Source organism: Streptomyces dysideae, assembly GCF_001514305.1.
Classification (GTDB): Bacteria; Actinomycetota; Actinomycetes; order Streptomycetales; family Streptomycetaceae; genus Streptomyces; species Streptomyces dysideae.
The window spans coordinates 1-57,671 of record NZ_KQ949110.1 but is presented as its reverse complement, the minus strand read 5'-3'; the positions used below and the strand labels follow the sequence as shown (position 1 = coordinate 57,671).

Below are 57,671 nucleotides of genomic sequence, written 5' to 3'. Positions count from 1 at the left end.
CCAACACCGCCGGCGGCATGGTCGTCATCGGCGTTGACGATGGCAAGCAGGACCATGCCCACGACTTGGCCCCCTTCGACCCGGTCCAAGGCCACGGTGAGGAATGGATCCGCTCGGTGCTCGCAAACTGGGTCCAGCCCGTCGTACCCAACGTGGGCGTGCGACCGGTGAAGTCCGCGACCAAGGCGGGCAAGATCTATTGGGTGCTCACCGTGCCCCCGAGCACCCAGGCCCCGCACGCGGTCGCGGCTCCGGGCAATGACTACAACTTCCGCGTCCACGTCCGGCACGGCACCACGACCCGAACCCTCGCCGAATCCGAGATCGCGCAGCGCTACCGTGACCGCTTCCAGGCCGCCTCCGACGACGTCGACCGCCTGCACCAGGTCGCCGAGGCGGGCTTCGGCTACCTGTCGGCCTATCTCACCAGCACCGAGCATGGCGGCAGCCCCAGGGCGACCTACTCCCCGGGCTGGGTCAGCCTGGCCGCAGTTCCGGCCGTCCGAGGCACCTACCCTCTGACCACTCACGCGGACCGGAACGCGGCGTTCGGCCGTTTCTACAAGATCGCCTGTGGAGGAGTGACCACCAATGCGTTGCCGGAACGCCCTGTTCTGGTCGGACGCCGCCAAGTTCGCTTCGAGGGCGCTGTAACCGGTCAACTCCACCAGGATGGAAGCTTCTACGGCGCCCGGTACATCAGCCTCCAGAGTGATCAGTACAACTCCGACGGCCCCAAGCGGCTGTATCACCGCGGACTCGAACTTGATCTCGTGGCACAGGTACAAGCTGCGGCAGCCTGGGCGGCGGAGACCGGGGCAGCCGGTGACCTGGTGCTTTCCGCTGCGCTCCACCGCTTTGACGGCAGTGACGGGCCTGTGCGCCTGGTCGCGTCAGAGGAAGCCTTCCCAGACGGCCCCGCCGCGCCTCTCCCCGAAACCCCCGCGCAGACCACGGCGGACCTTTCCGCCATCGTCACCGACAGGCGAGAGGCCGTGGTCACGGCCTACACCCTCGTCGCTGACCTACTGGCCGACATGGGAGCGCACCAGCCACACGTCCTGACTTCCGAAGGGGACATCCTGATCAACCGACTCAACGCCGACCACCGCCGGGAGCTCACTGGTTGGGACGCGTAGAAGCGATAGCCACCACCGGCGGCACGAGATCCCGGAGCGGGGTCTGTGCGGTCACTGGACAGACCCCGCTCCGTGAAAGCGCGAGGGTAGGCGCATGGGCTCTACCGAAGCGGTGTGACGAGGAACGTAGCGCGCCCGGGCCGACGCCTGAGGCAGAGTTCAGGGTGGGCAAGTCATGATGCGACAGACCGTTGACTTCGATGGCTACCCGTCCGAGGGTGTGCGAGGCCTGGGTCGGGCGCCGGTCGGCGACTGAGGCGTAGAACTGCGCGGCGTACGTGACTTGCTGCTCCGCCCTTCAATCCCGCACCGTTACGCGCCCAGGTAGGGCCCCAGCGTTGCTGCAGTGGCTGCGCAAGACAGGTAGTTCTTGGCGTGATGGAACCCGTATGTCGCGTGGATGGAGTCGGTGAGGTCCAGGGCGATGCCGGTGAAGGCGCGGGCGAGGAGTGGGGGAATGGCTACCGGGTCCCCGGGGTCTGCGATGTTGACCCAGCGGGCCACACTGTCCGGACGGGCGCCGAGTGGTGTTGAGGGGCCGGTGGGGCGGGGGGTGAGGCGGTCAAAAACGCCGTGAGGCAGGGCGAGTGGGGAACCCAGTGTGAGCAACAGTTCAACGTGTAGCTCTGGGTGTGCATGGAGGGCTTCGTAGGTGACAATTGTGCCCAAGGAGTGGGCAATGACGACTCGGGGACGATGCTGGGCTATCCGTGCAGCTACTTCTTCGCGGGCGGCCAAGCGCGCCTGATCGTCGTCAGCACGGAGGTACAGAGCCACTTCACGGAAGAACAGCCGAATGAACAGCTGTGTCAGCCGGCCGTCGAGGCTGAACTTCTCCGCCACCCACGAGGCGGCATACCGCACGGGCAGCGTCAGTGCGCCTTGGGTAACGGGCGTGGGGGCGCCGAGTTCTTTCAGCCACGCCGCCATCAACTCCTTGGCCAGTGGGTCGCTCAGTTCCTCTGCGTCGGCTGCTCCCTGGACAGTGGGACCGGTGTTGAGTAGCGCGGCATAGTATGCGAAGTCGAGGTCGAAGCTGTTCGTAGGCAATTGCAGCCCGCTGGCGAGGTGTTGAGCCCACAGGGTGTTTTGAGTCGCGCGTACTTGATCAGCTGTGGAACGGCCATCGTGATAGCCCACACCGTGGACGGCGACGACGCGGAGGGGGCGGGACGTGGAGCAGTTCAGGGCTCTCTCCTAAAGATTGGTGCCAAAGTGAGTGCGATGACTTCGTAACCCATTCCCAGCACGGCGGTACTGTCCGGCCCGATCGTTGCGCAGCTTGGGCTATTGGGAAGGTGCACTGCCGTTAGGCAGGAAGCAGCGGCCAGGTCCCATACGCGGACGGTGTGGTCGTCGCTGCCGGTGATGGCGATGGGTCGGTCGTCGACCTGTGCCGTCGCGACTGTGAGTACCGCGCCGGTGTGGCCGGTGAGGGTGGCGGTGGTGCGGCCGGTGGTGAGGTCCCATACGCGGACGGTGTGGTCGTCGCTGCCGGTGATGGCGATGGGTCGGTCGTCGACCTGTGCCGTCGCGACTGTGAGTACCGCGCCGGTGTGGCCGATGAGAGGCTCGCTGATGGGCTGGCCGGTGGTGAGGTCCCATACGCGGACGGTGTGGTCGTCGCTGCCGGTGATGGCGATGGGCCGGTCGTCGACCTGCGCCGTCGCCACCGCGCGCACCCCGCGGGTGTGGCCGATGAGAGGCTCGCTGATGGGCTGGCCGGTGGTGAGGTCCCATACGCGGACGGTGTGGTCGTCGCTGCCGGTGATGGCGATGGGCCGGTCGTCGACCTGCGCCGTCGCCACCGCGCGCACCCAATCGGTCAGGCCGGTATGAAGTTCACCGATCAGATCACAGGTGCCAAGATCCCACATCCGCACCGAACGATCGTGGCCAGCGGTGATGGCGATGGGCCGGTCGTCCATCTGCGCGGTCGCTACCGTGAACACCCCTCCGGCGTGACCGGTGAGGACGCCGGCGGTGCGGCCGGTCGCTAGGTCCCACACCAGCACCGACTCATCGTCGCTGCCGGTGATGGCGATGGGCTGGTCGTCCATCTGCGCAGTTGCCACCGCGCGCACCCAGTCGGTGTGGCCAGTGAGGACAGCGGTGGTGCGGCCGGAGGTCAGATCCCACGTACGTACTGTGTGATCGTCGCTGGCGGTGATGGCGACCGGGTGGCCGTTCACCTGTGCGGTGGCTACCGCGTTCACCGTGTCGGTGTGGCCGGTGAGGGGCTCGCCGATCGGTTGGCCGGTGGTGAGGCCCCACAGCACCACTGTGTGGTCGTTGCTGGTGGTAACGGCGATCGGTTCGTCGTCCATCCGTGTGGTCGCTACCGCGTTCACCCAGTCGGTGTGGCCGGTGAGGGTGGCGGTGGTGCGGCCGGTGGTGAGGTCCCATACGCGGACGGTGTGGTCGTTGCTGGTGGTGACGGCGACTGGGTGGCCGTTCTCCTGTGCGGTGGCTACCGCGTTCACCCAGCCGACATGGCCGGTGAGGGGCTCGCCGATCGGTTGGCCGGTGGTGAGGTCCCATACGCGGACGGTGTGGTCGTCGCTGCCGGTGATGGCGATGGGGCTGCCGTCCATCTCTGTGATGGCTACGGCGTTCACCCAGCCGGTGTGGCCGGTGAGGGTGGCGGTGGTGCGGCCGGTGGTGAGGTCCCATACGCGGACGGTGTGGTCGTCGCTGCTGGTGATGGCGATGGGGCTGCCGTCTATCTCTGCGGCCGCCACTGCGCGTACCCAGTCGGTGTGGCCGGTGAGGGGCTCGCCGATCGGTTGGCCGGTGGTGAGGTCCCATACGCGGACGGTGTGGTCGTCGCTGCCGGTGATGGCGATGGGGCTGCCGTCCATCTCTGTGATGGCTACGGCGTTCACCGCGTCCGTGTGGCCGGTGAGGGTGGCGGTGGTGCGGCCGGTGGTGAGGTCCCATACGCGGACGGTGTGGTCGTCGCTGCCGGTGATGGCGATGGGGCTGCCGTCCATCTGTGCGGTGGCTACGGCGTTCACCGCGTCCGTGTGGCCGGTGAGGATGGCAGTGTTTGCTGCCGATACCTGCGAGCCAGTTGCCCACAACGGGCTCCAGCCGGCGTTGCGGGCAAGTTCCGCGGCGAGCTCGCGGGCGTGGTAGCGAGCGGCATTTAGGGCGAGGATCTGCTGGCGTTCATGGGGGGCGAGCTTGCGGAGGAGCGCGTAGGACGTGCGGTAGACGGCGGTGGTGAGTCGTTCGTTCTGGGTGGTTGCCTTGCGGAGGATGGCGTTGACTGTGTCGGGCTCGGCGTGAATGAGGAACGCGGGATCCTGGAGGAGTTCGCCAGCCCTGCCGGCATGCACGGCGTGCTGTGCGGCATGGCGCAGCAAGTATGGGTCGGCTACCTGCCAGGCGCGTCTGCCGTCATCGGCCGTCGGGATGGACTGAAGGAGCCGCTCATAGACGGTTGCGGCGAACGGCTCGGGCGCGGCGGTGCTCATCGGGTCTGCTCCTGTCGGCCATATGGTTCGGCCCGAAGCCGTTCGGCGAGTCCTTCGTGGAAGAGCCGGTAGAGGGTGGTGCCGTCGATGTCGATGTCGCGACGCAGGTAGAAGCGGGCCTGCGCCAAGGCTGCCTGTAGCTGGCCGATCGGCAAAGAGCTGTCGCTGGACTCTGGGAGCATGAAAGCGGGGGCGATGTGGGCGAGGGCCCGCTCTGGCATGCCTCGGCCTTCGGCGTGGGCCAGAGCCGCCAGGACAGGGCGGAGGTGCGGTTGGTCAGCGCGGTCGACAAGGTCGAGTTCAAGGAGTTCTGGCAGCTCTACAGGCGCGTCGAGTCCGAGTTCACGGGCGAGTGCGGGGTCGTGCTGGGTGGGCAAGGTGAGGACATGGCGGAGGTACAGTCCTGCAGCCAGGAACTCTCCCCACTCCAGGGGCTCGGCCTCGTCAGCGTGCTGGGAAGGAGCGTTGATGCCTGTGAGGCGTGCTGCGATTCCTTCGGCGAGAGCGGCTGCGGCGCCCGCAGCTTCCGATTCAGCGTAGAGGGTGTCGACCGCGAGCAGGTCGACGACGTACTGCTGCAGCGAATCGTAGATTTCGCGTGGCTGGGCATGATTGAGGTCGAGCAACCCCCCGGAGGCGTTGGCGAATTGCGCCAACGTGGCAAAGCGTCGATCTGAGCGGGTGCCGACCAGCAGTCGGACCCCCGGGTTGTCCGCGAGGGCGGCACGGGCCAGCGGCAGCAACAGGGCTTGAGTGACGTCCTCCGGCCGTTCAGCCTCGTCAAGGGCATCGATCACCAGCGTGTAGGGAGGGCCGGGATTTGCTTGACCCAGCTTGAGCAGACCTTGCGCGTCCCATCCGTCGACAGGGCGGTCCTTCTCGGCGGCCCCCATCTGGCGGGCGATGGAGTCGGTGATTTGCGCAAGGTCACGACGGCGAGCGTGGACCACGGCAAGCCGCTCGTTTCGGCCCGGTTTAACCGACAGCGAAAACCACAGGCCTTGCGTGGCTCCGCGCAAAATCGGGTGCGCCGCGCACACCAGGACACCCAGCAGCGCGGATTTACCGACCCCGGGCTTGCCGGTCAGGAGTCGAAAGCCGGGACCCTGGCCGTTGAACCAGGTGGCCAACGTGCGGACTTCAGCGTCTCGGCCGCGGAAGTATCCCTGGCCCGACACCCCGCGTTGCAGAGGCTCCGCGCTGGCACCGCGCAGCATGAAGTGTCGAGGATCGAAGACTTCGTCGAGCATGGAGGCAATGCCGACGTCGACTTCCGACAGCATGCTCTCTTGACTGCGATGTCTGGGGTTTGGAAAGAACGGAAGGTCATGAACGGGTGCCGTGAGCGGCACGCTACTGCCCGCTACCTCTTGAGCGTAGCCCTCGGCCTTACTGAGCTGCGCGACTTCGCGAGCGATCTCTTGGGCGATGGTTGGCAGCGGAATGTACTGGTACGACGGGTCCACTGCCAGGGTGCCTTCAAGGTACTGACCGAGCACCATGGCCGTGGCGCGGCTCAGCCGGTATCCGAAGGCCTTGTCTTCGCGCCCAGAGGCAGCGATCACCCAGGCGCGGCGGTCACCGACCCGCATCTGCTGGTGCCAGGACAGCGTCGCTGCGGCACCGGAGTGACACAGGTCGAGGATGAACAGCGTGAAGGGCCGCGGCTTGGTGGGGTGCGATTCGATCAGGCTGATCCATGTGGAGACCGGGTCGTCGAGGTCTGTTCCATCGCTGGCTACTACGTGCAGATCTCGCTCGCCGGTCTCGGCCAGCCTGCCGTGCGCGACAATGTGCACGACGAGCACCCGCGTGTCACCGCATCGGACAGCGCTGCGGACCTTCTCACCGAGGTCTGCAGCCTCGCCCGGATGCCACGTCTCGGTGTAGCCGAACCTGCCTAGCGCCTCGGATACCGACGCAGCGTGCACGGGCGCGTCGTCCAGCGGGTCTAGCTCACCGAGCGCCAGTACGCCGTCCTCGTACTGTGCAGCCACGGACAAACCCACAGACAGCGCTACCCGTTTCGCGCCGCCGCGACCAGCACCCTCGTCCATGCACCGTCCTTCGGCTGTCCGACTACGAGGGTATTCATTGACCATCTCGTCGGCGGGCCTTACCAAAAATGTCCTCAGCACCGCATGATCACAGATCGAGCAGCGTCCCGGGGCAGTTCTGCCCAGCGGGTGTGGTCCTTCACGGCCTGCTAACCACCGACCGCGCCACGGTGATCACCGCCCCAGTCGGCTGTTCGCGTAGTTGGCTTCGTCTCTCCCCCAGATGAGGCCTGGTGTCATGCTGATTGTGTGAGGATGCCGGTCTCGCGGAGAGAGCCGAGATGGCGGGCGATGGCGTTGGCTTGTTCCGGGTCGCGTAGGAGGATGCCGCACTCGAGGTTCTTCTCGAACGCGTGGCCCGTGAGGTTGGCGCTGCCGATCAGGGCCACCTGCCGGTCCACCACGATGATCTTGGCGTGCAATGCGGCGCCGGGCTTTCGGTTCCCGATCGGCCAGTTCCACCGGGCAGCCGCGAGCGTGGGGAACGCGGGGGTCCCGTGGAAGTTGGGGTTGTCGGCCGGCTGCTCAAGCAGAAGTGTCACCTCCACGCCGCGGGCGGCTGCCGAGGCCAGGGCGGCGGTGAGTGACGCTGGCGGGAAGGTCGCGTAGCTGACGAGCAGCAGCTCGGTGCGTGCGGAGTCGATGAGTTCGCTGACTACGGCGGAGGTCAGCCGGGAGGTCTGCACGCCGGAGGCCGGGCCGGTCCAGACGACATCCGCGTCATGGTCGGAGCGGTACTTCAGCCGGGCCTGCGCGGCACCGAGCAGCAGGCCTGCCGCGTACCCGCCGTCGGCGTCACCGGGCAGGTGGGTGCGCAGGCGGCGGCAGGCGGCGCGGACCGCTATGCCGGCGACTTGGGCCTCGAGCGAACGCAGGCCTGATCGTCCCTTCCGGCAGGCGTGTGCGAGCTGCTTGATGTCGCCGTACGGCAGTTGCCCGGCGAGCTCAGCGGTGAGGGTCTCCAGGGAGCCTGGTGATGTCATGGCAGGAAGGCCAGGCCATCGCCGGTGATGTCGACGAGGAACGCCCGGTCCAGCCACCGGTTGTTGGTCTCGCAGCTGGTTTCCGAGGCGAACAGGCAGGCGTGGCAGGCTGCGGCGTGCAGTGTGTCCGAGGGGTCCTCGGGAATGTGTTCGGCGCACAGCGGGTCGCTGGAGCAGCGGGCCGCGTCCTCAAGCGACTGGTCCAGCAGCCGCTTGAGGTAGCGGGCGCTGCCGAGGGCGACCAGACCCCCGAGGGTGCCCTCGCTGTCGCTGGCTGCGGTCGACAGCAACAGACCTGCGGCGGGCTGCGCCGGACGGCCGATGTAAAGACGCTCTCGGATGCTGGAGGAGGAGTAGCCGCATTCCAGGGCCACCTGCCGCATCAGCAGGTGGCTGAAGGTGTGCAGGAGGACGAAGCGGGCCACGGGGAATCCGGGCTGATACGGCTGGGCCCGGTTGTGGCACCACCGCTGGTGCGCCTGCTTCAGGGCGACGAGCCGCGGATGGTCGGCGACCTTGCCGGCCCAGCGCGCGACGGCCTCCTCTCGCAACTGAAGGAAGATCCCCTCGCCGCGCTGCTCCGCCGCCGGCACCCACTGGATCGTGCCGCGGGACAAGGACACGCGGTTGCGCGGCGCGAGGTCGCGGCGGTCGGGCGCCGAGATACGGGTAAAGGCGACCAGGGCCTGGACCTCGCGCAGCCGGGTGACCTGGACCACCTGCTCGAGCAACTGGTCGTACCCGGCGGGCGTCGCGGTCGGCACGGCGCGGAAGTCCGCGTCCTGACGCTGCGTGGTCGGCTTGGCGAGCAGCCGCCACTCGTCCTCCAAGAGGTCACCGGACCTCTCGGAGGTCCGGGGGCCGCCGGCCGCGCGGATCTTCTCGACCACCGCCCACAGCTCCTCCGACGGCACGGAACGCAAGCCCCGCAACTCGTTCATCCCGTCGACCATCACCTGCAGGAACTTCTGCGAGGGAACCTCCCCGAAGATCTCCCAGTGGCTGCGGACCTGGTCCTCCACGGACTCGGACTGCGGCAGGTGCAGGGCACTCGCGGTGACGCTGAACCACAGATTCGACGCGCCGAGCACCATCAGCCGCAAGTTGGCCCCGCACGGCTCGAACCGCTGCTGGTGCGGGTGCCGCCCGCGGCAGACGGGGAGCTTCTGCCAGCCGTCCTGTCCGGCAGCCTCCTGGATACTGCGGGCCGCCCCGCACTCCGCGCACTTGACGGTAACCTGCGGCCCGAGGGTGCTGGCACTGTCGATCATGGTGAGCTTGGCGCCGCCACAGGGCTGCGTGGCGTTGGCATGCACGAATTCCACGTAGGGGAAGTCGTCCAAGTGCCCGGAGCGTTCACAGGTGACGATGAAGCGGGCCGGGACGCAGGCCCGCTTGTTGACGTCCCGTGTCGTGGCCTGCTTCTGACACTGAGCGTGGACCCACTTGGCGAGGTCCGGCCGACGCCCGTAACGGTGCACCAGTTCGAACTGGCCCGGCGGGTCGAGCGGGCCGAGCCGGTGGCAGCGAGGACAGCGCACCCAGCCCGGGAAAGGCGTGACGGGCACCCCGACCCGGGTGTACGGATCGTCGGTCTCAGACGGGTCCCACGGAGCCTTGCGCAAGGCCCTGACCTGCTGACCCAGGACCCGCTGGACCTCGGTGAGCAGCCGCGGCTCCTGGATGGTCTCCTGCCGTTCCGGGCTCCAGGCATCCAGGCTGCGGACGATGACGCTCATCGTGGGCAGGTCCACGACCGACCCGACACCGGCGGTGGTCATCAGATGGCTGGGGCGCACCTGGCCGATCCGGCTCGGGTCGCGCCACCCGGTCGCGGAGGAACCAGCGGTCAGCTTCACGAGGTCCCTCCAGCGGGCGGGCGGTCGTAACTCCAGGCGGGCGGCGACTCCAGGCTGCGGTCACGCCGGTCGAGCTGCAGGACGATCTCGGGCTCGACCTCGCGCAGACTCATCGGCGCAGACCACAGATCCCAGCCCTCCTCGTCCGGGCCACGCAGCAGACCCGAGACGTCCGCGGCCTCCTCGTAGCCGAGCCGGCCGGACGGGAGGACCTTGCGCTTGTGGGCCCAGGAATCCAGACGGTACTGGGCGGCCTGGCGGACAGCCGAAGCCTGCGGCACGTCATGCAGGACCCGCGAAGCCCGCTGCTCCAGGGCATCCAGCAGGGCGGTCACCGCAGGCCCGGACAAGGGCACGTCGTGGGCCGCCGTGTTCGGCAGGGAACCGAAGGCGGAGTGCCGGACGGCCGCCGCCAGTATGCCGCTGAGCCCGCGGTCCAGGGCCCGGTCGCTGAACGGAGTGGTCGTCAGCCCCTCGACCCGCATGCCGAAGGTGGCATGGTCGTAGCCGAAGGACTCGTAGTGGGCGAGATCGCGAGGACGGCTCCACTGATACAGGGTGACGACCAGGCCCGGCCGCTGCGGATCACGGCCCACCCGAGAGGTCGCCTGGATGTACTCGGCACTGTTCTTCGGCTGTCCCGTGACGACCATCAGCCCCAGCCGGGGAACGTCGACACCAACCTGCAACATGCTCGTGGCCAGCAGAACATCCAACGGCTGGACACGCCCGACCACCCGGCTACGGGACTCCGGGTTACGGCGGAACTCCTCGAGCGCCTCCGAGGAGTCCGAGCGCGGGTCGAAGGACCGCTCGAGTTCCGCGAGAGTCCCGGCGATGCGGCTGCTGGGCATGCGACTGGTCAGCTCGCTGACATTGGGGCGTCGACGACGCGTGCGGACCTGCCTGCTCGCCAGCCGGTCGGCGACGTCGTCGTCCACCAGCCGCTTCATGCCGGCGAGTTCACGGGTGGAGGTGAAGTAATCCACCACCGTCAGGTAAGGGTCCGCAGCAGCGCCGTACCGGTCGAAGAGCGCCTGACCGTGCTCCAACAAGGCCGTGACCAAGCGGATCTCGATCGACTTCAACCGCTCACCTGTCGCGCACACACCCCGGTACCGCCGGCTCGGCGTGTCAGGGCCGGGAGGCACCGAGCGGGAGAAGAACGTGTCACCCGCATCCAGCAGCTGCGGTGGGAAGATCGTCAGCCCCCGAGCGAAGACCTGCTCGACCTGATCCCGCGCCCGCCGCACGGTCGCAGTCGAGGCGACCAGCACCGGTCGCACGGCCTCCCCGCCCACCGGCCGACTGCACAACCGGTCCACCACCGTCTCGTACAGACCGACCAGGCTGCCCAGCGCGTCACTGATCAGATGAAGCTCGTCCTGGATCACCAGATCCGGCGGCCGCAACCGCATCGCGGGCTCGGGCGAAGCCGCAGGCAACCCACTCGCCGCCGGGTGCCGACTCTTGCAAAAGCCCTCGAAGGACGGCGTACGCCACCCGTGCCGCGCGCACCTGGTGTCGACCAGACCGAACAGCGGCGCCACCGCGTCCTTCCACGGCAACTGCGCAAGCTTGTCCACCGTGCTGATCACCAGCGACGGAGTGAGCCGGTAGATCTCCTCGTCCACCGTCAGCACCGGCAGACCCTCCCCGCCCGAGCGCCGCTCGGTATAGAGACAGTCCCCCTCCGGATCGCTGCAGAACACCCGCACCCGCCGCCGCAGGTTATCGGTCTTCAAACAGGCCCCGGTCAGCCTCGATCCACACCAAGGGCAGGCGATCAGCTGCAGCGGACCACCCAGCGCGTTCTCCCGGTCATGCGCATCCTCGACCTGCCGCTTGGCCTCCTCGAAGTTATTGGGCGTGACCTTGCTGCCCACCCACAGACCCACCCGAAACGGCGTCGTACCCCAGCGCCCGTCACCCGCAGCCAACCGCTCCTGCCGCAGCCACTCGCACGCACACACCAGCGCCGCCGCCCGCTGGAACTGCTGCGCCGTCAGCAACCGCAGCGTGTACCGCATCAGCACGGCGACACCGTCCGTGCCGTCCCGTGCCTCCTCCCCAGTGCCGACCACGCCCTGCAAACGACGGATCGCGAAGGTGTACGCGGTCAGCCCCAGGTACGCCTCCGTCTTGCCACCACCGGTCGGGAAGAACAGCAGCTGCACATCCCCGTCGTCCACCGACCGGTACGCGTCCCTGTGGCCCGGATCGGTCAGCCCCGGCAGACACAGCAGCACGAAGGCCAACTGGAAGGGACGCCAACTGCGGTTCTTCGGTACATCCTTCTCCCGCAGCAGCCGGCCCAGCGGTGTCTCGGGCGCGTTCAACCGGGCCCGCACCACATCACCCCGCACGCGCTGCAGCGCCATCGCCTGGTTGGCGAAGCGAAACGCCTCCCGCGCGACACCATCGTCCCGCAGCAGATCGATAGCCCTATCCAGCCGGTCCGCTATCTCTCCTGCCCGTACGAAGGCAGGCCGCGCCGCATCGGCGTACGCCCCGATCTCCGAGTCCTCGTCGATCCGGCGCGCCTGCTCCGCCAGCCAGGAGCGGTAGCCGGTGGCCAACGGCCGCAGCGCCCTAACCAGTTCGTCACGGGCCAGTTCTGCACTGCCGAGCCTGGCCATGTCCAGGACCAGGCCGGGCATGCCGGACGTGTCGCCCGGAACGGTGAGGCGGACATCCGCGGCCGGGAAGCAGGTCGTGCGCAGCTGCCAGGCACGCACCTCGCCGGGATGCACCTCGGCGTCCACCGCACATTGCCGCCCATGGGCGTAGTCGCGCTGCTCACGGTGCAGCAACGCGAGGTGCAGCCGCTCCGGGTCGCTGCTGGACGGGCGGTCGCCCAGTTCCGGGTCGTTGTGTCCCAGGAATACGGAAGAGTCGCCGTCCAGGGCCGTGACCGTCAGGTGGACCTGGTAGAGCCGTGCGGTGTCCGGCATGGAGGCGGGTGCCGCCTGGGAGTTGATCAGTGAGACGTCCACGATCCGTCGGTTGCCGCGGTGGCGGACCACCGTGCGGAGCGTCACCTCGGGCTGCTCGGCATCCGGCGGTACGGGATCGAGCACGGTGTCGGTGTCCAGGCGGACCTCGACCGGTCCGCCCGCAGGGCGCCGCCGCCAGACCTTGCGGGGTCTGCCCTGCTCGGTCACGTGCACCTCGGAGGTGACCCGCTCGTAGCGGCCCCACTCAGCCTTCACCACGACGGCCGCGACGTCGGCAGGGACCATGAAGGACAGCCCGAGGGCCGAGGCAGCCATCGAGCCGGACCGGACGGCGGCGGGCGCCTCAGGCGCCTCGTCGTCGTCCACTGCCTCCACGACCTCAAGGTCCACCAGACCCGGATCATCGGGGTCCCAGGCGTCCTCAGGCTGCTCGGAGGGCACATCCCGGGTGACAAGCCGACCCAGCACATACCGCTCTGCAGGGCTGGCGCCTGGCGGCAACTCCTCCTCCGGGCCGTCCCACGGCCCGTGCAGATCACGCTGCAGCAGGCTCTCCAGCTCCTCGCGGATCTGGTAAGACGTCCTGTCCGCAGCCGTGTCGGCCGTGCCTGAGGTCACCGCGCCACTCCTCTGTGATCGATCGGAGTGGCCTTAACTCCCCCTACTGACAGTCGCGGCCAGCTCATAGCTCGCCCTCCAGATCCGCACGCCGGTGGTTCTCCTCCAGCAACCGGTCCAGCAACTCGAACCGGGCCTCTTTGCTGACCGTCCAGCGTGTCCCGATCTTCGTTCGATGGTGCCCGATCTCCAGGTCCAGATCCGACCAGCCGTAGGCTGCGAGTACCGCTGCATCGATCTCAGCATGCAGCTCCCGCAGAGCCTGCACCTTCGGGTCTCGGTCGGCGGGGTCGTGGACGTGGTTGTACGTCGTCGTCAGACCCCAACCACGGCCGAGCATCAGCTCACGCCGCTCGACGTCGAGCCGTTCGCCGAGGTGCTCCATCTCAGGGATGGAGTCGGGACGGGGGAGGGTCAGGAAGACGTCGGAGGGCGTGTAGCGGATGTCGTGTCGAATCGTAGAGCCGTAGCGGACGGCCCATACGGTGTTAAAGCTTGACGACAGGTACGCAAAACTGGCGAAGTCATCCAAGGCGAAGACAACCGTCGCATGCGAGAAAACGGCGTCAGTCTCGACTCGCGCCGGCATTACCGCATTGCTGTGGATCGTCAGTGCCAGCACGCGGTCGAGGGCTGAGATCGCCGGATCTTCTGATCCTCGTCGGGCATGTCGCCACCAGAACTTACGATATCCAGCGTCCTGTTTCTTCTCTCGCTCCGGCTTGACCAGCCGCCTTACGATTTCGATCAGGTCCGGATACTCCTCGGCCTTTTCTAGGGTCCATCCGTGAAAATTGATGATCCATCGGCTGGCTGAGCAGTCAGGTCGCTGGTTGAGGTCCCTGCCGATGACGTAGGGGGCGAGCGCTTCCGCGTTACGCGGATCCCGACGGATCAGCTCGGCGGCCTGATCGGCGTCGAGCGTGAAACCCAAGCCGAGAACATTGCTGCCCTGGAACGCGAGGCCATTGTTCTCGGCGAGCCGTCGTGGTGGCCCGCTCACGCGGCCGACAGGTTCCAGGTCGCTCCCGATCGCCGGGACCTCCTCACCGTCCAGCCATCGAAGGCTCGTGTCGAATAGCGAGGCTTGGCTGCCCCAGACATTGACGATCTCCAGGTTGGCGCTGCTGCTCGGCCAGGGGTGGCTGCTCTGCCCCCGCCGGAGCGTCATCCCCCTGCTTGCCGCTTGGGCCAGCCCGACCTCCAGGGTGTCGCCCTGGACCAGCGTGTTGGTGGTGATGTACCCGAGCTGGCCACGTGCGGAGAGTAGGCGCTGTGCGCGCAGGACGAATCGGGCCGCAAGGTCCGCACTGCCCTTAATGCCGCCGCCGTCCCAGCGCTGGAGCCAAGCCAGGTACTCTTTGCCCATATTCCCGGTGATCTTCTTCCCGCCCAGGAACGGCGGATTTCCGATCACGGCGTCGAATCCTGGGGTCGGTGTGTCGGCGAAGACCTCAGGGAATGCAAGTGGCCAGTGCAGCGGCTCGCGCGGGCTGGTCACCTCGGGCCGCCCGGCCTGCAGGTCTACGGCCACGGACTTGGCCAAAGCCTCCTGATTGCTGTCCTGGCTCAGCGCCCAGGACAGTTGGAGGAAGCGCTTCTCGACGTCTTTGGGTCGTGCCGCTGCTGCCAGCAGGCCGGTGGCCGTGACTGCGTTGGCCATCAGTCGCAGTTGGCTGCTGTTTTCCTCCGCCTCCGCGAGCAGCCGGGCCTTGTGTTCGACGTCCCGGATGGTGACGACCGGCGCGGCGGTGATCCGCCGTCGTAGGTCGGCGGCGCGCTGGAGCAATGGCCGTACACCTGTGGTCAGGTCCAGGACCGCCCCTTGGTGCAGCTTTCGTCCCGCGACGGGGTCGATGTGCAGAGCCTCCAGTTGGTCGGTGCGCGCTACTCCGAGGAGGCTGTCGCCCGTCTTGAGGCGGTCGTCGAGGAAGCCGAAGGGCCGTTCCCGGTCCATGGTGATGAGCCACAGCGACAGTTTCGCCATTTCGACGGCGAGCGGGTTGATGTCGACGCCGTACAGGCAGTGCTCGGCGATCAGGCGTCGTGCCTCGACCTGTACCTGTTCGATCTCGGCGTCCGAGGACAGTTTGTGTCCTGCTCGTCGGCGTACGGCCTCCAGAGCGTCGCGGCGGCCTTCCGCCTCCCACGCCTCCACGAGGCGGTCCGCTAGGTAGCGGCAGGCGGCGGTGAGGAACGCACCGGAGCCCATGGCGATGTCGGCGACCTTGAGTTCCAGAATTGCGGTAGAGGGGCGGAGCTGCCAGGCGCTGCGGTCGGCGGTCTCCAGCGGGCCGGGCCGGTAGACGAGGGGCTCGAGGGTGTTACCGGCAACGTCCTCAGCCAGGGAGCGGGGGGTGTAGTGGGTGCCGCTGGCCGCGCGCCTGGTACTTGGTGCGACGAAGCGTCCGCCGGGCAGGATGACGGCTGGCAGGCTGCGCTCGTCGTAGCGTAGGACAGCAGCGAACGGACCGATGGCGTCGGCGAGTTCGAGGTCGCCGCCGACCGCGCGCAGTACCGCCTGTCGGCGCTCTTGCTCCAGCGGGGTGGAGAACACTGCGTCGAGCCGGGCCTTGGACCAGCCGGTACGCACAGCCACCCACTCGGCCAGCGTCGGGCCACGATCCATATCAACAAGGATGTTCAACGCGTCGGGCAGGGCCACCTCGCACTCGCCCTTGGTTACTCGCGGCCACTTCGGCGGCCGGACCATGCCCAGGACGACGTCGTCGGCGGTGCGCACCTCGAGTTCGAGCAGGCCCTCGTAGACGTAGCCGATCTGTTCGACGTCCAGTGCGCGGAAGCTCAGCCGGCGGCGCTCTCCGCCAGCCTCGACGTACTGGACGGCGCGGAGCATCCGCAGCACGGTGCGGTCGTCGACGGCGGGTACCTGGCTGCCGGGGTCAGCTGCGGTGCCGCGGCGGCCTTCCAGCCAGGGGAAGCGGTCGGGGTCGAACATGCTGCCGCCGTAGGCGGGCATGCGCAGGTCCTCGTGGGCGACGCCTTGGTGAACGGCGCGGGTGACGGCGAGCAGGCGGTGCCAGGCGCCGGTGCGGTGTTCCAGGGCCTGCTCGCCCAGCAGGCTGGCCTGGGATTCGAGCTGGTCGACGAGTCGGCTGACGCTGTAGGCGGCGACGTAGAGGGAGTCGTCGCTGGGTAGCAGGCGGCGTTCCTCGGCGAAGAGCAGGAAGACCACCCGCATCATTACGGTGACGATGCCGGCGTAGAACTCGTCGTCGTCCACGTCGGCAAGCAGAGTCCGCCCGCTGTCGGCGTCGAGACGGTCGATGGTGCCCACGAGCATCTCGACAGCGTCGCGGACCTGTCGGCCGAGGCTCTCGGTGACCTCCTCCTGCCGCATCAGGCTCTCCTGAAGCAGCGCGGGCAGAGTGTCGGCCTGTGTGACGGAGAGGAAGCGGGAGCGCTGGAGCAGAGCGACGAAGGCCCGCAGAGTGTCGGGTTCGGTGCCCCACCGGCTGGCGTCCCACACGGCGCAGCCGGTGGTGCCGCCGCGCGGGGCCCAGACCAGGGCCCACCAGCGGCCGTCGGTGACCAGGCCGACGGGTACGTCCCGGGCCCGCAGAAGCACCGCGAGGCGTTCCACCGGGCTAGCGGTCCAGCCGCCCTGGGTGATACGGGCGAGTGGGTGCAAGCCCCACGGGGACAGCATGCCCAGCAGCCGCCAGGGCCCCTGGGCTGCCGTCTCCTCTTCGCTGCCGTCCTCTTCGCTGCCGTCCTCTTCGTCCTCGTCGTCCGCCGAGTTGGGGTCGCCGTCCGGGCCGGAGGCGGCGGCACCGCCAGCCTCGTTGTCCTCAATGAAGAAGGCGAAGTCCGCGCGCACGGTGAGGCCGTGCTCCTGGATCGGCTCGGCCAGAGAGTCGGGGATGGCGTCGCCCTCGACGAGGCGGTGCCGCCAGTCCAGGACGTCGTGCATGACGGTCGTCACCAGCCGGCGCCGGTCGGCGCCAGCGTTTTCCAGGACCTCCTCGATGGCCAGCCGCAGCAGTGCCCGGTCACTTGCGGGGACGACCGGAAGCCCGTTGGGGAAGACCCGGTGCACCACGGGAAGGGTCAGGAACGGGCCCGAGGTCTGCAGGAGTTCGAGCCAGGCGTGGCGGCGGCGAATCTGTTCATTGACGCCGCCCGGGCGGCGGACGGCGCCCCGGGTGCCAGGACGTCGTGCGGTGCTCATCGGGCTTCCTCCGCTTCGGGGACGATCAGGGCGACGGCGAATGGGAAGACCAGCTCGCGCACATCGCCGTACCGGGCCTCGGTGGCAGTGAGCTCCCGCTCGCGTTCCTCGTCGAGTGAGGCCAGGCGGTCCTCCCATGCCCTGCGGTCACGGTCGAGCTGCTTGCGTTCCTCGCCTTCCAGGTCCTCCAGGCTCAGCTGGGTCGGGCCGGGCCCTTCCAGGGCGTTGGAGAGCGTTACCTGGAGCTGGTCGAAGACCGCGTGGATCCTGCGGGTCTCGTCCGTCGCCCGGTTCTGCAGGGTCCGGCTCATCGTGGCCAGGCGTTCCGCGGCGCGTACGCGGACGTCCTCGGCCAGGCGTGGCATCAGCTCCTCCCACTGCCCGGCCAGAGCCGATCTGGCCTCCGGGGGCGCCGGATGGCAGGCATCGGGCTCCAGCGCCCGCTCCACCGCATCCCTGAGGTCGGCGTAGCGGGGCTGCTCCAGCTCCAGGCGCCGGGACCGGCCCGAAGCGGGAATCTCGCGGCCGGTCAGGACGACTTCCTCGTGCAGGCGGGCGCCGTCCCTGCCGACGACTACCAGCCGGGAGAACACCGTCACCAGCAGACCTTCGATTCCGGTCTTCGCGGGCAGTGCGGCGCGTACAGCGGACACCCGGTTCAGCGAGGTCCGCCCGCCCCAGATGGCGCTGCGCAGCAGTCGCACACCTTGGGCGACGAGCGGGTGTTCCAGGTGCGCGAGGACGATGTCGTCGCGGTCGCCCACGACGGCCTGGTCGAAGGACAGCGGGCGCATCACGCCGCTGAGCGGATCGGCCAGGCCGAGCACGGTGCGCTCCCACCCGGCGTGCAGCACCGGCGGGTCGATCTCGCCGTTGCCTCGGTCGGCCAGCGGAGGCTGGGCCGCCAGCTCCAGCGCGGTGTCCACGACCCGCCGCACGTTGGCCGGCCCGACGTGCAGCCGCTCCTTGCTGTGCTCGAGCTGCAGGCGCAGCTTGCGGGCCTGCTCGCGCAGGTCCTGCTCGCCCTTGAGAGCCACCACGGAACTGCTCGGGGTGACTGCCAGCGGGTCGACCAGCACGGGCCGGCCGAGCATCCGGGACTCGACCGCGTGCGCGAGCACTGGGTTCACGCTGCCCAGGTCTTCGCGTTCCGTCGCGACCTTTACCGCGACCCGGCTGAGGAACTCCAGGTCGGCCTCGTAGGAGTTCGCCTCCGCCCGCTGCCAGCCGGTGCCGACGAAGTGCACCACTTCGACCTCGTGGCACTGGCCACGCCGGTCCACCCGGCCGATGCGCTGTTCGAGACGGTTGGGGTTGAAGGGGATGTCGTAATGAATCACCCGGTGGCAGTGCCGCTGCAGGTCGATGCCCTCGCTCGCGGTGTCCGTGGCCAGCAGGATGCGGACCCTGTCGCGTTGCGGGTCGGCCTGGAAGGCGGCCTTGAGGTGCTCACGTCGGGCCGTGTCCATCCCACCGTAGAGCAGGCCCATGTGCTCGCCGCCCAGCCCGCGGGAGGCCAGCAGTTCGGCCAGCCAACGCTGGGTGTCGCGGTACTCGGTGAAGACAATGACCCGCTCGTTGTTCCACTCGCCGCCGGGGCGGCAGATCGTCTCGAGCTCGGCGACCAGGGCGTTCGCCTTGCTGTCGGAGTGCTCGCCGTGGCGGTCTGCCCAGGCGAGCATCTCCTCCAGCAGGTCCGCGTCCTGAGGGTCCGCGCCGGCGCCGACGTCGGCAGCGCGGCCGACGAGGTCGTGCACGTGCTCGTCCAGCGAGCCCTGCACACCAGCGGCTTCGGCCGCATCCGGGGACGCAGGCGCGTGCTCCTCGGGCGTGTCCTCGATCTCGTCGTCCCAGCCGAGGGCCTCGTCCAGCCAGGCGGGCAGCCCGGCGGTCGCCACGCTGCCGCCCGGTTTGTTCACGCTCGCCGCGTGGGCGGCAAGCGTGCGCGCGAACGCGGCGGGGGAGGAGAACAACCGCTTCTTCAGCAGCAGCGTGACCAGGTCATTGGCGCGGACGGCGACCTGTCCGGGCGCCCGGCGGCGGCGGCCCGCGTACGCCTCCAGCAGATCGTGGATCTGCCGCTCCTGCTCGGTGTACTCCACCTCGACGGCGCGGTGCGTCCGGGCGGGGAACACCGGCTGCCCGTCGGCGTCCAGCACTTTGCTCTTCAACCGCCGGACCATCACCTGCGCCAGCATGTCCTCATCCGGCGGCACGCCCCTGGTGAAGCGCTGCGGGTCCAGCATCGCCAGCAGCGCCTGCCATGACTCGCTGTAGCCGTTGTGCGGGGTCGCGCTCAGGAACAACCGGTGTTGGCTGTGCTCGCCCAGGCGGCGCACGGCCCGGGTCTGCAGGCTGTCCACGGCATACCCGCGGCCACGCGCAGGGGCGGGCGGGGCGCAGTGGTGGGCCTCGTCAACGATCAGCAGGTCGAAGAACCCCGGGTGGCGGGTCTCGTGGGTGAGGACCTCGTCGAGCAGCCGCTGTACCCGAGGTGTGCGCAGCCAGGGCAGGCTGATGATCACACGTGGGTGGACGGAGAACGGGTTGGCCTCCTGCCCGTGCGTGCGGTGCAGTTCGCGCAGCGCCGACGCGTCGAGGACGACGAAGTCCAGGCCGAACTTCTCCGCCATCTCCTCGCGCCACTTCAAGGTCAACGGTGCCGGGCACACCACCAGCACCCGGCGGGCCCGGTGGCGCAGCAGCAGCTCCTGGACGACCAGACCGGCCTCGATCGTCTTGCCCAGACCGACGTCGTCGGCGATCAGCAGATTCACTCGGGGCATCGCCAGCGCGCGGGCGACGGGTTCGAGCTGGTACTCCTCGATGGTGATGCCGGAGCGGAACGGGGACTGCAGGGTCCGGGTGTCGGCGCTGGCGACGGTGCCCCAGCGGACCGCGTCCAGGAACGCGCCGAGGCGTTGCGGGTCGTCCCAGCCTGTCTCGGTCACCGCGGGCAGCTGGGTGGCGGGAACGACCTCGCGGCCCGGCTCGACCTCCCATACCAGGGTGAGCTCCTCGCCCAGGTCGTCATCACTGACGCTGTTCAGCGTCACGAGTGTGCGCCCAGGCGGCGTCGCGGCCGCCAACTGGTCCTCGGGCTGGCGACTGCGGTGCAGCTGCGACACCACCCACTGCTGCCCGCGCACCCGGACCAACTGACCGACCTCGAGCGCGTCCGGCGCTGACATCACCACAGATATGTCCCCTTCTTGGCAGAGCCCGATCCTATGGGCTGGGCCCGCTCAGCTGCTGCTCGCCCGACGGACCAGTGCGGCTGCACGGCACGGTCCTGCCACCCTCGGGCCGCGACCGCAGGGTGTCGCCGTCCATGTCGCCGTGCGGGCGCGGCGGGTTTGCCGGTCATGAGGCAGCACGTTCAGAACGGCCACAGGCGGCGAAAATACCGACGATTGGCAGCCCCGGACGGCGCCTGCTCCTTTGCCACCGCGGGCAGTTTCGCGGCCTGAGCGCCTGCTGCAGCTGGTATTTCAGGTAGCGGCGGGTACCGGGCCACTGACCTGCTGCGCTCCTTCCTCCAACAGCTGCGGCGTTTTTTCGGAACTCGAGTTCTCGGTCGTGCCCTGCTCGCGACCGGACCTCTACGGTGAACCTCTGCAGTCGGCGCATGGGAGACGCGAACAGGTGACAGTGCAGTTTGAGGGGCTGAGGGCAGACGGGACGAAGGTGCCTGCACCCGCCTGGATCGAGGCCTCGCTGAAACTCAAAGAAGGCCGGGACCCGCTCGGACTCCAGACGACCACGCAGGACCGGCTGATGCCGGTCCTGCTTCCCGGCATCCTGGAGTTGTCGCGGCGGGCCCGCTACTTCTCGTTCCACGCCTTCCTGCTCGCCGAGTACCGCGACCGGCACCTCGCGGCTGACGGCAATACGCTGTCGGCATTCATCAAACGTCGGGAGTGGGAGTACGGCCTGGCTGTACTGCGCTGCCCCCGGGACTGCGGATCGAGTCCGGTGGGGGCCCGCAAACTGAGCGGCCTGGCGATGGGGCCGGGGCCCTATGGGCGGGGTGAATCGGTGGAGAGCGCCTTTGGCGGCTACGGGCTGTACTACCGTTCGCCGATGGCCGAGTTCGGCATCGTGGCCAGAACAGGGACGCTGCTCGGCGGTCGGCCGATCCCCATCGACGTGCTCTACGACACCGACCGGGCTCGGCGGCTCGCGAACACATTCAAGTCGGCCGTGGAGCACACCGCGTACTACCAGCGTGTCATGTGGACGGCCGACGACCTGCCGGCTGATGTGATCGATGAGTACGCCCATGTCGCCTGTTTGTGTCGACTGCGGGAGCTGCCTGAAGAGCGTGACGCCGTCCACGCTGCGCTGTTCGGTACGGACACCCCGGACGCCGAAGTGCTCTCCACCGTGGTCGGTGAAAACAGCGAACTGCTGGGCGTCGACGATGGTCCGACAGTGGTCGGGGAGGTGTTCTCGGAGGCGGGGGTGCGGCAACGGCGCCTCAGCGTTGGCCACTACCTCTCGCTCCTCGACACTGACCCGAGCGTCGTCGCCTCGGAGACCGCGTACCGGGACGCGCTGTGGTCGCCGCCGGCGCCCCGCAGCGAAGCCCATGCCGTGGTAGCGGGTCAGTGGGCTGCGCTGATAGCCAAAGACGTCTGGCAGGAGGCGCTTTGCTCGGTTTGGTCCGAGTTCTGCCGAGCCGGCCTGACCCGCACCCGTGATCTTGGCCGGGGCCTCACTTGGGATGAGGTGCGCAGGGTCGCTGCTGGTCTGGCTGCCGGGCAACCGGACCTTGACCCGACCTCTTTGACCACGGCCCTCGCCGCCCAGCTGGCGGCCGGGACGCTCGCCGTTCCGGATACCGATGGCACCGACGTGGATGTGGCAACTGCACCGCTGGACGATCTGCGACGGCTCACCAGCCGGCTCGATACCGCCTCCTCCGGTCTTGTGGTGGTGCTTGAGCTGGCCCGCCGGATGGAAGGCCGCGCAGGAGACGGCTGGCAGAAGGCCGCCGGCATCAGGTCGGGATGGCAGCCCTCGATCGCTGGCGTCATCGCAGCCCTGGGCAGCCATCTGGCCGATAGCCCCACTGTGGCGGACACGTTGTGGTGGCTGGTGTCACGGTTCGTCATCCCCGTCCATGAGCGGATCGCGTACTCGAAGCTGCCGGAACTCACCTTCCGCTTCCGTTGGGAGGACGGCCTGCTGCGCTTCTACGACCATGGAATCGGGCGGTTCCCGCTGGCAGCTGTTCGCAATGCGCCCTTGTCGTCCCTCACTTGGGACCTCGGCTTGTGGAGCGAGACCGACGACGATAAATGTCCTGCAACTCTGACCGCACGGGGCATGAGATTCGTCGAAGAGGTCCTCGGATGACGGACACTCCCGAAAACGGTCCGGTGATACCCAGAGTCCAGCCCATCGTCGAACTCTTCACCGGCGGCGCGCAGGCGCTATGGGCCACGACGTACACCATGGATCTCGCACTGTTCAACGAGTTCCTCCTCGCCCGGCTCGGCGAACCGCCGCTCAACATCGCCGTGCTGGCGGACCACCGGCGTCTCACCACCAGCCTCTCCCGCATACCAGCGGAGCGCGCCGACACGCTCGCACCGGTGAACCGCCGCTGGCTCCTGCGCGGTGTCCGAATCAGCGGGGCATTCCACCCCAAATCCTATCTGGCGGTCACCGGTGCCAGGGCCACGCTGCTGGTCGGTTCCGGAAACCTGTTGGCCGGAGGTCTGGACGACGGCCGCGAGGCGTTCACCACCTTCCGGTCTGGCACCCCGGTCGGCGACGCCGCCATCGCCGCGTGGCGATCGTGGATGCGGCGCCTCGTCGGCATAGTCGGTGACACCACGCTCGCAGCACGGTTCCAGCACCTCGAAGGCCAGATCCCGTCCCCGGCCGTGGCCACCCAGCACGTGCCATCGCCCCTGCTGCACAACCTTGACACCCCGATCGCCGACCAGCTCGCAGCCGTAGTCGCCGAGTCGGGAGCTCGGGTGAACGAGCTATGGCTGGCCGCTCCCTTCTACGACGCCAATGCCGTCGCAGTCGGCGCCCTGCTCGACATGCTGAAGCCCGAAAAGGTGAACCTCTTCGTCACCGGGTCGACCAGCGTCAACGGCGAGCGACTCGCCGAGCGGCTTGCCGCAAGCGGCGCTGGCGTGTCCGTGGCTGCCTATGAGCCCGATCAGTTCGTCCACGCCAAGCTCATCGGCATTCTGGCGGGACCGCGAGCGTGGCTGGTGTCCGGATCGGCGAACCTCTCGAGCGCCGCGCTCAGGCTGACCCACGCCACCCAAGGCAACATCGAACTCGCCGTCCTAGCCCCGCTGGAGGCCGATGAGGTTCGGGTCGCTTTCGTGCCGCCCGGCACGACGGTCCGGGAACACAGTCTCCGAGCTCTGACGTCCCTCAGCTTCCGCACCCACCCGGAGCCGGAATCCCCAACTGTGCAGCTTGTGACCGCCACCGCGCTTCCCGATGGCCGGATCGAGATCACGACCGAGCCACCCTGGAGCGACGACTGGCTCCTCGACGACCTCACATGCCGCCAGCCCCTCACCGTCGGCGACAACGGCCGTGCGCTGACCGCCGGGCCGCTGGAAGGCCGACTTGTCCAACTCCTCGACGCCGACAAGCAAGTCCTGTCGAACCGTGTCATCGTCGACGACCCCGCCGCCCTCGCCGCCACGCTCATCAAGAACTCGGCCCGCTCCGGCGGCGACATTCCCCCCGAACTCCACGGCGCAGACCTGGACACACCTCTCGGCCGGGCGCTCATCCGGCTGCACCGCAACCTCACCATGGACGTCAGCGAACTGGCCACGACCACCGGTACCGCAGCGGAGGCCCGTGGCGAGCACGGTGAACAGACGGATGACGACCTGTGGGACCGCCTCGAACGTGAACAGCTCGCCCGCGACCCCCGGGCGAGTGTCTACAACCGCGTGTGGAGGCGCCATACGCTCGATGGCGCCGAACCGCTCGTCGAACTGCTCGAGGCACTCCGCGCCCGTACCCCCGCCACGGCCAGCCCGCACGCGCATTCGCTGCTCGCACAGCTCCTCGACCGCACACACGAGCAACCTGACCACGGTCAGCACAGGCCGCCCCGCTCCTGGAAGCCGTCCACGCGAATCAGGGTGCGCGCCCGGAACGTCCTGCGCCGCTGGGCCGCCGCGCAAACCGATCCACGCCTTGTATGGGTCGATCCGTTCGCCCCCGCCGGGAACTTCGCCGTGATGACCATTACCCTCGCCCACCTCCGCCTCGACCAAGCCCGCCACCCGGAGCGAGCCGAGCTCACCGACGACGACCTGGACGAGATATGGCAGCTGTGGCTACGGCCGTTCGTAGGGACCGGCCAGGGCGACGGCTGGCTCGACCAGCTCGACGAGCCGACCCGAACGCAAGTGCTCAACCGGCTGCCCGCCTGGCTGCCCGAAACCGTCGCGGCTCTGTGCTGGCTGGTGATTCAGCCTGGCAGCGACCGGCGCGAACGCGTCGTCGCCGTCAAACCGGTCCTTGCGGCGGCCCTCGCCCACGGCCTGCTCGATCCGACCGAGACGACAAGCCATTACCTATCCGCTATAACCAGACAAAACATCACCTGTGACGTGGCCGACGATCAGCTACTCGCCGCCATCGACTTCATCGACGACGACCTCTGGTGCGCCCGCACGGCTGAAGAGTTCGGCCTGGACGAGCTGAGGCTGGCAGCGTCGCCGGGTGTAACGGCCGTCCAGCTCCGGCTCGATGTCCGCGGCATAACCACCCCGTTCATCGACGCGCGCGTGCCCCGTCTGGTCGTCGCGGCACGGCACTATCGCCGGTGCGATGGAGTCGTCCTGATCGCCGCCGACTGCGGCTGGCGTCTCGCGTTCGTGACCGATGAGACGATCGCCTACCTGCCCGGCGTGGGCGAGACGTTGGCCGAGTCGGCTCGGCCACTCACCCGCGGAGCCCTTGAGGAACTCTGTGCGGCAGGCGGCGTCCTCGCCGACCTCTTCCCCGCCGAATATGCGACGACGCTTTGATGCCGGGCGAGTGACGGGGACGACGGCGCGCGGGACAGGGCCCGGGGAAGCAGATGGTCTCGAGCCGCGAGGCTCGGATCGGCCGGACCTGTTCTCCCCGTGCCCCTTGACGGCTCAAGAGGGGGGCGCTGCCGCTGGCTTGGATCTCGGCCGCGGCCTGACGGGAGATGGTGCGGTGTCCACAGGCCAGCGTCGGCCCGCGCCGCGCCCGCGGCTGGCGGTGGCGCTGCAGGTGGCCCGGGGCGCCGCCAGCCCACTCCCCGGGGCAGTCGAACGGCGATGACGTCGTACGCATGATCCGCCAGCGCCAGACTCGAGACGGCACCGGGGTGATCCGCACGCCATCATGCAGATCACCGGCGTGCGGTGGGAGTGTCTAAATTAGACACTCCCGCGCGCCCCCTGCGGCCCTGCAGTAGGAGTCCGTGGTTTCCGCGGAGGTGCTGTGGCTATACGCGGCAGCTGTCGGTGTGGGTGACTTCTCGGAAGTTGGCGATGAGAGGGCTGGCCATGGACTCGCGGTAGACGACGGCGGCACGACCGTAGGGCCAGGTGATGTCGTCGTGGAAGTCCTGCTGGGCTTCTGCGCAGCTGCCGAACATCAGACCGCGGACGATGTCGGTCCAGCCGGCATCGTCCTGGTAGCTCTGCCCTTCGGGGTAGATGCCAGGGCCGAAGGTGACGAACATCGTCTGCGCCGAGGGGTTGAACGTGACGGTCACCTCGTCGCCCATGTACTGCTGCCCTTGAAGGACGGGAGCAGCGCCCTCGCGCAGGCGCTGTGCGGCGGCTTTCTCCGCCTGTGTGGCCGGTACCCGGGCGGCGGCCCACTCCTCAACGGTTGGCTGAGTGCTGTCGCTGCGGGTGTAAGCGGGGGAGGGGGCAGCCGATGAACGAGGGCTCGGCGAGGAGGATGCCGGTACGTCGGAGGTGGTCAGCGCGGGGCCGGTTTCAGGGCTGGCGGTGTGCTGTGCTGCAGGCGTGAGGCCGGCGGCCGACGTTCTCTGACCGCCGGGTGCGGAGGCCGGTCCCCCTGCGGCGGTGGATGACTGCGTGGCGACGAGGACGCCACCGAGGCTCCCCACGACGGCAGCGGCTGCGACGACCGCCAGGTACAGGCGAGTACGGCCGGTGCGTTTCGAGGGGGCAGGCCAGATCGGCTCGTCGGACGGCAGATCCCAATTGAGACCGACCAGGTCGGCTATCAGCGTCGGCTGAGGCAGATCGGCGGGCCCGGTGACGGCTGTGGTCTGGCTGGCAAGCAACTCACCACACACTTGTGCGAGTTCGGATGCTGCCGGCCGGCTGGAGGGTTCCTTCGACAGGGCCCTATCCACCAGCTGGCGCAGATCATCGCCCATGCCGTCAAGGTCGGGCTCGGCGGACAGGACACGAAAAGCCACGGCGTCCGCAGCACCGCTGCCGAAGGGAAGACGCCCTGTTGCCGCGTAGGCGACCAGGGCACCCCAGGCGAACACATCGCCCTCTGGGCCGACCGTCCCGGTGCGGTAATGCTCAGGGCTGATCCACCCCGGCGTGCCCGTCATCACGCCAGTGCGGGTGACGGAAGTCCCGTCCAAGGCATGAGCGATGCCGAAGTCCAGCACCATCGGTCCCGAAGGCGCCAGAATGACATTCTGGGGCTTCACATCCCGGTGGACAACACCGGCTTCGTGGACTGCGGACAGTGCGGCTGCGGTACCCGCGGCCAAGGTGTACAGACGGGCCCCGGCCAGGGGCCCGCTGGCGGCCACGTACCGGTCGAGGGTGGGACCGGGTACGAAAGCGGTAGCGAGCCACGGACTGGGCGCATCGGGGTCAGCATCAAGCACCGGGACCAGGCAGGCCCCCGCAACACGCTGGGACAGGTGGACCTCCCGCCGGAACCGAGCACGGAACTCGTCGGCGGCGGCCTGCGCCGGATGCACGACCTTGACAGCCATCCGCTCCCCAGCACCGCTGAGCGCGGCATACACGGTGCCCATGCCGCCGGACCCAAGGCGCCCCACAACGCGGTAGGGGCCGACACGCTGCGGATCACCTTGCTGCAATGACTGAACACGGCTGGACACGATTGCTTCCCCCTGGTGATCAACAGCACGCATACGCCAAAAGTGGTGATCAATCGTATCGACTACCTGCGCAACCGGAGGCGATGGCAGATGCCGCTGCCAGTCCTCACCCTGCCAGCTCACCCTCGCCTCGATCCGCCATACACCCGCCCTGCCCAACACCGACCACATCGCCGAACGCGCAGCCCACCACCCAGGCAAGCCCGAAGCCGCGCACCTTACTGCCCTGCCCGTCGCCTCAGTACCGACCCGTGGCGGGACACCGTCCGCCAGCACGCCCGCAGCCTCCAGGTCGCGATTGGCCAACTCCCGCCCGCCGCACACAGGAACTACGCGACGCACTGATCACCGCAGGCGACATCGACGCCCACCAGATGTAACTACGTGCCGCAGATTTCTGTACAGTCCGCCCGCAGCCGGAGGCCGCTCGTGATTCTCGCCGGGCCCCTCGCCGCCTGCCGGTCTCCTGATCGGACCCCACGCGCCAGCGGGCCGCCGCCCGGTGCCGGGTCATGCTTCGCTGGGGCAACTCACGTGCGGGCCGGTCGACTTTGTGGCTACTGGGCGGGCAGGCTGGAGGGATACCCGCAGCCGATCAGTGAAAGGGGAGCGTGCCGATGCCACTGACCGCGCGCCTGTACGGGCACGGGACGCTGGATGTGACCCTCGACGGTCTCGGTGTCGGCATGGCCTGGGAGGCGGTGTACCGGGTGCGGCCGAGGCCGGTGCTGGCCTGCACGGAATGCGGGCTGGCGATGCACGCGAAGGTGTCCGGACGCGGTGGGCGGTTCTTCGCACACGACCGCCGCAGCACCACCTGCGCGGCCGCCGGCGAGACGGAGGAACACCGTGCTCTCAAGCGGGCCTTGGCCGCCGCCGCGCGGGAGACCGGCCACCGGGCGGAGCTGGAGGTGCGCGCCGCGCACGGCGGCTGGCGGGCCGACGTCCTCGTCACCGCGCTGTCAGGAGCGCGGACCGCTCTGGAGGCGCAGGTCTCCTCCGCGTCGGTCGACGAGGTCCTCGAGCGCACCCGCCGCTACCAGGACGACGGCCTCGGCGTGGTCTGGTTCACGCACCGCGCCGCGCGCTGGCTCGACCGGGTGCCCGCCGCCCGCCTGTACCGTCCCGCAGGGCCGGACGGGCCGTGGATCCGTCTGCACCCGCTCGTGCGCCGGTTCAGCGTCGTGGCCTGCGCGGAGGTCTGCGACCCCAGCCCGTTCTGGCACGGCCCTGTTCACGCCAGCTGGGACCACGGCGAGGAACGGGATCTCCCACAGTTCGTCGACGCTCTTCTGTACAGCCGCCTCGTCCCCCGAACGGCCACCACAGCCCTGGGCACCCGCTACGACGGGTGGGCAGCCCCCGAGGACGTCACGGCGGCCGAAGAGTACGCCGCGTCGATGCAGGCCACACGGCCCGCACCCGCATGACCTGCGACGCCCCCCACCACGGGTGCGGGAGCCGAGGACTCCCCGTAGGCGTCGCCACCCGACTGTCGGCGAGCGTGCGCCTTGTGGTGGGTGCCGGGCGGCGGCCCTCGGCCATCACGGGCCGTATTTCGAGCGCCCTGTGCGATCCCCGCCCCTACGATCACCTGGTACGACTGCTGGAGGGGCGGAAATGCTCGAGGACATCGAGGACAGGGCAGTGGCAGCGATGCGGCTCGCGGGAGATGCGCCGCTGCAGAGCACGCTCGATGTCGCCGACCCCGCTGACTGGCTCGCGCTGGACGCAGCAGTACGCGAGGTGGCCTGGTACCGCCCGCAGTTCCTGCCGGGGTGGGAACACTCCGCCCCACTGCCCGCCGACCTCACTCAGCTCGGCGAGTCCCGGCTCGCACTCGCCCTCTGCCACCGCGACGGGCGGATCCGTCAGGAGGCCCTGCGCCAGTCGGTCCGGTACCCCGGCCTGCTGCCGTTGGTCGTGATCCGCTGCACCGACTGGGTCGAGCCGGTGCGCGAGCAGGCCCGGCGGCTGCTGCGCGAAGCTCTCAACGTGGACTCTGCCCTCGACCTCGCGCCGCTCATCCTCCGCGTCGGCCGCCGCGACAGAGGCGCCTTCGGCGTCGATGCGCTCGGCCACATTCTGCGTCAGGCATCTCACGGGCAGCTCGCTGTACTCTTCGCTGACCCCGACCGCATCGTCCGTCGGTTCGCCTACCGGCTGGCCGTCGAAGGCCGACTGCTCCGTCCCGCCGAGCTGGCCCGCGCGGCCGCCCGGGACGAGGACACCGTGGTCCAGGACCTGTGTGCCACAGCGGCGCTCACGGTTCTTGGGGATGAGGAGGCCTACGAGGATGTGCTGCCTCCACTGCTGTCCGCGCGCAACCCGCGTACCCGCTCGGCCGGCGTCACCGCGCTGCGGCGGGCGGGGCGGTCAGAGCACGCGGAGCCGTTTCTCAGCGACCGGTCCGCGCTCGTGCGTGCTTGCGCACGGTATGTCGTACGACAGCAGGGAGGTGATCCGGCGGCCTGGTACCGGGAGCGGTGCACGGCCGCGGACGACCCCGAGTTGCCGCCCGGTGCGGTCATCGGGCTGGCCGAGTGCGGGAACCGCGCGGACGCAGGGCTGTTGTGGCCGCTGCTCGCGCACCCGGCGGCGGGGGTGCGGGCGCGAGCGGTGGCAGGGCTGCGGGCACTGGACTGCGTGGATGCGAAGCAGTTGCGGCCGCTCCTCGACGACCCTGCCGCCGGTGTCGTCCGCGAGACGGCCGTCGCCCTGCTGCCTTCGGCAAAAGAACTGCACGCCGACTGGCTACTGGAGCGCACCGGCCTCGAGCGGCCGCGGCACGTCCGCGTGGGCGCATTCCGGCTGCTCGACGCGCGCGGCGGCATCGTGGCGCTACGGGTGGCGGTCGGCCTGTTGGAGGACCCGGATGTGAAGCTGCGCACCTGGGCCGGCCAATCCGTGCAGCGCTGGCATCCGTCGGCGGACGTGCGGCGCGGTGATGCGGAGGTGGGGGAACTGCTCGACCGGAGCCGACACCTCTTCAGCGACTACGTGCTGCGCCGGCGCAAGTGGGAGGCCGGGGTGGACAGCTGAGACTGCACCGCGGTCCGGAACCCTGCTCGACACTCGCCGCCCGGCGGGCCTGGTGACAGCACGCCTGCCTTGGTGACAACCATCGTGCTTCGGCTCAGTTCCTGTTCTCCTGCTCCCGGTGCCCCGCCCGCGCTACAGCTCGAACTGCAGGTCGACGAGGTCTTTGAGTTCCACTTCGAGGCCGTGGGCGCGGCGGCCGTTGTCGCGGAAGTACACCTCACCCAGGGCCTCGGCCGCGACCTGACGCAGCTCGTCCTCGTCGACCCCTGCCTCCTGGGCTGCAAGGAGGCGGGCGGCGTGACGGGGCGGCAGGGCGAGGGTGAGGTGACGCACACGGGCCTGGTCGGTGCTGCCGGCGGCGGCGGTGTAGCCGAACCTCGCCTGCACATCGATCATGATGCCGCTAGTGGTGGCCGCGGCCTCCTTCGCCCTGGCACGGATCTGCGGCTGCCAGCGCGTGCGGACTTCGTGTGCGAGGCGGCGGGCGAGCTCGGGCCGGGGGGTTTTGATCTGGTTCTTCACATACCGCTCGACCGTGCGCTGGCTGATGCCGAGCAGCTCGGCTACGCGCTGGGTGCTGCGCTGGTGCTGCTTGACCAGGTAGCGCATCTGCGCCCCGGCCGTTTTGGGAACGGGACGCGTGAACGCGCCCTGCACCGCCTTGTCGAGTTCCTCCCCGACCGTGACCATCGCCGTAACGCTCCTTATTCTCCGGTGTCCTTGGCGGTGACCTCGCCGGTCTTGATGTAGCGGGCGAGGTTGGCGACATGGCCGTCTGCGCCGAGCTGTTCGAGGACGTCCGCCCCCCACAGCACGCTCTGGGTGCCCTCGTGCTTGACCATCCCGGGCGAGACCCCCAGCCGGAAGCTGCCCGGCACCGTCTTGCCGTCGGCGCCGTAAGGCAGGACGTCCAGCGGGCTGGGGCCGTCGGCCGCGTACACCGCGCAGTCCGAGAGGACCGCGACCGGGTAACGGCCGGTGGCCGCCGCGAGGTTGAGCATCTTGCGGTGCATGTTGATGCGGGCCCGGGAGATGACGGTGGCGCGGATGTCGGGGCGCCATGTCGGGCGGGCGAGGGCGGGCCAGGCCTGCCCCGGCTTCCAGCCCCCGCCGCGCGCCTTCTCCTGCAGCTTGCCGATGCCGCCCTTGACGGTCATCTTGACCGCGTCCACCACGATCCCCAGCTCCGGATCACGGCTCTTGTAGCCGTCCATCGCCTCCAGGAACTCCTGCGGGGACAGCTTCTCCGCGACGCCGAGGTCCGCCATGGTGGCGACGTAGGCGTCGCGCAGCCGCTTGTACCAGCCGTCCAGGAACCGGCCGCTCTCACGGCGCACCCACGCCTCCACCGGTGTGACGTCGTAGCCGAGCTCGACGGCGTAGGCGACCGTCGGCGTGGCGTACCAGGCCGGACCGGTGGGGCGCTTGCCGGTCGGCGTGAACGGGCTGGGCAGCAGCACGCCGTCCAGGTCGCGCCACTGCTTGCCGACCTTCACCCGGGCGAGGTCGACGTGGGAGAGGTCGACCAGCCAGGAGCCGGGCATCGCCGCATCGAAGGCGGGGCGGGTGACGTGCACGGGCGGCGAGGCTAGGCCGACGACGGCTCCGTTGGCGGCCGCGCCGAAGGCGAGGTTCACATCCAGGCCGACCAGGTGCCGCTGCATGCACTCGGCATCGGTCAGGTCCCGCGCCCAGTCGTAGGCCTCCTCGAACAGCCTCTCGCCGGGCCCGCGCACGTGGAAGCGGGGCAGATGGGCCAGGACCGGGTGCCCGTCAATTGCCTCGCACGGCGCGGAGTCCACCGGCTCGCTGCCCAGCGAGCCGGGCCGGTGCTCGCGGTGCCGCCTGCCATCGGCGTCCGGCTCGCTCGCGCGGGTCGGCGGGCTGAGCGCGGTCATCAGCTGCAGCCCGGTCACGGCGGTGGAGCCGACCGGCGTCATCACCCGGGCCGCGTACACCCCCAGCACCCGGGCCAGCTCCGGCGACAAAAGCTGCGCGGCATGGCCCCAGGCACGGCCGTCCAGGGCACGCCAGGAGGGGATGCACAGCTGCACGCACTGGCGGCGGCTGCCCTGGGCGGGGCGGTAGATCCGCGCCCACGGCCCCAGCCCGCGCTTGGTCAGCTGCCAGTCGGCGCGCTCGAGCTGCCTGATGACCTTGTGCCCCTCCGGCAGCCGTCCGGCGAGCCGCTCGGAATCTGACAGGGCGGCGGGCAGCCCGTAGCGTTCGCACGCGGCCTCGGTGAGCACCAGCAGCGGGTCGGCGTCTTTGCCTGAACCGTGCAGCTTCTCCGCCCCTAGCCGCGCCTCGGTGAGCGTCCACTCCACCAGCGCGGGCAGCGACTTGGCGGGCACGTCCATGATCAGACCGCCGACGCCGTAGCCGGTCACCCGCCGGTCGGAGTCGGCGTCGAGGACGAGCAGCGGACCGTGCGCGTACGCACCCCCCGATACTGCAGTGCCCGCGGGGGCGGCTTTCTTCATGCCCGGGCGGCGCGAGGTCTGCGGCGCCCGGGCGGCGTGCGGACGTGCTACGGCGGCCGGTGCGGCAGCAGTCGCCGGGGGAGTGGGCGGGGCCTTTTCGGCCTCAGCTGTGGCCGTAGCCTCCGGTGCCCCGGCCGGGGGCTGAGCCTGCGCTGCGGACGCCTGCGTGGTGAGCGTCTGCGGCCTCGCCGCCTCCTCCTGCGGGGCGCCGGTGTCCTGGGGGGCGGGGTAAAGCTGGGCGAGCTGCTTCAGCAGGCGCGCGTACGCCTCCCGCTCCGGGGGCCGCGGCTCGGCCTTGCCCGACTCCCAGCCGCCCACGGTCGCCCGCCGCACGCCCAGGGCAGCGGCCACCTCATCCAGGGTGAGCGCGTGCGCCTGACGCAGCCGCCTGCGCTCGGCCGGCGGCGGCAGCGGGGAGCGGGACGCGACCAGCGCGTCGACCGCGTCGAACAACTCGGACATGGGGCACCTCCGTCTCTCACCCTACCCTGAAACGTTCCTATCGCGTACCAGTAGCGTACGAATCACGCACATCTAGCGTGCGGGGCGTGTCCCGGGGTGATAAGGTCGCCTGCCGGCGGCCTTGAGGGATGTCATCGGGGGTCGACGAAGTAGCGCGAAAGCATGCGATGTGTCGGAGGGGGATCGGTGGCAACAGCGGGCGACGGGTGGGCCGGCATGGGCTGGGACTGGACGGATGCCGAGGAGATTCGCCGTCGTCTTGGTGGAGGCGCCGATCCGGAGAGATGGGGCGGGAGTCGGCCGCTGCATCGTGCGGCGGTGTTCGGGTCTCGGAGGTCGTTGCGGAGTTGGCTGGTCGAGTTGCGGATGTGGACGCGCTGGAGGACGGGGTGACGGCGCTCTGGGAGGCCGTCGTGTCCAGGAAGCCGGAGAACGCACGAGCGCTCGCCGCTGCCGGGGCCGATCCTTGGCGGCTGTCGATCGGCGGCTGGTCACCAGGGCGGCTGAGCCTGGCCGGGCCGACGCCGGGCCTGTTCCCGGTACCGGAAGGGGTGGCCCTGACCGACACCGAGCGTGCGGCAGCGCAGGAGGCCCATCGCCTCACCACGGCACTGGGCGAGTTCTACTACGACGGCACGGGGCTGGCCTGCGTGGCCGGCATCGACGCGACCGAGGCGGTGCGCCGTCTCCAGGCGACGCCGGTGGTGGACGGCGAACTCCTCGATGAGCTGCAGGAGATGTTGGAGGATCCCTACGCCTATGACATGGACGAGAGCCAGCACATCGTCGGCTTGACGTCCGTGCCGGGCGGCTGCGTCGTCACCCAGCCCTGGGGATACGCGCCGCAGATGCCGGGTGTGCTGACCCGGTTGTCCGCCGGCACCCTCTGCTACGGCCTGTACGCCAATCCCAAGAGCGGCAACCAGGGCAGCATTGCCCGGAACAGAATCATCGAAGGCTCGGACCTGCACCCCGGCGGAGCACCGGACGAAGACGACACCTCTGCGGAGGTGCTGGCCTCCTACCTCTACCAGCACAGCGCCGTCGCCTACGCCTGCGCCTTCGCAGGACTGCGCCTGACCGACAGGCGCGCCGTAGTTGGACCGCCCGATGTGTGGGTCGAACTGCCCCGCCGCGACTACTGGAGTCACTGACTCGGAGAAGAGCTGTCATGACTGTGGCGGAACTGCCGCGCCCCGGCCGCCCCGAGCGCGTGCGGCTCTTCCCCGACCAGGCCGAGGCAGTCGAGCGGCTGGTACGGCATCTGCGGCGCGCGGGCAGCCGCGGGCTGTTCGTGTCGGCGACGGGCACCGGCAAGACACTGGTGTCCATCCGGACCGCGGACGGACTCGGTGCGCGGCTGGTGCTGTTCGTGGTCCCCACCCTGGACCTGGCCGCGCAGACCGCGCTGGCATGGCGCCGCGACGGACACCTGGAGCACATGGTGATCGTTTCCTCCCTGGACACCAGCGGCCGCGACGACCTGGTCGCCGCCCGCGTCATGTCGACCACTGACCCGCACGCGCTGGGCGCTCTGATGTCGGTGGTGGGCCAGGGCGAGGACCAGATCCCCGCGTTGACGGTGATCTGCACCTACGACTCCCTGGACAAGATCGAACAGACCCAGCGCACGGGATACGCGGTCCCGCCGTTCGACCTCGCGGTCATGGACGAGGCACACCGGATCGCCGGCCGGGCCGACAAGAAGTGGGCCATCGTCAACGACGCCCAGCGCATCCGCGCCGACAGCCGCCTCTACATGACCGCCACCCCCCGCATCTTCGCCGCGCCGGAGCTCGCCGAGTCCGCCGACGTCACCCGCCCCCGCCGCCGCACCACAGCAGCGGACACGGACGTGGACGCGTTCGCCAACTCCATGGACAACGAGCAGGTGTACGGAAAGAAGGTCTTCGAATACCCCCTCGCCCAGGCCGTCGCCGACGGCCGGGCGGCGGACTACCGCATCGTGGTGCCCACCCTCACCGACGCCGACCTGCGCCGCCGCCTGAACCTCCCCACCCCCGGCGGCAACGGCGACGGCGAGGGCGACGGGCCGGACAGTGCGCTGCGCACCACCGCCCTGCACCTGTCCGTCCTGCGCGCCATGACCGAACACGGCCTGAAGAAAGTCCTGGTCTACTTCAACCTGGTCTCCGACGCCCGACGCTTCGCCCGCGAACTGCCCCACACCCTGCGCCTGCTGGCCCGCACCGACCCCGACCTCGTCCCGGACATCACCCCCGAGCTGTTCTTCGCCCACGGCGAGCACACCCCCGCCCAGCGCGCCGACACCTTCGCGGCCTTCGCTGCCGCCGACTGCGCGATCCTCGCCAACTCCCGCCTGATCGCCGAAGGCGTCGACATCCCCAGCGTGGATGCCATCGCCTTCGCCGACCCCACCCGCAGCGTCATCCGCTGCGTCCAGGCCCTGGGCCGCGCCCTGCGCCTGGACGTCTCCGGAAAGACCGCCAGCCTGATCGTCCCCGTCTACGTCCCGCCCGGCGCCGACGGCGAGAACATCCTCGGCACTCCTTACGAACCCGTCTGGGCGATCGCCTGCGCACTGGCCAGCCACGACCACCGCATCCTCGAGCGACTCCCGGACAAGGCCAACCGCCTGCCACGTGAGACCAGCGATGTCATCGCCCGCCGTTGGCACTTCGACTTCACCGTCCACCCCGAACGCATCGCGCGCGCCATGGACCTGGCCGCCTTCGATCCCCGCGACCCGGCTGTCTCCCGCTCCCGCCGCCTAGGGCTCGCCGCCGCCCAGTCCTACCGCGACCAGTACGGCCACCTCGACGTGCCCACCGACTACACCGCCCCCACCGGCTACCGGCTGGGCACCTTCATCACCACCATGCGCGACGCCCTCACCGCCGGCCGCCTCGAAGCCGACTGGATCGCCGAACTCGACGCCCTCGGAATGATCTGGGACAAGCACGACGCCGCATGGCGCGCCCGCCTCGCCGCCGCCGCCGACTACCTGCGCACCCACGGCCACCTCGCCGCCCCCGCCACCACCCCCGTCGGCTCCTGGCTCGCCGAACAACGCCACCTCGCCGCCAAGAACACCCTCGATGTCGCCCGCGCCGACGCCCTCACCGCACTTGCCTCCGACTGGCGCCTTCCCCACGGCGCGGACTGGCACCGCAAATACCACCTGCTGCGCACCCACCTCGCCTCCGGCGCCGACCCGGCCGCCCTCACCCGCGACACTCTCCTGGCCGGGGTGAAGATCGGCTCCTGGCTCCACCGCCAACTGACCACCTGGGCCGCCCTCCACCCCCGCCAGCAGCACCTGATGACCGCTCTCGGCCTCACCCCCGACACCAACCCCCTCGCCCCGGCCCGCCGCACCCGCCGCACCTTCGAACAGACCGTCCAGCTCCTGGAACTCTTCCTCCACCGCGAAGGCCGCGCCCCCACCGCCCGCGAGACCATCCGCGTCGACGGTGACACCGTCAAGATCGGCGCCTGGCTCGCCAAAGCCCGCACCAAGCACCGCACCGGCCAGCTCCCCGAGACTCACGCCTGCCTGGTTGCCGCCCTCTTCGACGGCGACTGGACAACCGAGGCCGCCGTCCCCGCCGTCCTGGCCTGAACACCCCGCTGCCAGCGGGGCGTGTCTGGGGCCCGTATGCTGCGCCGGTCCGGCGTACCGCCCGCTGAAGGGAAACCGCCCCACCGTGTTCCAGCAGACCCCCGTCTACGACCGCCTCGTCGCCGAACGCGGCGACGTCCTCGTCCAGGTCCGCGGGGAAGCCGACCGGATACACCGCGACCTGGCTCAGGTCCTGCGCCAGGCGTCCGCCCCCCAGCCGAGCACCCCACGAAGCACCTTCGAACCGAAGCAGCCTCCCAGCGCCCTGTAGGCATGCGGCCGTTGCCCCTGGGGGGAGCTGCGGACGGGCACCTGACTGTTCCCCTCTCCCGCCATGCTGTCCCAAGCTGTGAGGCCAGGCAGCAGGTCCGGGTGGTCACCCAGCCCGCCCCGACTCGTTGAAGAGGGTGACAGCTTGGCCGAAGACAGAAGGGCGGGTGGCGACGTGACACAGCCGACACCGCAACAGGAACCGTTGTGGCGGCGCTACCAGGAGCCGGACGACCGAGGCCTGATCGACGACGTGTGCGACGGACTACGCCTGATCACCGAGCCTGGGCCCGACGATCCGGGGCAGATCCTCGCTCTGGCGATCGTGGGAGCGGAAGCGGCCGAAGGGCTCGCTGCCGCCCTGGAGGACGAATGGGCCCTGTACACGCCGCAGCAGGCCGCCGTGACGGCCTCCGCCCTATTCGCCCAGATCGCTGCGGCGGGCGCGGCGCTGGAGAAGCTGAGCGATTGCCTGGACGTCATGGCCGGGCGCGGAGAGATCACCGCCTCCGACTACGACGGAGCAGGGGAAGCCGAGCGCCTGTGCACGGCCCAGACCGTCCTTGGCGCGGCAGGACAGGAGGCTTTCGGCGCCATCGACGCGCACGACTGTGACGAGGCGGTGGACATCCTGGCCACGACTCCCTACACCGGACCGTTGCCCGTCAGCACCCACGAGACGTTCGTCCAGCTGGCAGGCCTGCTGGGTGAAAGCGCCAAACTCATCCCCGGCTGCCGACCGCCCGCCGAGGCGGTCTCTCCAGCCCGGGACTACGAAGACGGCTGTGGCTGCCGCATCGAGCTGACCGACCGCGACAGCATCGTGTGGGACTTCCACCGTTCGGATGGCACCTGGTACTTCATGCCCTTGGCCGACGCCACCCTCAGCGGACGCCCCCTCGCCGGGAAGGAACTGTCCATGACACAGGCGTGCCCTCATCCCCAGCATCTTGCTCTGCTGGTCCAGCAGACGCTGTCCGCAGCTGAGGCCTGACAAGGCACCCCTACCGGGTTGCGCCGCCGCGCCTCGCCCGTAGCCGCCGGCCGGACTCCGCCGAAGACTCGCCTCTCTGTGTCGGTCCCGCGCGCCGTGGAGCCGGCTCCCGTCCATCCGCATCGACGGCGACACCGTCAAGATCGGAGCCTGGCTCGCCAAAGCCTGCACCAAGCACCGCACATGCCAGCTCCCCGACGGCCATGCCTGCCTGGTTGCCGCGCTCTTCGAAGGCGACTGGACGACCGAGGCCGCCGTCCCCGCCATCCTGGCGTAGACGCCTGCCCGCACAGGGGGGGGCGGAGCTGGGTCCGTGTGCTGCGTGCGCCTGGAGGACCACGCCGCGCCCGCCGTTCAACCTCGGCGGCCGTGCTCCCCTGCTCATTTCGTCACTCCATGGTCAGGTTCGTATGCGGATGGTTACTCTGGCGTGATGGATCACGAGGGGGCGGAGCAGGGGCCGGGGGTTGCGGTGACCAGCCGGGAGCAGGACGCGGTGCGCCTGCTGCTGTTGATCGACGGGGCGTGCGAGCCGCTCACCGAGGCGGAGAAGACCGTGCCCGGCCTGGAGCAGGCAGTGGGCGTAATGAGGACGCAGGTCAAGCTGCAGAAGCTGGACTTCTGGCTGCGCAATCCGGACTACCTGGCCAACGAGCTACTGACTGCCTACGAGGCCGAGCCCGAGGAAGCACTGCTGGACCTCGCCGGCCGCATCCTGGACTCCGAGGAGCCGGAGGTGCGGCGCTATCCGATGCTGCGCCACCACTTCGGCGCCTACGAGTGGCTGGACGACGCCCTGGCGGTGCTGCGCAGCGCCGGGCTGCTGGTGCGCAAGCGGCGGGGAACGGTCAACCGCGTGCGCCAGCACGACTACTTCCTGTTGGAGCACGGCCGTCACGTCGCCCGGGAGATCATCTGCCAGGAACCGGATTTCGGCTACTACGTGCAGCGCGTCGAGGACGTCCTGCGGCTCGCGGGGGAGAAGAGCGGCAACGAGTTGAAGAAGCAGCAGTACCTGACGCGCGAGTACGCCGACACGCCGCGGGGCAGCCGGATCGGGTCGATCAGTGAGCAGGCGCGCCGCCGGCTGGCGGCATTCCGGCAGCAGCTGCAGGCACAGGGAGCGGGGGAGCATGAGCACGGTGCAGGAAGAGACTCTGCTGGAGACGCGTATTGCGGACAAGGCAGGTGTGAAGGTCGACAACGTACGTGACGTGTTCGCCGCTTACGGGCTGCCGCTGGTCATCTCCCCGGCACGTCCGCGGTCGCTCAGGGTGCACCGGCTGCGGGTGGCCGGCGAGCGCACCGGCGACGTCGAGCCGGGCCCGTTCGACAAAACGCTGTCCTTCTCCGCAGGTCTGACAGCGCTGGTCGCCTCGAACTTCCGGGGCAAGACCTCAGTGCTGGAACTGCTGACGTGGTGCCTGCGCGGCACGCCGCGCAGCGAGATGCAAAGCCGTGTCCGCAGCTGGCTGCACCACATCGACCTGGACGCGACCGTCGCGGGAGAGCCCATGGCGTTCCGCCTCGACCTCACCGACGGGGAGATCACTGCGGCCGTCGTCCTGACCGGCCCCGACCCGGCCGCACTGGCCGGCGTGCGCGGCCCCACCCCGGACCGGGGCATCACCGTCCTGCTGCGAGCCTCCAGCACCGACAGCTACGCGGAGCAGATCGCCGGCCTGATGCTGGGGCGGATGGATCTGCAGCCCTTGGTCAACAGCTTCAAGGAGACCAGCACCCAGACCCACGGGTGGCCCGCCTACTTCGGGGCGGTCTACCTGCCGGCCGGCGGCGACAAGGCACTGCTGGGCGAGGTCACCTCCAACGGACTTCCGGGCCGTCTGCTGCAGGTCTTCCTGGACCTGCCCGCGGCCGCCGCCCTCACCCGCGTCAAGACCGTGCACGACGTGCGCCTCGCCGAGGACAAGGCACGCCGCGCGGCGGCCGCCGCCGAGGCTGCGGAACGCGCATCCGAACGCGAGCGCCTGGAAACCGAGCTCGCCCAGGCCCGCGAGGCACTGCAGCGCCTGCTGCCCGGGGACGGCGCGGACGTTTCCTTGATCGACCTGGCCCACGACGCGGTCCAGCTCGCCCGGGCCCTGGCCGACGCGCAGGACACGTGGGACGAGGCCTTGCGCGTCTTCCGCCAGGCGCGCACCGAACGCCAGCAGGCCACCAAGCTCCTCAACGACGTCACCGAAAGCGCCACCGCCCGCCTGCTCTTCCACGGCCTGAACCCGACCAGCTGCCCCCGCTGCGACCAGCAGATCGACGACGTGCGCCGCCAGCAGGAACGGCACGCCCATACCTGTGCGGTATGCGCGCGCGAGGTGACCGGAGACGACGAAGACCCGCAGGAAATCACCGCCGAGGCACAGCAGCGGCTGGAGACGAGCACCGCCGCCGAAGCGGCAGCCAAACAGGCCCTTGAACAGACCGAGAGCACCGTCGATCGCCTGACACGCCGGCTGGAAGGCGCGCAGGAGCAGCTGCGGCGTGCCCAGTCCGCCGCCGACCTGCCCGCTCGCCTGGCCGCACAGGAGAATGTGCTGCGGCTGGAAGGCGCCCTCAGCGTGTTCCGCGAGCCCGAGGAACCGGCCCTGGACGAAAGCGAGGCCAAGGCCATCAAGGTCCTGGCGGCCGCCGCCGACCTGCTGGAAAAGGACAGCAAGACGGCCGCCGAGGCACTGTTCGAAAAGGTCAACGACGAGACCGCCGAGCTGGCGACCCTGTTCGGGGTTCCCTCCCTTAAGTCGGTGTCGATCGACCGCGGTGCCCGCCTGAAGATCTTTCCCCTCGGCAGCAAGCAGGAATGGTTCAAGGACCAGACCGCCGGCGCACGCCTGCGGCTGCGCATCGCCGTGGCCATCGCCCTGCTCAGGGTCGGTAGTGCAAACGGCGTATCCACCCACCCCGGCCTGCTGCTGATCGACAGCCCCAAGTCCGAGGAGATGCAGTCCGCCGACGCCCATAAGCTCTTCAAGGAACTGGCCACCGTCGCAGCCGAGGGCGACCTGCAGGTGGTCATCACCACCGCGGACTTCGACCTGGCCCGCGCAGCCCTGCCCGCCGACAGCATCCGGCAGGCCAAGCCCGGCGCTTCCCTATGGTGATGCCGCACCCGACAGCACGCAGGAAAGGACGGCTGCCGTGCCGCAACTCGCCGACCGGCTGACCGAACTGGCCGCAGACGGCCAGCCCATCACCTTCCCTGCCCTCGGCCTCGCCCCCGACACCGTCGCCAGCCAGGCCGGCGACGTGGCCGCCGGCCCCTTCGCCCCCTACCTCGCCGAAGCCGTCGCCGACGCATACAACCGCAGCGACACCCAATGGCAGCCCGCAGCCACCGCACTGCCTGAAGGGCTCGCCGCACAGCGCAGCGTCCTCCACCTCACCGCATCCATGGACGCCCTCCTCCACAGCCCCGCAGCCGCCAAGGCACTGGGCAAACCCTTGACCGCAGCCCTGCTGGACGGACTGCCCGACCGCATCGAGGCCGCACCGCTCCTGGCCGCCGCCCGCCTCGAAGGAGCCGTACGCCTGGCGGTCGCCGAAGCGGTCACCCCCTTCAAACTGTGGCAGGCGCTCGAAGACGTGCCGACCGACGGCCCCGAAGACTTCCTCGAACGCCTGCCCCGCCTCCTCGGCCTCACCCTCGACCGCTGGGCCGACGAGGACACCTTCGCCGACACGGTACGCACCCTGCTGCAGCACCTCACCCACGACGAAGCCACCGACGTGGACGCGATGTTCGAACTCGGCTGCGACCTTCTACGCCGCGCCCTGTCCTCCCAGGACATCGGCACCGTCACCACCCATCTCGTCCAGGCCCGCCATCAGTTCGAGACCGCCGCCCAGGCCGAAGAAGCCCGCCACGACGCCCTCACCTACGCAGCGGTCTGCGACGCCATCCTCGCCTTCGGCCGGGCAGACGCAGCAACCATCAACCACGCCGCCGACCAGATCGCCAGCACCCTGGACCAGCGCCAGGCCTGGATCCACCGCACCCACCAGCCCGAATGGCTCCAACCGCGCCGCTCAGCAGAAATCGCCTGGCACCACCTCGTCCTCCAACTACGCGCCGCAGCCACCACCCTCCAAGACGACGCCTGGATGGACGCCTGGCAAGCCCTCGACACCGTCCTCGCCGCCTACAGCGCCGCCCGTACTGTCCGCCCCCTGACCGGCGGCACAGGCCAAGGCCTGGCCCTGCTGGTCCAGCCCGCGATCGAAGACGGCTTCCTGCGCCAGCAGGCATTCCTGGCACAACTGCGCCGCGCCGCCCAGGAAACAACCCAGCACGCCGCCCGCGACTTCGATGCCGCCACCGCCATCACCCTGCTCACCGCGATCGAGACCGCGGCCCAGCGCGAGACGAACTCCGCCAACTCCTCCGCCGACGACGGCAGCGATGACGACGACCCCGGCGGAGCAGTGCTCGCCCGCCTGCAACGCCTAGCACCGACCCTGCTCCTCCAGCTCAACGACCAAGCCCTGGGCATCGCCAGAACACTCGACGACCAGCAGCTCCGCGTACTGGAAGGCTTCGCCCACGACAGCGACGTCGCCCGCCTCAAAGCCACCGATCCGCTCATCGTGCCCAAACTCGACCAGCTCATGGCCGAGTTGTCCGCCCATCCCTCGTTCACGGGGGAAGTCCGCCAGACCTTCTCCGTGCTGGTCGAGCAAACCCTCCTCTTCCTCAAGAGCCGTTCCGACATCACCCGCACCAACCTCCTCGGCTCCACCAAGAAGGGCGAACCACCCCCTTTCGACTACCGGCGCAAACCCGAGGGAGACCGCAAGCCCGTCGAGGCCGACCTGCAACGCGACTTCCATCAGTGGCTCCAAAAAGGCCCCCTGCACAACGTCGTCCTTGTCGAACCCGTCGACGTGGGCATGGGCCGCGCCGATGTCATGGCACACTTCGGAGCCCTGCGCTACCTCACCGAAATCAAACAGGACGCCACCGACAACGATCCCCAGTACCTCGAAAGCCGCTACCTCACCCAGGCCGCCGAGTACAGCAACACCAACGCCCCCTTCGGACAACTCCTCGTCCTGGACCTCACCCCGAAGAACGACACCCAAGGCAATCTGCGCGTCGATGAAGTCGCCTGGACCACCGCCCACCGGCCCCGCGGGGCCACAACAGACCGGGCAGTCGTCGTCGGGCTCGTCGCCGGCAACCGCACCACACCCTCCGCCTACTCCCGCAAGTAAGACGCGGTATCCACCAGCACACGGCCACCAGCCTCGAACCGGACGACCGCTCGGCCGTCAGCGCGACGCCCTCGTGGGCAACGCCACCGGGGGAGGACCAGCCCGGGACGCCTGAACACGGGACGCGCTCGTTGTCAGCGTCGCAGTCCGGGGCCGACGCGCTCGTAGGCGCAGCGCTTGGTGACCGGATTCAAGACCGCGACTTTCAGCGGGCTCCGGGCGGCCTCCTCGATACGCGAGAGCCAGGCCTGACCGGGGACCAGGATCGTCAGGTCCGCGGGCCACCGGGCGAGCACCGAGGGGTCAGGGCACACCACACCGGCCAGTTGGAACGCACTGTCCTTACGCGGACGGCTGTAGAGGAGCAGTCCGTTGCCGTGGGCGGGGCTCTAGGCGCCGCACTCGACGGCCTTGCCGGAAGTGGAGCGGACCATGTGCATGAACGCGGGCCACAACGCGGCGTCCATACCCGCGTGCTCGAAGAAGGGCGTCAGCCGCTCCTGCTCCGCCCGATCTTCCCGCGCCTGTTCCTCAGCGGCCTGCCGATGGTCCTCGGCAGCCAGTCTGCGCCGTTCCGCCGAAGCGGCCCGCATGTCCGCGGCCTGCCGGCGTTGCTCGGCGGCGGCCGCCTGGAGGACGGCTTCGGCGTCGGCCTCCAGCCGGGCCCGGACGATGGCCAGTTGGACGTAGGAGCGGGCGGTCCACCACACCGTTGCCTCCGGGCCGGTATGGGCATGCACCCGGCCCTGAAGAATCCACCGGATCGCATCGACGAGGGAGCAGGAGACGTGGGTCCACGCCGCCTTCGTCTTCAGCGTGTGCGGCGCCACCCAGGTGTAGCGCGCCATCCCGTGGCGTACTGTCCACGCCTCCCCGCGGTTCCTGGGGGGCACTACCCGCAGGGAGGGCACGCCGCGCTCCCACGGCCGCTTCTCCACCGAGACCCAGCACACCGCTACACCGTCCGCCGCGTAGCGGTCCGTCCGCATCCGAGCATCCTGCGGCGTCATCGGTGACAACTGCGCCTCCAGCGCCATGAACGGCCGGTCCCGCCCATCGAAGACCAGCACGTCGGCACGCCAGGTCCGGGCCTCGTCGCTGACCTCCAGCTCGGCTCTGAAGCCCGCTGCCCGGGCGGCGGTGGCCAGCTCCAGCTTCAGCAGGTGATGCTCGGGCGACTCGTTCGCCAGCGCGCAGTCGTGGGGCCGCACCTGGTGGTAGAAGTGCCTGGCACGGTGGGGGGAGATGCGCGCGAAAACCCTTCCCCGGCACTCCGGACACGCCAGCTCCAGACCTTTCACGCGGTGGACGTCCGCCCAGGACCGGCCGCATCCGAGATCGTCCAGCGACGCATCCAGCCGGCCCCAGTCCGCGTGCAGGGCGGTGTACCCCATCGGCTCCCCATCGTGTGCCCCGAGAAGGCCAGCATCCCCGTGCCGTAACGGCGATGCACCCGGTTTCGAGGGCGCGGCAGGAAGAAGGCGGCGACCGGAGCCAACGCGCCAGCCGCGCCGCCGGTCTGGTCGAGGTGGCTGCCCCGCTGCCGACCTCATCGGGGATGAAGGGTGACCAGCCGTTACAGAGCGGACATTCGAGCCCGGCGCGCCTTGCCCGCAGGGCAGAAGATCAGGCCCCAGAGGACCGTTCACTCACTCGCCTGCGAGATCGAGGACGCGCCCGTGGTGGCGGCCTTCACCAGCGCGATGGCCCCCGCCTGCCGCCTGGTGCACGTCGATGTGCCCTCCGAGTTGGTCATGGTGAGCGGGTTCGTCGGCCGGGTTGACGCGCTTCAGGTTTTGGCCGACCGGCTCGCCCGGCGCCGGGAGGGTCAGCTGTGCCTCGGCGGTCCGATGAAGGACCCTTAGGGCGAAGGTCTGCTGCAGTGGCAGGAGTGCGGCGACCGGCTTTGCGGCGACTGCATGCTGTTCCATTCCGGCCGGGACTGCCCGCGATGAGAGGACCGGCAGGTCGGCAGTTGTGCCCAGCGGCACTCGGCGACGGCCGCCGTCAACACCGCGATTCCGTACGCCTCCGAGGCGCAGCGCCGTAGGTCAGCTCCACGAGACTGTCACCTGCCCGAGCGTGGGCCCGCGAGCACCGCCGGGCGCAGGAACCAGCACCCGCCGCGCCGGAGGCGTAGGCCTACATCCTCGACCGAGAGCCGGTCCTTGAGGACCTGACGCGCCAGCAAGTCCTCGTCGACTTCACGGCACACCGGCTGCCCGACGCCCTGACCCTGCTGTTCCTGTGCAGCCCAGGGAGCGTGGGCTTCGGCGACGTGAAACTCGCCCTGGACTCCGGCGTCGTTCTGCGGCGGCACGGCTGGGGAAGCGTGCTGGTCGGCACCTTCGCCGGATTCCTGCTGTTCTCGCTGTACGGCGTCGGCCGCATCCTCGCGGGATCGTGGGTTCGACTGCTTACGCCGCTGCTCGTGTCCTACGCTGCCCGCGGGGCGCGGCGTCGGTGCCGGGCGGGGGAGGCGACATGATCGTCGGAGTTCACGGCATTCGGTGCTACCGGTACCTGACCGAGGCCGGCAGTGCGGAGCTGGCCGGTGTGGCGCTCGCCACCGAGTGGAGTGAGGCGCTGGGGCTACCCCCCGAGCCGAGGACACTTCACACCGCCTACTACGCCCAGTTGCTCCACGTCGGAACCACTCAGGGCTCGGACGAGGCCGAGTTGCTGCCGCCAGGGGGCCAACGACTCCTGGTGGAGTGGGTGTCGGCGCTGGGTGCGCCCACGGAGGTCACGATGGGCCCGGGCACCAAGCCCGTCCGGCAGGCGGCCGAGTGGCTGGCCGAACGGTACGGTGCGGCGGCCCGACGGTTCGTGATCATGCTGTGCCGTGAGGCGGACACCTACGTCTCGGACCCCGACTCGCCGCGCCGGGCGGCCGTGCGCGCGGAGCTGGGGCGGGTGCTGGAAGAGCGGAAGCCCAAGGTGGTGATCGCGCATTCACTGGGCTCCGTCGTGGCGTACGAAACGCTGTGGCGCAGCCCGGTCGAACTCGATCTGCTCGTGACGCTCGGCTCGCCGCTCGGCATGCCGCACGCGTTCTTCGAGCGCCTCTCGCTGGGCGAGGGCAACGACGAGAACAAGGGGCTGCGGCCTCCGAAGGTCAGACGCTGGGTGAACATCGCGGACGTGGGCGACATCGTGGCCCTGCCGCGCGATCTGCCCAGCCGCTTCCCGGGCATCGACGCCCACTACGAGGTCTCTCTGGGCCTGGTGGCCTCGCACAAGGCGACACGCTATCTGGCTCAGCCGGAACTCGCCCGTGAGCTGGGCCCGTTCCTCCCCTCCGCCTGAGGCGGTCAGCTCTCCCGGTTCCCGGTATGGCGCAGCACCACGACCTCCCACTCGCAGCCCAGGACGAGTTGGTGATCGCGCAGGAGCAGGGCGGGCACCGTTCCCGGTACCCCGATGTTCTCCCGCAGCCGGCCCGACGCGAGGTCCCAGACGCGCAGGGCGCAGTCGTCGGCGGCGACCACCACCGGTACTCCGAAGACGACGCCGCAGGCCACAGCGTTGACACCGCCCGATACCTCCAGCGGATCCAGCAGCGCGGTGCCGCTCGCCAGGTCCCAGACACGTACGGTGCCGTCCTGCCCGCCGGTGACCGCGATCGCGGTGCCGTCGTCGCGCACCGTGCAGGCCAGTGCCGTCGCCCATCCGTCGTGCGCTGCGACCGGAGCCCGCGTGGCCAGGCCGGTCTGCAGGTCCCAGGTCCGCAGGGTGCCGTCGTCACCGCACGAGACAGCGGTAGGTCTACCCTCCACGTCCACGCGGGCCACGGCGTTGATGCCGCCGTGATGGCCGGCGAACGGCAGCCCCCGCCTCTCACCGGACGCCGCGTCCCAGCAGAGCAGCAGCCCGTCGGCACCCCCCGACAGCAGGACGACGCGACCGTCGAGGTCGGTGGCCGTGAGCGCGTGCACGGGGCCGGTGCCGGTGGTGACGGGGGTGCTGTACGGTGTGCCGTCGGCCACGTCCAGGAGGTGGATACGGCCGTCGGCTCCCCCCGCCGCAAGGACCGGCCGGCCGTCCAGGACGGTGCTGGTGAGGGCGTGCACGGGCGCGTCGCCCGCGGCGATGGGGGTGCTGCCGTACGGAGTTCCGTTGGTGAGGTGCCAGCGGTGGATGTGGCCGTCCGCCCCCGCCGAGGCGAGCAGGACGCGGTCGGGGAGCGTGGCGATCGAGAGGGCGGTGACCCAGGAGGTGTGTCCGACCGGCGTGCTCGGACGCTGACGCTCCCACGGCACGTTCCACACCCGTAGCACCGGATCCGTGCCCGCGGAGATGACGACCGGCGGGTCGGACTCCGGGTGGGCGAGAGCGGTCACCGCGCCCATGTGGCCGACGAAGCGGTTGACCTCCGACAGCAGGCGGTTGTCCTCCTCCGGGTCCCAGCTGCGGATCGTCCAGTCGCTGCCGCCGCTCAGGATCCGGACGCCCTCCTCGCCGGTGACGCAGGTCAGCGCGGAAACTTGGCCATCGTGCGGCGCGGCCGACCGCGCGGTCAGTTCGTGGGTGCGGGCGTTCCACAGCCGTATGTGCCCGTCCTTTCCGGCGGTCACGATCTGCTCCGCGCCCCGGGCCGTGAGGGCGATGAGGGCCCTGACCGGTGACGGGTGGCGGATTCCGGGGCCCTGTTCCTCCTCGGTGACGAGCGACCAGAAGCGGACCCGGTCCGCGTCGTCCGCCGTGACTGCGAGGGCCTTGCCGTTCTCGTCCAGCGTCTGCGCGAGCGCGGTGATCCGGCCCTGACCGCGGGGCAGCCGCAACGGACTCACCGGTTCGTCGCCGTGGAGGTCCCACAGCAGCAGTCGGCCCGACTCGTCCGCGGTCAGCGCGCTGGGACTGCCCACCACCTCGCCGCACGCGAGAGCCTGCACCGTGGCGGTGTGCCCCTCCAACGCCAGGCTCCGGGGCGTCAGATCGGGCAGATTCCACAGCGCCAGCGCACCACCACTGCCCGCACCCAGCAGGACGGGGGCACCCTCGACCTCCGTACAGACCAGAGCCTGTACCTCCCCGAACCGAGGGGCCGACGACGCCCGCTGTCGCCCCGTGCCGGTGTCCCACACCCGGATCCTGCCGTTCCTGCTCCCCGTGACGACGAACGGTGTGTCGCCGATCGTGGTCGCCGCCAGGGCGGTCACCCGGTTGTCCGGCATTTGGAGGGTGAACGCGTGGGCCGCGCTGATCCGGCCCCCCGTCGCCCAGGAGGGACGCCAGAGCATGAGGGAACCGGTACCTGGGGCGGGATCGGCGAGCCGGTCGGCGAAGGTGCGGGCCTCGTGCCGGACCGCGTCGAGGGCCAGGATGTGGCGCCGCTGCCCGGCTTCCACCCGGCGGTGCAGATGAGCGCTCGTCCGGTAGACGGCGGCCGCACTGCGCGCCGGCTCCGAGACGGCGTGCCGCAGCTCGGGCACGAGCCAGTCGGGGTCGGCGTGCACCAGGAACTCGGGGTCGCCGCACAACTCGTCGAACCGGCCGGCGTCCACCGCGTGCTGGGCCAGGTGGCGAAGCTGATAGCTGTGCGGCTCACTCCATGACGGGCGGTCGTCCGGGCCCGATCGTAAGGCCCCCAGCAATGCCTCGTAGACCAGGATCTCGGGGGCGTCGGACAACTGCGTCCCCATGGGGACGGGGTGTCTGCGCAGCTCGTCCGCGACGCTCTTGTGCAGCAATCCGTACAGCATCGTGCCCCGGTCCGGCACCGAGCGCAGGAACGCCCGCACGTCGTCCAGGAGTTGTCCCACCGTGGTGTCGTCCACCCGCACGGGGGCGGACGCGAACGCCCGGGCCACGGCGGTCACCGCCGACACCGGCATACCGTCGCCCTGCGCGAACGAGAGGGCCGCGAGCACCGGACGCAGCAACTGATGGGTGTGGTCCTGACCGAAACTCAGGTCGAGGAGCCCGGGGAGTGTCAGGGGTACCTCGGCGCCGAGCTCCCGGGCCGTGGCCGCGTCCCCGAGCCGGGGGCGCACGGAGTCCTGGAGTACGTACGACGTGTACAGCGCCACCATGAGGTAGGGGCCGGTCGCGGTGCCGGCGATCGCCTTGGCCGTGGCGGCGGCGAACCCGGTCACCGCTTCCTGGGCGGGACCGTCCGCCATGGTGTCGCCGAGCGCGACGGAGAGAAGCTTGACGATGTACTCCCGCAGGTCCGTCTCCAGGTCCTCGGGTCGGGTGGCGTCCAGGTCGACCAGGACCCCCGATGTCGCGGCCGAGTCCACGAGCGTCGTGAACGGCTCCTCGTCGCGGGCGCCCAGCAGGAGCCGGCACACAGGTCTGCCGTCGGGTCTGACGGCCGTGCCGAGCGGCTGGAGCAGCGTCGTCACGGCCTCGTGCGGGTACCGCATCTCGTCGAGTGCGTCGACGATCACCACGGGAGGCGGGCCCGTCAGTCGGCGGAGCGCGTCGATCAACGCCTCCACGGTCCAGTCGGCGGGTGCCTCTCCGTTCGGTGCCGCTGGTCTCAGGCCCAGTTGCCGGACCACCGCGTCGACGATCTCTCTCAGCGTGCGCTGCCGGGCGTGCACGGCGGCCGGTGGAGCGCTCACCGTCACGGACCGGCCCAGTGGCTCCCACAGCGGCCTCGTCCGTGCTCGCAGCTCTGGATGGGCGGCACAGAGCAGGACCCCGATGAGCGCCGACTTGCCGGCTCCCGGGCTGCCCGTGACCACACAGATCCGCGAGGCGGTCTCGTCCTCCAACCAGTCGGCCAGGAGAGCTGTCTCCGCCGCACGGCCGGTGAACAGGCCTTCGCCGTCCTGGGCCCGGGACACCTCGGGGAAGCCCGCCCCGCCGCGGGCGTGGCGGGCGAAGTGGGCCAGGCCAACGACCTCGTCCAGGAACGCGCCCAGCTCATGGCCCAGTTCGGCGCCGATCTCGCTGCGGACACGGTTGCGCCGGCTGGAGTCATGGCACGGGTTGGGCAGGAAGGGAAGGTCGGGAGCGGCCCTGTCGACCGCGACGGCGGTGACCCGTTGGCGCAGACCGCCGGAGGCTTCGGCAAGGAGATTCACCCGTGCCTGGACCTCGTCGACGAACCAGTAGTAGTCGATGAAGGGGCGACTGTCGTCGTACTGGATCCGCTTCTCCGCGATGTCGTTCAGCACTTCGGCGACCGCCCGGGTGAACCGTCCGTCCAGGGCGACCTGCGCTTCGCCCGCCGCCGCCACCACCCAGGCACGGTTCGAACCGTCCAGGGAACGCAGCTGCCAGTCCTGCCGGGCTGCCTTCCCCGCGTGGCACAGATCGAGGAGGAAGAGTACGGCCGGACGGCCCGGGAAGTCCTCGATCGCCGCCAGCCACGCGTCCACCGAGGTCTCCGGCAGATACGCGCTGTCCGATCCGAGAACGTACAGCCCGGTGGCGCGGGGCAGTCCGTGACTGAGTACGTGCACGATCAGCACGTCGTCGCCGGAGGACTCCATGAGGGCCTCGCGCATCGCGGCACCGAGCGCGGCCGCCGTCGGACCGGGATCGTTGGCCGTGCCGGTGATCTCGGTGCCGAGGGTGGTGAGCGTGGTGCAGACGTAGCCGAAGGCTTCGTGTTCGAGGGCTTCCTTAAGGGCCGTCACATGGTCGAGGGCGAAGGGAAAGGGATCGGGTTCGTCCTCGTCCTCGCTCCCGAAATCGGGATGGGGCGCGAATCCGGAGACACCGATGCTCAGGGCGCGGCGGCGCACCCCGCGGACGGCTTCGACGTCCGGTGCCGCGTCGGCCGAGTCGCCCGGGGGCCGGGGCGGCTCTCCGTCCGGCCGGGCGGGCGTGGACGGTTCCCCCGTGGTGGCTGTCACGTCGCGCCCGGCTCCTGCCGCGACCAGTCCACGGGGTCGGCGCGAAGCGCCGCCGCGTCCTCCCCGGCACCGCACTCCTCCAACACGTCCGCGAGCAGCGCCACCAGCGCCTGCACACCGGGATGCCCGGCATCGGAGTTGGCGGCCAACCGCCGCAGAGCGAGCGTCCCCAGCACCCGGCAGCCCGTCGTGTCGCCGCAGGCACGCAGGTACCGCAGTTGGCGCAGCACGAGCTCGCGGACGTAGGCATCCGTGTCGCCGAGGGCACCCACCGGGTCCAGATGCCGGGTCAGCGCGCCGAACCGGGACCACAGTGCGGGGACGTCCGGGGCGTCGCGGCCGTAGTACTCGACCATCCGGGCGCGCACCGCCCTGCGGGCCTCGGCCAACTCCTCTTCGGGGAACCGCTCCCGGCAGGCGCGCCGGACGGCCGGGTGGACGAAGACGTACTCACCGCCCGGCTCACCGCCCCGCAGCAGGGCGAGGCGGCGCAACGCGGTGAGTGCCGGGTCGAAGGCCTGTCCCGACTTCTTCTGCGATCGGCCGACCAGCAGTGTCAGGGGCACGGGGCCGGCGGCGAGGACGGCCAACCGGTGCAGGAGGTCCCGGGTGGACGGTTCCGTACGCAGGACATGGTCGAGGGAGATCCGGCACGCTTCGACCGCCGGGTCGGACGCCGTCGAGGAGCCGTTGCCCGGCCCGGTGCGCTCCGGACCGGCCTCCGGCAGCTCGCCGGTGACCGCCAGGAAGGTGGCCGCCAGCTCCAGCGCGAGGGGAGATCCGCCGAACCGCTCCGCGAGGTATCGGCCTTGCGAGGCTGTCACCTCCGTGGCGTGCAGCCGGGCCAGTGGGAAGGCCTTGCGGCGCCTCAGCGCGGGCACGCGGTGGACGGCGAACCCCTCGGGCCAGTCTGGGACCGAAGAGGTGATCAGCGTCGAGCGGCGGCCGCCGGGCAGATCCGGCAGTACCTCTCCGGCTGCCGCGCCGTCCATGATCACCAGCCAGGACGGTTCGGTTCCCTGCCAGCTCCGCCGTGCCAGTTCGTCGGCGAGGCGGGCCCGGTCGGCGCCGCCGACGGAGGGTGACCCCGCAGACAGCCACACGACGAGGTCGAACGCCGAGCCGAGGGTGTACGCGTACTCCACCGCGACAGCCGTGGCACCCCCGCCCTCCGGCGAACACAGGACCTGGGGCACCGTCCCACCGCTTGTCAGCGCCCGGTGCAGCTCGTCCAGCAGCCGCTCACGGTCCAGCAGTTCGGCTGGCCGGGGCGGCACAGCGCCCCACACCTCGTGGGCGCCCGCTGCCGCTTCGGTCGTCAGGCCGGGCATCCGGTGGCGTTCCAGACTCCGCGCGACCGTCTCGTACTTTGCGTCGAGTCGGCGCAGCACGTGCGCGGACACCTCGGCGAACGGCCGGTGTCTGCGCAGCTCCGCGACCGCGTCGTCGTCGTTGCGCAGCAGTGCGGCGAACTCGACCCGAGAGCCGTGCGCGGTTTCCAGGTACTCGGTGACGTACTGCAGGATCTGCCGTGCGGCCTTGCTGCGGAGCGCGCCGAGGAGTTCCGCGCGTACCCCTGGGCGGAAGTCGAAGACGATGTCGTCACCTCGTGCGCCGACGCTGTCCTCGGTGCGTTCCAGAAGGCCGCTGAGATAGATCTCGGCGAGCTGGGAGGGGCGCGGGTCGGCCAGCATCCGATGCTGCACGATGCGCATCACGGGTGGACTCAGCGCGACGGCGGACAGATACACGATCAGGTTGTAGGCCTCCGGGCTGGCGTCGTTTCTGAACCGCTGCACTAGTTCGGTGGGGGAGAGTTCCGCCGCAGTCGGGTCGTCCGGGAGCTCCGGCCGCCGCAGGGGCGATGAGCCGACCAGGGTGACCAGGGATTCGACGACCGACGACTCCCCGCTGGTGAGGGACGCCCACGGGCCGATCGAGTCGGGGTCCAGCAACAGCACCGGTACGGGCATGGGCGCACCGGGCTTCACGAGCCGGGTGTTGGCGGCGCCCGGGCCGGGCGAACGCAATGTGACCTTGTGTAGATTCAACGGGCAGCGCTCCCACATCCTGCGGGGCAGGGGCTGCACGATGGCGACCGGGCCGCTGCGCCCCCAGAGCCGGAGCAACTGTTCCAGCGTGCCGTCCGACCACGAGGGGCTGATGCAGTCCGAGACCACGAGCACCACCCGCCGTCCGGTCGGATCGACGAGTTCGCCGGGGCTGCTGTAGGTGGCCGACGTGGTCGACGCGCGGGCGGGGAGTCCACGCCGCAGGACGACCCCGAGCGAGCGGAACTCCTCCGAGGGCAGCGACCACACCTGGACCGACCGGAAGGCGCCGGCGGTGTCCAACAGGTCCCGGAACTCGCGTACCGCGCGGTCCCACACGGCCATGGACACGCTGTCGTCGACGACCAGGGCGACGTCAAGCCAGCGCACCGGAGCGGGGCGCAGCACCGGGAGCCAGAACCCGGTGTCGGCGATGCGCTCCACGGTGGCCTCCTCGTCCAACTGCAGCTCGGGCCCGGGCCCGGGGAGGGTACGGCTTCCCAGGGGGCGCAGTGCCCTGCGTAACGCGAGCACATTGCGCAGTGCGGGCGTCGTCGGCAGCCGCACCGGCGTCGCGTTCCCGACCCCGTCCTGCCCGCCGGGCAGGGCCAGGCGCGCCGACGCGGAAGCCACGTCCCGTGGCACGTCCGCGTACAGCTGGACGTGCTCCGCGTGCGGTGGGTCCGCCCCTGGTGGTTTGGTACGGCCGGCCGGGGGCCCGGAATCCGGCTGGGACCAGGTGTCCGGCACCGGTGGCCGTTCCCAGCCCCAGGTATGGGGGCGGCCGTCCGACTCCCGCGAGAGGCGTTCCGCCAGCCACAGGACGTCGGCCAATTCCTGCCAGGTCGGCTGATTCTCGACGTCGGTCAGGAGTCTGGCGATGAGATCGTCGGTCATCAGAACCCTGGGTCCAGCCGCCTCATGACGGTGCGCAGCACGCCGTCTCCCTCACGGGCCTCGCGGAGGCCGTCATCTCCGCCGCTGAGCAGCAGATAGACCGCGTTGAGCAGTTGATCAGTGGCGAGGGCCTCCGTGGGCCTGCGCCTGACGAACTCCTCGATCAACGCCGCCCCTCGTTCCACGGCCTCCCGCCCGAGATGCGCCTCGACGATACGGACGAGCAGCTCGATGTCGGGCTCGGGCAGGTCGAGACGCAGACAGCGGCGCAGGAACGCCGGAGGGAACTCCCGCTCGCCGTTGCTGGTCAGCACCGTGAAGGGGAACGCGTCGGCGCACACGCGTCCTTGGTGGACGCGCACTCGCTCGCGTGAGCTGTCATACACTTGCACTCTGGCCTCCGGATGGTCGAGGCGGGCGAGTTCGGGGATGATGAACTCGCCCTCTTCGAAGATGTTCAGGAGGTCGTTGGGCAGATCCGGGTCGCTCTTGTCGATCTCGTCGATCAGCAGCACCCGCGGCACGCCACCGGGAAGCAGCGCGGTGCCGAGCGGGCCGAGCTGCAGGTATCTGCCGATGTCCGGGCCGGGATGGTCGAAGTAGGCCGAGTCATCTGCGGGCGCCGTCGCGTCCGCTCCCAGGTTGGCGTCCTGGAGGCGGCTCAGCGCGTCGTACGTGTACAGGCCGTCGCGCAGGGTGGAGCGGCTGGTGATCGGCCAGTTCAGCACATGGCCCAGCCGCAGCTCGTGGGCGACGTGGTACGCGAGGCTGGACTTGCCCGAGCCTGGTGGACCCGTGACGAGCAGGGGCCGTCGCAGGTACAGCGCGGCGTTGACGACGTCCACGATCTCCGGCGTGACCTGGTAGACGGCGCCGCGCAGCCGGGTGTCCGGCGCCGGATGGCCGTACGGCCACTCCGCCGCCGAGGGGGCGCGCCACGGCGGAGGCGCCGGCAGCATCGCGATGCCGTCGTGCGGTACTCCCGTGCCTCGGTAGACGTGCCATGCGTGCGACACCAGCGATGCCTGCCCTTCGTTCATGAGGTCTCACATAGGTGCTTGGAACCCTCCGGCCTGAACCGGGGAGCGTTCCGGGTCGTCCCAGAGCAGAGCGAGGCCGGCGAACCGGTACGTGTCGTCCAGCTCCGCGGTTCGTCTGCGCAAGTCCAGGATGGTGTGCGGAAGTCTGGCGCGTCCCCTCTCGTCGGCCAGTTCGGGAGCCAGACTCTCCCTGAAGAAGTGCGTGCTCTCGATCCCGCCTCTGCGGTCCCACAGCATGATGGGCACCCCTGACTCCAGGGCTACCTCCAGGTGTTCCTGGAGCCTGTTCCCCCGCTCGTCCCAGGTCGCCGTCCCGGCGAACAACACGCAGAGAGCGGGCTGCATCCGCGGCACCAGGTCGCGTCGGTCCGCGTCCGAGCGCCCGGCGTCGAACAGGAGGGACGACGAGGCGTCCAGGTGTTCGTGCCGCAGCCGCCGCCACTTGGCCTCCCACAACCGGCGTACATCGGGATCGCGTTGGCGGTCCTGGTCCCGTACGACGACGGGATACAGACACCCCAGCGGCTGCTCCGGGCCGCTGACGGACTCCGACACCGGCCATTGCTCCACGGGCAGGTTGATCAGTTCGCGGGGCAACATGAACTCGATACGGCTCGGTCCGTCACGGTCGTACTCGCGCGCGGTGACGAGGAAATCGTCGATCCTGGCCGAGATCTGGTCGAGGCGCTGCGGCTCGTCCTCATGGACGAGGGGCATCCACTGCCGGTCCCCGTGGCCGAGCCACACCGAGAGCAGATACTCCGGACGCCCCGGCAGAAAGGGCTGGAGACGCAGGACCAGGGTCACGCTCTCCCGTGGCCCAGGGCGGTCGGGGACGGTGGGGCCGGCCTCTCGCACGGCGGGGACGCCGAGGCGTTCGGCGACCCGGTCCGCCCACTCCCGCAGGCGCCGACGGTCGTGTGGCGCCGAACGATCGGCGAGTGCGAGAACGAAGCGCACGAGCGGGGGGACGTGCCTGGACGGACTGATGAGGTCCTCCAGTAGTTCCAGGGCGTGCCGAAGGTCTTCCGGCCGCTCCGGGACCAGTGGCGCCGCCCAGGCGTAGGCGCCGCGCCAGCTGTCGTTCTCCCGAGGGTGAAGCATGCTCAGCAACTCGTCGCGCTCGTCCCCTGTGAGCAGCGGGGGCGAGACGAGCCGGGGCGTCAGCTCACGAAAGCGCAGCGTCTCGGCGATGTCTCCGTGGAAGTCGCGCAACAGGTCCACGAGAACGGGCATCACGTCGGGCCGCCGTGTGCACTGGCGGATCAGGGAGCGCGCCTGCTGGAGAGAATCGGCTCCCCCGACCTCGATCTGTTCACCGGTCTCCGCCGCCAGTTCCTCCAGGAGCACCCGGCGCGTCTGCTCGTCCCGGAAGCCGTCGAGGCGCAGCAGGATCCGGGTCAGTTCGTCCAGAACCGCATCCGGGCCGTTCAAGCGCGCGCCACGGTCGAGCCGTCTGACGACATCGCGCCTCCATGAGGTCTGTATGCGGTGCGGTGAGGGGCCGAGATGGTCAAGTGCAGGCACATGGTACGGAGTTGCGGAGCCGTGTACCTGCAACTTCGCTCGAATGCCGACGAATCCCGAATCAGTGGCGGCGCCGTCCTCCGCAAGAGTGACGGCGGTCCCCGCCGGTCACCTGCGAACGTACGTCCCTATCGCAACCGGAGTACGGCCTCTTTGTTACTCACCCCGAGAAGTGGCTTTCCCTACACAAATGCGCCTCTGGCTCACTGGTCTCCAGCACCACTGCCACCAGCCAACTCCCAGGAAGACCAGCCCCGCCATGACCCCCAGCCACCGGACCCGCATCCGCACCAGGACAGCCGCCGCCTCCACGACCGTGCTCCTGGCCGTCCTCATCACAGCCGCCCTCCACCACCCCGGCCACGTGAAGGTTCTCCTGGCCGTCCTCACGGCCGCGCTTGCCGCGATCACCGTCACCCTCGCCGCAGCCTTCGCCCCTACCACCGTCACCCGCACCGCAGCCCGCCACACCCTCGAGCCGCAGAGAGCGCACCCCGCGTACGGCATGGGGCAGGCCCCGTCTATTCGTTTTCTTGACAGGGGAGAACCCTCGGAACGTGCCAGGAGTCCGGGCGGAAACCTCGTAGGGGCGGGCGCCGGTGCGGTGCTAGGGGGCGCCACTGAGGAAGGGGGAGACATGTCGCCTTCATCGGGGCCATCACCGGCGGTTGCACGTCATCGCCGCGAATATCACCGCGCGGCGGCGGGGTTCGGGGGAGGATGCGCCGTGAGGTGACGTGAATCCGCAACTCTGGCCGCGTCACGTCACCTCGTGGAGAGGCGACTGAAGAGGCTGCGCCCGGCCGGGCGCAGCCGAAGGTGCCGGTTGGCGTCGGTGTAGAGGTACTCCCGGGTGACGCGCAGGAAGGGCCTAG

Annotated in this window: 32 protein-coding genes (1 of these 32 running past the window's edge); 15 read left to right on the top strand and 17 right to left on the bottom strand. The window is 69.9% G+C overall.

All coding sequences use genetic code 11. The annotated features are described in order from the left end of the window. Positions 1 to 1,139, top strand: the 3' portion of a protein-coding gene (locus AQJ91_RS54825) for an AlbA family DNA-binding domain-containing protein (RefSeq protein ID WP_199848139.1). Its footprint begins 184 nt before the window's first position; only the last 1,139 of its 1,323 coding nucleotides appear in the window; its start codon lies beyond the left edge, outside the window; its stop codon occupies positions 1,137 to 1,139. Between the two features lie 312 nt (positions 1,140 to 1,451). Here the strand turns inward: AQJ91_RS54825 and AQJ91_RS38640 are convergent, their stop codons facing one another. The 8 genes from AQJ91_RS38640 to drmD all read right to left on the bottom strand — a co-directional run bounded on the left by AQJ91_RS38640 (position 1,452) and on the right by drmD (position 20,475). Continuing rightward, on the bottom strand, positions 1,452 to 2,279 hold the full coding sequence (locus AQJ91_RS38640) for a DDHD family phospholipase (protein WP_159054752.1): 828 nt from the start codon (positions 2,277 to 2,279) through the stop codon (positions 1,452 to 1,454). 44 nt (positions 2,280 to 2,323) lie between these two features. Next, positions 2,324 to 4,618: a WD40 repeat domain-containing protein gene (locus AQJ91_RS38635; RefSeq protein ID WP_067031560.1), complete on the bottom strand. Its 2,295-nt coding sequence runs from the start codon at positions 4,616 to 4,618 to the stop codon at positions 2,324 to 2,326. Further along, the gene (locus AQJ91_RS38630) at positions 4,615 to 6,675 is read right to left on the bottom strand and encodes a P-loop domain-containing protein (protein WP_067031557.1); all 2,061 of its coding nucleotides are present in this window, start codon (positions 6,673 to 6,675) and stop codon (positions 4,615 to 4,617) included. Before AQJ91_RS38630 ends, AQJ91_RS38635 begins: the two co-directional genes overlap by 4 nt. A 236-nt stretch (positions 6,676 to 6,911) precedes the next feature. Then, positions 6,912 to 7,658 carry a DISARM system phospholipase D-like protein DrmC gene (gene drmC / locus AQJ91_RS38625; RefSeq protein WP_067031554.1) on the bottom strand — a complete coding sequence of 249 codons (747 nt, stop codon included), beginning with the start codon at positions 7,656 to 7,658 and terminating at the stop codon, positions 6,912 to 6,914. After that, a complete protein-coding gene (gene drmB / locus AQJ91_RS38620; RefSeq protein ID WP_079085543.1) occupies positions 7,655 to 9,517 on the bottom strand; it encodes a DUF1998 domain-containing protein in 1,863 nt (620 codons plus the stop codon). Before drmB ends, drmC begins: the two co-directional genes overlap by 4 nt. Beyond that, positions 9,514 to 13,092, bottom strand: a complete 3,579-nt coding sequence (gene drmA, locus AQJ91_RS38615; RefSeq protein ID WP_067031551.1) for a DISARM system helicase DrmA — start codon at positions 13,090 to 13,092, stop codon at positions 9,514 to 9,516. The genes drmB and drmA overlap by 4 nt, the downstream gene beginning before the upstream one ends. 64 nt (positions 13,093 to 13,156) lie before the next feature. Further along, on the bottom strand, positions 13,157 to 17,284 hold the full coding sequence (locus tag AQJ91_RS38610; protein ID WP_067031547.1) for an Eco57I restriction-modification methylase domain-containing protein: 4,128 nt from the start codon (positions 17,282 to 17,284) through the stop codon (positions 13,157 to 13,159). After that, on the bottom strand, positions 17,281 to 20,475 hold the full coding sequence (gene drmD, locus AQJ91_RS38605; protein ID WP_067031681.1) for a DISARM system SNF2-like helicase DrmD: 3,195 nt from the start codon (positions 20,473 to 20,475) through the stop codon (positions 17,281 to 17,283). Before drmD ends, AQJ91_RS38610 begins: the two co-directional genes overlap by 4 nt. Before the next feature lie 454 nt (positions 20,476 to 20,929). Here drmD and AQJ91_RS38600 point away from each other — a divergent pair, with 454 nt between their 5' ends. Both AQJ91_RS38600 and AQJ91_RS38595 read left to right on the top strand, forming a co-directional pair. After that, complete coding sequence (locus tag AQJ91_RS38600; protein ID WP_159054751.1) at positions 20,930 to 22,645, top strand: trypsin-like peptidase domain-containing protein; 1,716 nt, start codon at positions 20,930 to 20,932, stop codon at positions 22,643 to 22,645. Then, positions 22,642 to 25,314, top strand: coding sequence for a phospholipase D-like domain-containing protein (locus AQJ91_RS38595; protein ID WP_067031540.1), 2,673 nt, complete (start codon positions 22,642 to 22,644; stop codon positions 25,312 to 25,314). The genes AQJ91_RS38600 and AQJ91_RS38595 overlap by 4 nt, the downstream gene beginning before the upstream one ends. A 449-nt stretch (positions 25,315 to 25,763) precedes the next feature. Here the strand turns inward: AQJ91_RS38595 and AQJ91_RS38590 are convergent, their stop codons facing one another. Further along, positions 25,764 to 27,509: a serine/threonine protein kinase gene (locus AQJ91_RS38590; RefSeq protein ID WP_234383297.1), complete on the bottom strand. Its 1,746-nt coding sequence runs from the start codon at positions 27,507 to 27,509 to the stop codon at positions 25,764 to 25,766. 494 nt (positions 27,510 to 28,003) lie between these two features. Here AQJ91_RS38590 and AQJ91_RS38585 point away from each other — a divergent pair, with 494 nt between their 5' ends. Together AQJ91_RS38585 and AQJ91_RS38580 are read left to right on the top strand one after the other, a co-directional pair. Beyond that, a complete protein-coding gene (locus tag AQJ91_RS38585) occupies positions 28,004 to 28,816 on the top strand; it encodes a competence protein CoiA family protein (RefSeq protein WP_067031533.1) in 813 nt (270 codons plus the stop codon). A gap of 190 nt (positions 28,817 to 29,006) precedes the next feature. Then, the gene (locus tag AQJ91_RS38580) at positions 29,007 to 30,428 is read left to right on the top strand and encodes a hypothetical protein (RefSeq protein ID WP_199848138.1); all 1,422 of its coding nucleotides are present in this window, start codon (positions 29,007 to 29,009) and stop codon (positions 30,426 to 30,428) included. 132 nt (positions 30,429 to 30,560) lie between these two features. Here the strand turns inward: AQJ91_RS38580 and tpg are convergent, their stop codons facing one another. Together tpg and tap are read right to left on the bottom strand one after the other, a co-directional pair. Then, positions 30,561 to 31,118, bottom strand: a complete 558-nt coding sequence (gene tpg, locus AQJ91_RS38575; RefSeq protein WP_067031530.1) for a telomere-protecting terminal protein Tpg — start codon at positions 31,116 to 31,118, stop codon at positions 30,561 to 30,563. 14 nt (positions 31,119 to 31,132) lie between these two features. Next, positions 31,133 to 33,373, bottom strand: a complete 2,241-nt coding sequence (gene tap, locus AQJ91_RS38570; protein ID WP_067031527.1) for a telomere-associated protein Tap — start codon at positions 33,371 to 33,373, stop codon at positions 31,133 to 31,135. A gap of 368 nt (positions 33,374 to 33,741) precedes the next feature. Between tap and AQJ91_RS38565 the strand changes: the two genes are divergently transcribed. The 7 genes from AQJ91_RS38565 to AQJ91_RS38535 all read left to right on the top strand — a co-directional run bounded on the left by AQJ91_RS38565 (position 33,742) and on the right by AQJ91_RS38535 (position 43,467). Continuing rightward, positions 33,742 to 34,527, top strand: a complete 786-nt coding sequence (locus tag AQJ91_RS38565; protein ID WP_234383296.1) for an ankyrin repeat domain-containing protein — start codon at positions 33,742 to 33,744, stop codon at positions 34,525 to 34,527. 17 nt (positions 34,528 to 34,544) lie between these two features. Next, positions 34,545 to 36,977 (top strand): DEAD/DEAH box helicase, encoded by a 2,433-nt coding sequence (locus tag AQJ91_RS38560; RefSeq protein ID WP_067031524.1) that lies wholly within the window; start codon positions 34,545 to 34,547, stop codon positions 36,975 to 36,977. An 85-nt stretch (positions 36,978 to 37,062) separates the two neighbouring features. After that, complete coding sequence (locus AQJ91_RS38555) at positions 37,063 to 37,248, top strand: hypothetical protein (protein ID WP_067031521.1); 186 nt, start codon at positions 37,063 to 37,065, stop codon at positions 37,246 to 37,248. A gap of 174 nt (positions 37,249 to 37,422) precedes the next feature. Next, entirely contained in the window at positions 37,423 to 38,241 is an 819-nt protein-coding gene (locus tag AQJ91_RS38550; protein ID WP_159054750.1) for a hypothetical protein, read from the top strand. A 433-nt stretch (positions 38,242 to 38,674) separates the two neighbouring features. Beyond that, entirely contained in the window at positions 38,675 to 39,454 is a 780-nt protein-coding gene (locus AQJ91_RS38545; protein ID WP_199848137.1) for a hypothetical protein, read from the top strand. Continuing rightward, on the top strand, positions 39,375 to 41,357 hold the full coding sequence (locus AQJ91_RS38540) for an ATP-binding protein (protein ID WP_159054749.1): 1,983 nt from the start codon (positions 39,375 to 39,377) through the stop codon (positions 41,355 to 41,357). Before AQJ91_RS38545 ends, AQJ91_RS38540 begins: the two co-directional genes overlap by 80 nt. 37 nt (positions 41,358 to 41,394) lie before the next feature. Next, positions 41,395 to 43,467: a hypothetical protein gene (locus tag AQJ91_RS38535; RefSeq protein ID WP_067031509.1), complete on the top strand. Its 2,073-nt coding sequence runs from the start codon at positions 41,395 to 41,397 to the stop codon at positions 43,465 to 43,467. Between the two features lie 134 nt (positions 43,468 to 43,601). On the opposite strand, the gene AQJ91_RS56600 is transcribed toward AQJ91_RS38535, so the two are convergent. Both AQJ91_RS56600 and AQJ91_RS38530 read right to left on the bottom strand, forming a co-directional pair. Next, a complete protein-coding gene (locus AQJ91_RS56600; protein WP_234383295.1) occupies positions 43,602 to 43,784 on the bottom strand; it encodes a hypothetical protein in 183 nt (60 codons plus the stop codon). Between the two features lie 72 nt (positions 43,785 to 43,856). Further along, positions 43,857 to 44,861 carry a competence protein CoiA gene (locus AQJ91_RS38530; protein ID WP_234383294.1) on the bottom strand — a complete coding sequence of 335 codons (1,005 nt, stop codon included), beginning with the start codon at positions 44,859 to 44,861 and terminating at the stop codon, positions 43,857 to 43,859. 285 nt (positions 44,862 to 45,146) lie between these two features. On the opposite strand from AQJ91_RS38530, the gene AQJ91_RS54055 reads away from it, so the two are divergent. From AQJ91_RS54055 to AQJ91_RS38515, 3 genes are all read left to right on the top strand, one after another. Then, entirely contained in the window at positions 45,147 to 45,332 is a 186-nt protein-coding gene (locus AQJ91_RS54055; protein WP_159054748.1) for a hypothetical protein, read from the top strand. Between the two features lie 398 nt (positions 45,333 to 45,730). Continuing rightward, positions 45,731 to 45,955 (top strand): hypothetical protein, encoded by a 225-nt coding sequence (locus AQJ91_RS38520; protein ID WP_067031503.1) that lies wholly within the window; start codon positions 45,731 to 45,733, stop codon positions 45,953 to 45,955. Further along, positions 45,952 to 46,776, top strand: coding sequence for a hypothetical protein (locus AQJ91_RS38515; RefSeq protein ID WP_079085542.1), 825 nt, complete (start codon positions 45,952 to 45,954; stop codon positions 46,774 to 46,776). The genes AQJ91_RS38520 and AQJ91_RS38515 overlap by 4 nt, the downstream gene beginning before the upstream one ends. A gap of 5 nt (positions 46,777 to 46,781) precedes the next feature. Here AQJ91_RS38515 and AQJ91_RS38510 read toward each other — a convergent pair whose 3' ends face one another. Genes AQJ91_RS38510 through AQJ91_RS38495 form a run of 4 tightly spaced genes read right to left on the bottom strand, consistent with a single transcriptional unit; the run spans position 46,782 to position 56,703 of the window. Then, entirely contained in the window at positions 46,782 to 51,281 is a 4,500-nt protein-coding gene (locus tag AQJ91_RS38510; RefSeq protein WP_067031500.1) for an AAA family ATPase, read from the bottom strand. After that, complete coding sequence (locus AQJ91_RS38505; protein ID WP_067031497.1) at positions 51,278 to 54,229, bottom strand: SAV_2336 N-terminal domain-related protein; 2,952 nt, start codon at positions 54,227 to 54,229, stop codon at positions 51,278 to 51,280. Before AQJ91_RS38505 ends, AQJ91_RS38510 begins: the two co-directional genes overlap by 4 nt. Continuing rightward, complete coding sequence (locus AQJ91_RS38500; protein WP_067031494.1) at positions 54,229 to 55,269, bottom strand: AAA family ATPase; 1,041 nt, start codon at positions 55,267 to 55,269, stop codon at positions 54,229 to 54,231. Before AQJ91_RS38500 ends, AQJ91_RS38505 begins: the two co-directional genes overlap by 1 nt. A gap of 6 nt (positions 55,270 to 55,275) precedes the next feature. Further along, positions 55,276 to 56,703 (bottom strand): VMAP-C domain-containing protein, encoded by a 1,428-nt coding sequence (locus AQJ91_RS38495; protein ID WP_067031492.1) that lies wholly within the window; start codon positions 56,701 to 56,703, stop codon positions 55,276 to 55,278. Between the last annotated feature and the right edge of the window lie 968 nt (positions 56,704 to 57,671).

Coding starts and splice junctions, on each gene's coding strand:
- AQJ91_RS38540 (WP_159054749.1), top strand. CDS start 39,375: ATGAGCACGGTGCAGGAAGAGACTCTGCTGGAGACGCGTATTGCGGAC.
- AQJ91_RS38530 (WP_234383294.1), bottom strand. CDS start 44,861: ATGGGGTACACCGCCCTGCACGCGGACTGGGGCCGGCTGGATGCGTCG.
- tpg (WP_067031530.1), bottom strand. CDS start 31,118: ATGGTCACGGTCGGGGAGGAACTCGACAAGGCGGTGCAGGGCGCGTTC.
- AQJ91_RS38630 (WP_067031557.1), bottom strand. CDS start 6,675: ATGGACGAGGGTGCTGGTCGCGGCGGCGCGAAACGGGTAGCGCTGTCT.
- drmC (WP_067031554.1), bottom strand. CDS start 7,658: ATGACATCACCAGGCTCCCTGGAGACCCTCACCGCTGAGCTCGCCGGG.
- AQJ91_RS38505 (WP_067031497.1), bottom strand. CDS start 54,229: ATGACCGACGATCTCATCGCCAGACTCCTGACCGACGTCGAGAATCAG.
- AQJ91_RS38580 (WP_199848138.1), top strand. CDS start 29,007: ATGCTCGAGGACATCGAGGACAGGGCAGTGGCAGCGATGCGGCTCGCG.
- AQJ91_RS38515 (WP_079085542.1), top strand. CDS start 45,952: ATGATCGTCGGAGTTCACGGCATTCGGTGCTACCGGTACCTGACCGAG.
- drmD (WP_067031681.1), bottom strand. CDS start 20,475: ATGTCAGCGCCGGACGCGCTCGAGGTCGGTCAGTTGGTCCGGGTGCGC.
- AQJ91_RS38635 (WP_067031560.1), bottom strand. CDS start 4,618: ATGAGCACCGCCGCGCCCGAGCCGTTCGCCGCAACCGTCTATGAGCGG.
- AQJ91_RS38595 (WP_067031540.1), top strand. CDS start 22,642: ATGACGGACACTCCCGAAAACGGTCCGGTGATACCCAGAGTCCAGCCC.
- AQJ91_RS38500 (WP_067031494.1), bottom strand. CDS start 55,269: ATGAACGAAGGGCAGGCATCGCTGGTGTCGCACGCATGGCACGTCTAC.
- AQJ91_RS38545 (WP_199848137.1), top strand. CDS start 38,675: ATGGATCACGAGGGGGCGGAGCAGGGGCCGGGGGTTGCGGTGACCAGC.
- AQJ91_RS38585 (WP_067031533.1), top strand. CDS start 28,004: ATGCCACTGACCGCGCGCCTGTACGGGCACGGGACGCTGGATGTGACC.
- AQJ91_RS38610 (WP_067031547.1), bottom strand. CDS start 17,284: ATGAGCACCGCACGACGTCCTGGCACCCGGGGCGCCGTCCGCCGCCCG.
- AQJ91_RS38560 (WP_067031524.1), top strand. CDS start 34,545: ATGACTGTGGCGGAACTGCCGCGCCCCGGCCGCCCCGAGCGCGTGCGG.
- tap (WP_067031527.1), bottom strand. CDS start 33,373: ATGTCCGAGTTGTTCGACGCGGTCGACGCGCTGGTCGCGTCCCGCTCC.